The following is a 57,671-nucleotide window of genomic DNA, read 5'->3' on the forward strand; positions in this document are numbered from 1 at the left end:
TGCCGCAGTCGCCGCAGCTCTTCAAGCAGCTGCTGATGGTCGGCGGCATGGAGCGGTACTACCAGATCGCCCGCTGCTACCGCGACGAGGACTTCCGCGCCGACCGGCAGCCGGAGTTCACCCAGCTCGACATCGAGATGTCCTTCGTCACCGAGGACGACGTGATCGACCTCGGCGAGGCGATCGTCTCGGCGCTCTGGAAGGACCTGGCCGGGCACGAGATCACCCGACCGATCCCGCGGATCACCTGGCACGACGCGATGGCCCGGTACGGCTCGGACAAGCCGGACCTGCGCTACGGCGTCGAGCTGACCGAACTGACCGACTACCTGCGCGGCACCGAGTTCCGGGTCTTCGCCGGCGCGATCGACGCGGGCGGCTACGTGGGCGCGGTCGTGATGCCCGGTGGCGCGGCCCAGACCCGCAAGGAGCTGGACGGCTGGCAGGACTGGGCCAAGGCGCGCGGCGCGCGGGGCCTGGCGTACGTGGTGCTGGACGCCGAGACCGGCGAGGCGCGCGGCCCGGTGGCGAAGAACCTCTCCGCCGAGCACCTGGGCGGGCTCGCCGACGCGGTCGGCGCCAAGCCGGGCGACGCGGTCTTCTTCGCGGCGAGCACGACCACCCGCGAGGCGCAGGAGCTGCTCGGCGCGGCGCGGATCGAGATCGCCAAGCGCTCCGGCCTGATCGACGAGAGCGCCTGGGCGTTCTGCTGGGTGGTCGACGCGCCGATGTTCGAGCGCACTGACGAGGGTGGCTGGACGGCCGTGCACCACCCGTTCACCTCGCCGAACGCCGAGTGGGTGGACCGGTTCGAGGAGGCGCCGGACCGGGCCCTGGCGTACGCGTACGACATCGTCTGCAACGGCAACGAGATCGGCGGCGGGTCGATCCGTATCCACCGGGGTGACGTGCAGAAGCGGGTCTTCGACCTGCTCGGCATCACGCCGGAGGAGGCGCAGGACAAGTTCGGCTTCCTGCTGGAGGCGTTCAAGTACGGCGCCCCGCCGCACGGCGGCATCGCGTTCGGCTGGGACCGGGTCTGCATGCTGCTGGCCGGCGCGGACTCCATCCGCGAGGTCATCGCGTTCCCGAAGACCCGGGGCGGCTTCGACCCGCTGACCGGCGCACCCACCCCGATCACGGGCCAGCAGCGCGCCGAGGCCGGCATTGATGCCAAGCCCAAGCCCGCGCCTGCGGCCCACACCGGCACGGCCGGCCCGGCCGCCCCGGTGGCCGACCCGGTCTAGCCCCGCCCCTGTTTGGTTGATCAAGAGGTTTGCGTCATCATCGCCCCGCGAGATGACGCAAACCTCTTGATCAACGGGGGAGTGGTTGGGGATGCGGGTGCTTGTCGTCGGGGGTAGTGGGTTTCTCGGGCGGGAGGTTTGTCGGCGGGGCGTACAGGCGGGGCTTTCGGTCGTCGGGACGTTCCACCGCACTGAGATCGGGGTGCCGGGGGTCGCGGAGCGGCGGTTGGACGTGACCGACCGGGCCGCCGTGCGCGCGCTGGTCGCCGAGGTGCGGCCGGACGCCGTGGTCGCCACCCCCTACCGGTACGACGACTGGACGGTCACCGCCGACGGCACCGCCCACGTGGCCCTCGCCGCCGCCGAGGTGGGCGCGCGCCTGGTGCACCTGTCCAGCGACGCGCTGCACGGCGGCCGGCCCCAGCCGTACGCCGACGACGAGCCACCCAGCCCGGTCAACGCGTACGGGGCCGCGAAGGCGGCGGCCGAGACCGCCGTTCGCGCGATCGATCCCGGCGCGGCGCTGGTGCGTACCTCGCTGATCCTGGGGGAGGGCAGCAAGCAGATCCAGCTCTGCCGTGACGCGCTCGCCGGCCGGGCCGTGCTGTTCACCGACGAGGTCCGGTGCCCGGTCGACGTCACCGACCTGGCCGACGCCGTGCTGGAGCTGGTCGGCTCGTCGTACGCCGGTCTGCTCAACGTGGCCGGCGCGGACGCCGTCAGCCGGGCCGAGCTGGGCCTCCTGGTCGCCGAGCGGTTCAGGTTGGACGCGACAGGGCTGAAGACCACCACGGCCGCCGCCGTCGGCGTGGTGCGCCCGAGCGACGTACGCCTCGACTCCACCCGCGCCGCCGGTCTGCTGCGGACGCGACTGCGCGGGGTACGGGAACTCCTGGCCTGACATCGTGCACACTTCCTGTGCACAAGAGTTGTGCACAGGAAGTGTGCAGAGATAGTGTGCAGTCATGGTGAATGACGAAGCGTCCCCGCAGTCGACTCCGCGGGAGGTGCGGATCGACAAGCGGCAGGTCCGGGTGCTCGCGCACCCGCTGCGGATGCGACTGGTCGGTGCCCTGCGGGTGAACGGGCCCGCCACCGCCACCACCCTCGCCGAGCTGCTCGGCACCAATACCGGCGCGACCAGCTATCACCTGCGCCAACTCGCCGAGGTCGGGCTGGTCACCGAGGATCCCGACCGGGGCAGCGGACGGCAGCGCTGGTGGCAGGCCGCGCACGACGTCACGAGCTGGGAGCCGAGCGACTTCGACGACGACCCCGACGCCCGTGCCGCCATCGAGTGGATCCAGGGCGACCAGGTGCGCCTCCTCGTCGAACACGCCGACCGCTGGTTCGCCAACCAGCACGAGTGGTCCCCCGCCTGGCGGGACGCCTTCGGCATGGGCGACATCTTCATGACGGTCCCGCCCGAGCGGCTGGAGGCGCTCAAGGCGGAGGTGTGGCAGGTGCTGGAGCGGTACCACCGGGAGGCCGAGTCGGTCGGCCCGGCCGAGCCCGCCGACCCGCAGGCCCGGCCGGTGCAGGTCTTCCTGGCCGCCTATCCGCTGCTGGACGGTCCCCGATGAGCGCGAGGAGTGAGCCGGGTTTGCGAGCCCCGCAGTCGCGAATGGAGGTGGCGTCGTGAGCGCGAGGAGTGAGCCGGGTTTGCGAGCCCCGCAGTCGCGAATGGAGGTGACGTCGTGAGCGCGCTCACCGTACGCCAGGTCCGACGTCGCTACCTCACGCTGTACGGCCTGCGCTGGCTGCCCACGGGCCTGCTGATCCCGGTGATGATCCTGCTGATGCAGGAGCGCGGCCTGTCGCTGCCGCAGATCGGTCTGGTCACCACCGCGCAGGGGCTGCTGGTGCTCGCGCTGGAACTACCCACCGGTGGCTTCGCCGACGCCCTCGGGCGCAAGCCGGTCCTGCTCGCCGCCGGGGTCCTCAACCTCGCCTCCCTCGCGGTGTTTGCGGTGGCCGACTCGTTCGCGCTGTTCTTCCTGGTCTGGGCCCTGCAGGGCGTCTACCGGGCGCTCGACAGCGGCCCCCTGGAGTCCTGGTACGTCGACGCCACCCTGGCCGCCGACCCGCAGGCCGAGTACGAGAAGGGCCTCGGGTACGCCGGCACCGTCGTCGGCATCGCCATCGGCGGCGGGGCCCTGCTCAGTGGCGGACTCGTCGCGCTCGGGCCGCTCGGCCCGGTCACCGCCCTCACCGTGCCGGTGCTGGCCGCGCTCCTCGCGCAGGCGGTGGCACTCGGCGCGTTGCTGGTCCTGCTGGTCGAGGAGCGTCCGGCCACCGGTCTGGCGGCGGTGCGCGCGTCGGTGACGCAGGCCCCCCGCATGATCGGCCAGGCGGTCGGCCTGCTGCGCCGATCCCGGGTACTTCTCGCGTTGGTGGCGGTGGAGCTGTTCTGGGGCTTCGGCATGATCACCTTCGAATCGCTGCTACCGGTCCGGCTCGCCGAGGTGGTCGGCGACCCGGAACGCGCCGCCGCGCTGCTCGGGCCGGCCAGCTCCGCCGCCTGGATCGCCAACGCCGCCGGCGCGGCGCTGACCCCGCTGCTGCTGCGCTGGCCCGGGGCGGCGCTGGGCGCGGCCCTGCTGCGCATCCTGCAGGGCGTCACGGTGGTCGGGATGGGCCTGTTCGCCGGCCCGGTCGGGGTGCTCGTCGCCTACCTGGCCTGCTACGCCGTGCACGGCGCGTCGAACCCGCTGCACAGTGGCCTGCTGCACCGCCAGGTCGACGGCCCGTACCGCACCAGCGTGCTCTCCCTGAACTCGATGATGGGGCAGCCGGCCGCCGCGCTCGGCGGAGTCGTGCTGACCGCGCTCGCGGCCAGCACCAGCGTGGGTACGGCGATGGTGGTCGGCGCGGTCGTGCTGGCCGTCGCCGCCCCGCTCTACCTGCCCGCCTGGCGGGCCGACCGGCGGGCCGTGTCGGACCCGGCCGGTGGACAGGCCCCGGCCGGCCCCGGCGCTGCTGTGGATCCGCCCGGCCTGCCCGGCCCGCGCGGCGGCGTGGACCCCGCCGGCCCTGCCGGTGGCGGCGCGGACCCGACGGGCGGTGGCGTGGACCCGACCGTGGCGGCAGTGCCGGTCGAGCGGCCATAAGAACTCGCCGGCCAGCCGGCCGGCCGGCCGGGACGGCGCACGGCGGCGTTGCGGTGGCGTCCGGATATGACACCGGTATCCGGACGTCACCGCGCCTTGGGTCGCCGCCCGGACTCCGCCCCGGCTCGACCGCCCTTGGGAAGCGGGCCCTGGCGCTCGGAACCTAGGCGGATCCCGGTGCGGTGCAGGGTGTTGGTGAAGCCGAGGCGACGGTAGAGCCGCACCGCCCCGACATTGTCCGGATAGACGCCGAGCGCGACGGTGTCGTGCCGGGACAGCAGCGCCCGGGTCATTCCGGCGGTCAGCGCCGCGCCCAGCCCTCGGCCCCGCTGGTCGGGGGCGACGGTCAGGCCAGCCAGGAAGCCGACGTCTCCCCGGCTGCGGTCCGCGCCGCACGCCACCACCCGGTCGCCGGACCGGATGCCGTACCAGTCGACGACCGTCGGGTCGCCCGGCCGCGTGGTGGTGGTCGGGAACGCCTCGTCGACCAGATCCTCCAGCGCCGGGCGGTCGGCGTCGGTCAGCCGAACGACCCGCTGCTCGTCGGGCTGCTCCGGTGGCGCGACGGTGGTCCAGTGGAAGTCCCAGTCGACGTACTGCGCCACCGCCACCCGCCCGACCGCCAGGGCGGGGTCGAATCGGGGCAGGTGCAGCCGGTTCTCCGGACGGAGCAGGCCCTCGGCGACCAGCGTGGCGCACAGGTCCAGTACCGGCCCGGCCGGGCCCACGGCGTCGGCGCCGAAGCCGCGCTCGGGTGGCAACAACCACAGCACGGCGCCGTCGCGTTGCCAGCCACGCGCCGGGGTGCCCGGCGAGAGCGAGTGCCTGACGAACGGGTGCCCGCCCGCGGCGGCCAGGATCGTGGCCCGGTCGTGAAGCGCCTGGGTCTCGATGATCACGGGGCCAGCCTAGGAGCCGGCGTGCCGGCGACCGCGCCGGGCCGGGCTGTCGATGCGCCCCGCGCCTGTGCTGCTCCCGTGCCCGTGTTGCGCCCCGCGCCCGCGCCCGTGCCCGTGCTGCGCCCCGCGCCCGTGCCCGTGCTGCGCCCCGCGCCCGTGCCCGTGCTGCGCCCCGCGCCTAGATCCTCACAACTTCAGGGATGTTGTTGCCTCAGCCGCGCCGGAAGCAGCAGCATCCCCGAAGTTGCGCGGATCTTGATGACGGTGCCCGGGCGATGCACGACCCGCGATGAGCTAGCGGCGGCGAGCGCGAGGCGGCCCGACCCGAGGCGGCCCGACCGAGGCGGCCCGACCGAGGCGGCCCGGCCCGAGGCGGCCCGACCTGGGGCGGCCCGGCCGCGCCGCAAGATCGCGCTCGATCCTGGATGTAGTGGCCTCGTCGACGTGCCGATACCACTACATCCGGGATGCAGCACGATCTTGCGGTCCGCCCAGCCCGTGGGTGAGCGGCGATTGGCCGGCGCGACTACGCGGCCGATCCACGGTGGAGATTGGCGGGTCGACCGATTGGGTACATCACGCGCCGACCTACTGGGAACCCCCACCGGAGGACCGACATGCTCGCCATTCTCGCGGCCATCGTCTTTGGCTTCGCCCTGCTGATCGACCTGTTCGACACCAACTTCGGCGCGCCCGACCTGTTCAACTGGAACACCCTCGTGCTCATCGGCCTCTTCCTGCTCGCGCTCTACCTGGGCGGCGTCGGCAGCGGGCCGCGCGGCAGTGGCGGCGGTCGCTGGTACCGGGGTCGTCGCCCCGGTCGTGGCTGACCGAGACCGATCAGCGGTGGCCCGGCCCGTAGCGCGATTCCGGCGTCTCGGGTCGGGCCCGGTACTGTCTTCGTGATGGAGTCCGACGCTCTCTTCTCCCTCGGTGCCCCCACCGGGCCGCGTGGCGCGCCCGAGGGTCCCGCCGGTGTAGACGGCTTCACTCCGGTAGCGGACGATTCGCCCCTGCCTGTCCGCATGCGACCCGCGAGCCTGGACGAGCTGATCGGGCAGGACCATCTGCTCGCCCCCGGCGCGCCGCTGCGGCAACTGGTCTCCGGCGGTGCGCCGATGTCGGTCATCCTCTGGGGGCCGCCCGGCATTGGCAAGACGACCATCGCGCACCTGGTGGCCGGCGCGACCGACCGCCGTTTCGTCGCCATGTCGGCGCTGTCCGCCGGCGTCAAGGACGTCCGCGCGGTGATCGAGGCGGCCCGTCGTCAGCGCCGTTCGGGCGGCCCGCAAACGGTGCTGTTCATCGACGAGGTGCACCGGTTCAGCAAGACCCAGCAGGATTCGCTGCTCGCCGCCGTCGAGGACCGGACCGTCACGCTCCTCGCGGCGACCACCGAGAACCCGTACTTCTCGGTCATCTCACCTCTGCTCTCGCGGTGCGTGCTGCTCACCCTGCAACCGCTCGACGACGACGCCGTACGCCTCCTGCTGCGCCGCGCGGTCGCCGACGAGCGCGGCCTGGGCGGCGCGCTCACCCTGGCAACGGATGCCGAGGACCACCTCGTCCGGCTCGCCGCCGGTGACGTCCGCAAGGCGTTGACCGCGCTGGAGGCGGCGGCGGCCTCCGCCACGGCCCTCGGCGCCGAGCGCATCGACCTGGCCACCGCCGAGCAGGCGGTCGACGTGGCGGCGGTGCGGTACGACCGCGACGGCGACGCCCACTACGACGTGATCAGCGCCTTCATCAAGAGCATGCGCGGCTCGGACGTCGACGCCGCGGTGCACTGGCTGGCCCGGATGCTGGTCGCCGGGGAGGATGCCCGGTTCATCGCCCGACGACTCGTCATCTTCGCGAGCGAGGACGTGGGCATGGCCGACCCCACCGCGCTGAGCGTGGCCACCGCCGCCGCACACGCGGTGGAGTACGTCGGCCTGCCCGAGGCGCAGCTCAACCTGGCCCAGGCCGTGATCCACCTGGCCACCGCGCCGAAGTCGAACTCGGCCACCACCGCGATCGGCGCCGCCATCGCCGACGTACGGGCCGGGCGGGGCGGCGCGGTGCCCCGGGGTCTGCGCGACGCGCACTACGCCGGCGCCCGCGGGTTGGGCCACGGCACCGGATACCGCTATCCGCACGACGACCAGCGCGGTGTGGTCACCCAGCAGTACGTCCCCGACGACCTGGTGGGCGTCGACTACTACGAGCCCGGCCCGCACGGGGCGGAACGGTCCGTCGCGACGCGGCTGCCGCTGCTGCGCCGGATCGTACGCGGGCTGCCGGTCCCACCGGCCCGCCCGGAAAGTCCGGCCGCCAGGGCGACCGAGACCGCTGGACCGCCCACGACAGCCGCGCCGGCCGCCGGGGAACCGGTAACGCCGCAGCCGGCGACGGCGCTTGCTGGTCGGAACGGCCGGGCGGTCACGGGTGTGGACGGTGCCGCTACGACGCAGGACGGCGGCACGAACGCCGCAGGAGAGGGTCAACAGTGAGATCGCGTGGTGCCGACCGCCCCGACGAGGGCCCGGACGAGCGGCGTGATCCCCGCGCCAAGGGCCGCCGCTGGGGTCGAGGCCGAGCCGAGGCCGAGCCGGAGGAACCGGTAGCCGGCGAGGAGTTCGGCTGGATCGACGACCTGCGTTCGGCCAAACAGCAACGGGGCGAGCTGGGCCCGGACGGGGTTCCGGTCGAGCCGGTGCCCCCGCGTGCCGGCGTGCCGACGCCCCCGGACGCGCCCCCGGCCCGCGCCGCCCGGATACCGAGGCCGCCGGGGCGCGCCGAGGTGTCGACGGACCCTGGCCCGGCGAGACGCCCCCGCCCGGTCGTCGCCCGGACGCCCGCCCGCCCGCCGACCGGGCGCCGGTCGAGCGCCCGCGTGAGTCCGGGCCGGGCGGCGTCTCCGGTCCGCCGTCGCCGCGCGGCAATCAGCCGGTTCCCGCCGTCGACCCGCGCGCCGCCGCCGGCCCGCGTACGCCGCCGGCCGTCCGCCCGGGTGGCGGTGATCCGGCCGACCCCGCTGGCCCCCGACCGAGGGGCGGCGCTCCCGCCGGCCCCGGGCGAGCGCGTCCGACCGTGGGGCCGTCCGGCCCGCCCCTGGGTCCACCGGCCGTGGGCGCTCCGACCGGTCCCCGTCCCGAGGTCCCCGCGCCCGCCGGCCGGGCGGAGGCCGTGCCGCCACTGCGCCGGCCCGACGCCGTACCGCCGGGCCGTCGACCCGCGCCCGAGCCGGGCGCGGGCGGGCGGCCGCTCAGCGGTGACGGCCCGCCGTCCGGACGCCGTACGCCCGAACCGGCGCGGCCCGCCGGTGGCGCTGCCCGCTTCGACGGACCCGTGACCGGTGTCGCCCCGCAGGTCGCCGACGGACTGCGACCCGACCCCGCGATCGCCGACGACCCGCGTACCGCCCGGCGTCGTCCCGGGCCGGTGGACCCCGGCGCGCCGGAGCCACCCCGCCCCGCCGGGGTGGCCGCCGTCGTGCCGCCGAACCGGACGAGCCGGCGGTTCCCCGCTCGGGCAACGCCCCGCCGCTGCCCGACGCGTCGCCGACCGGCGCTGTCCCCACCGGCGGCACGACCACCGACGGCACCGGTCGTCGTCGGGCGGTCCCCGACGAGCAGGACCGACGCGCGGCGACCGGCGGTGAGCCGCAGCCGGAACGCCGGGACCGTCCGGAGCGGCCGGCGGACTGGCTACGTCAGGCCGGCCGGCTGCCGCACACCGACCCGGGCCTGCCGGTGGTGAACCGGCGAGGGGCCGGCGGGCAGACCGCGGAGCGTCCCGTCGGCCGCCGTAGCGGCCCACCGTCCGCCGGGGACCTGAACGACCGCTCCGGTGCTCCACTCGCCGTACCCGATCCGGCCGCGGAGCGTGCCACCGGCCACCGGGCCGCCGGGCCGCCCGCCGACCCGGGAGCGGACGCTCCCACCGGCCGCCGGGCCGCCCGCGCCCCGGAAACCACCGGCGAGCACCCGAGCGGTCCCCTGCCGCAGCCGCCGGTTCCGGGGAGCGCCCGGTCGGCCGTCGGAGTGCTCCGGGTACCGCCCCGGACCCCATCAACCGTCGCCGCCGCCCGTCGGCCGAGCCGGCTGCCGAGGGACGGCCCGGCCCGGCGGGCGAGCGCGGTGACGACCCGTACGTCGGTCCGCCCGGTGGCGGACGACCCGGGCCCGGCGCACCCGTGCGCGGCGCCCGCTCCGGCCCACCCGGTGGCCGGGCCCGGCTCGCGCCCGGCGACGCGCCGGTCTCCGGCGCCGGCCGCCGTGGGCCCGACGGTCCACCCCGGCCCGGCGTGGCCCGCCCTGACGGACCGGCCCGTGCGGCGGTGCCGCCGGGCGCCGGTCCCGGCGGCCCGCCCGGCCCACGCGTGGACGGCCCGCCCCGGTCCCGCCCCGACGGGCCGGGCCGCGCGGCGGTGCCGCCGAACGCCGATGGTCCCGCTCGCGCGGCGACGCCGCCGGGCGTCGGCCCGGACGCCGCGGCCCGCGCCGCCGTCCCACCCGGCGTCGATCCGCAGGGTGCGGCTCGTGCGGTGGTACGACCCGGCGTCGGTCCGGACGCGCCACCCCGACCCGGTACGGCCCGGCCCCGCCCGGATGGTCCGGCTCGTGCGGCGGTCCCGCCGGGCGTCGGTCCGGACGCTCCACCCCGGCCGGATGGCCCGGCGCGCGCCGCCGTTCGCCCCCGGGCGTCGCCCAGCCGCCCGGTGGCGATGTCCGGACGGGCGCCGAGCAACCCGGCCCCGGGTCACCCGCGACCGCGCGTGCCGCCGCCCCGCGTCCGGCGGACCGCGCCGCGGGCCGGGCGCTGCCGCCGCCCCGCGAGGGCGGCCGTCCCGAGCCCAGCGGTGTCGCCCCCGTGCCGCCGCCCGGTCGTACCGGCGAACCGGTCGCCCGTGCCGCCGTCGTGCCGCCGGGCGCGGCCGGCCCGGTGGACCGGCCACCCTCCGAACCGGTCGACGAGCCGGCGCTGCGCGCCGCCGGCGGGGACGTCGCCGACGACGAGGACGCGGCCCCGGGCGCCCGGTCCGAGCAGCACCGGCAGTCGCGCGAACGACGCCGGCTGCGGGTCGCCGTCCTGGCGCTGGTCAGCATCGTGCTGCTCGGCGCGGTGCCACTCTTCTTCGGCCTCCGCACCCTCAGCAGGGACCCGGTGTTCGACAACCTGGACCAGCTCAATGTGCCCGCGTGGGCCGCGACGAAGACGGTCGACGACGTCAGCGGCAGCCGCTGGTGCCTGCTCGACTGCCGGCTGCGCGAGCGCACCGTCACCTCCGAGAAGTCGCCGGAGGAGACGGCGAAGGTCTACGAGGAGGCGCTGCGCGGCGACGGTTGGCGGCCGTGGAAGGTGGGCCGCTGCCCCGAGCAGGAGACCAAGGGCAGTTACACGTGCTGGCGTCAGGACGAGTTGACCCTCGACCTGTGGGTGCGCGCGCCGGCCTGCGTACCGCCGCCGGTCGACGGGGAGCCGGCGATCGTGCCGTCCCCCGAGCCGTCGGCCGCTGCGGGGGAGTGCGCCGGCTCGTTGGTGTCGGTGAAGGTACGCAACGCGATCGACGACGAGCGGACCAGGCCGCAGCCCAGCACCGATCCGTCACTGACCGGGGAGGATCCGTTCCCGACGGTCAGCGGGGATCCGCTGGGCGATGTGACACCCTCACCGTCCTGAGCCGCTCTCCATCACGGACGGTAGGGTCTGGGGCTGGCGGGCCCGCCCGCGCCCGCCGGCCGGCGACGGCCCGGTGGGTTCGATGGGCACCACGGTTGTGCGTTCCGGGGACGTCGGGTCCGGCGGAAATCTGCTTGAGGAGGACACGCGTGGGCGACATTCTGGCGGTCGCGGCGCTGATCGCGGCGAGCGCGTTCGCGGTGCTGGTGCTCATCCTGACGCTGCCGATCCTTCGGCTGCGGCACACGGTGGACGCCACCACCCGGATGATCAACGACCTCAACGACCGGACGGGACCGCTGCTCGGCGACGTCAACACCACCGTGAAGAACGTCAACGTGGCGCTGGAGCAGGTGCAGACCTCGCTCGACGGTGTGAACCTGCAGTTGGCGAAGGTCGACACGATGACCAGCCACGCCCAGAACGTCACCGCCAACGTCGCCAACCTGGCGACGGTGGTCTCCGCCGCGGCCGCGAACCCACTGGTCAAGGTGGCCGCCTTCGGCTACAGCGTGCGCCGGGCCGCCGCCAGCCGCCGGCACGCCGAGACCGAGCGCGAGGTGCGCGACACCATCAAGCAGCAGCGGCGGGCCGCCCGGCGCGGCAACCGTTGACCGACCCGGCCACAGGAGGTAGCGCGACATGAAGCGGTTGTTCTGGCTCGGCATCGGCGTGGCCGTGGGCGTGGTGGTGGTCCGCAGGGCGACCCGGACCGCACAGGCGTACACCCCGGCCGGCATCGCCAGCTCGTTGTCGGAATCCGCTGGCAGCCTGGTGGAGTCGGTGCGTAGCTTCGTGGAGGACGTGCGGGTCGGGATGGCCGAGCGCGAGCAGGAGATCCACCAGGCGTTCGTCCAGGGCGAGGCGTTCGACGACCAGTTCGCCGAGCTGCGGGAGTCCCCGCGGATCGGCGATAGAGAGATTTTTCCGGAGGAACACCAGCGATGAAGACGGCGGAGATCAAGCGGCGGTACCTCGCGCACTTCGAGGCGAACGGCCATGCCGTGGTGCCGTCCGCTCCGCTGCCCGCCATCAGCGATCCGAACCTGCTGTTCGTCAACGCCGGCATGGTGCAGTTCGTGCCCTACTTCCTGGGCCAGCAGACCCCGCCGTACCAGCGGGCGGTCAGCGTGCAGAAGTGCATCCGCACCCCGGACATCGATGAGGTCGGCAAGACCAGCCGGCACGGCACGTTCTTCCAGATGAACGGCAACTTCTCCTTCGGCGACTACTTCAAGGCCGGGGCGATTCCCCTGGCGTGGGAGTTGTCGACGAAGTCGATCGACGAGGGTGGCTACGGTCTGGATCCGGAGCGGATCTGGCCGACGATCTACCTCGACGACGACGAGGCGTACGAGATCTGGCGGTCGGTGGGTGTGCCGGCCGAGCGGATCGTGCGTCGCGGCAAGGCGGACAACTTCTGGTCCATGGGCATCCCCGGGCCGTGCGGCCCGTCGTCGGAGCTGTTCTACGACCGGGGCCCGGAGTACGGCGCCGAGGGTGGCCCGGCGGTCGACGAGGACCGGTACATGGAGTACTGGAACCTCGTGTTCATGCAGTTCGAGCGGGGTCCGGGTACCAACAAGGAGGACTACCCGATCCTGGGTGACCTGCCGGCGCAGAACATCGACACCGGCATGGGCCTGGAGCGGATGGCCTCGATCCTGCAGGGCGTCGACAACCTGTACGAGATCGACGAGGTCCGGCCGATCCTGGCCCGGGCGGCCGAGCTGACCGGCAAGCGCTACGGCGCGCACTCCGGTCACGTGGCGAGCGAGTCGCACCCGGACGACGTCCGGCTGCGGGTGGTCGCGGACCACGTGCGGACCGCGCTGATGCTGATCGGCGACGGCGTCACCCCCAGTAACGAGGGTCGCGGGTACGTGCTGCGGCGGATCATGCGTCGGGCGATCCGGTCGATCCGGCTGCTGGGCTGGCAGGACCGGGCGCTGCCCGAGCTGCTGCCGGTGGCGCGGGACTGCATGGCCCCGTCGTACCCGGAGCTGGCGACCGACTTCGACCGCATCGCGCAGTACGCGTACGCGGAGGAGGAGGCGTTCCTGTCGACGCTGCGCGCCGGGACGACGATCCTGGACACGGCGATCGCCGAGACCCGCTCGGCGGGTGGCACGGCGCTGTCCGGGGCGAAGGCGTTCCAGCTGCACGACACGTACGGCTTCCCGATCGACCTGACCCTGGAGATCGCGGCCGAGCAGGGCCTGAAGGTCGACGACGAGGGTTTCCGCCGGCTGATGGCCGACCAGCGGACCCGGGCCAAGGCGGACGCGCAGGCGCGCAAGACCGGGCACACCGACGTGTCGGCGTACCGGTCGGTGCTGGACGAGGGTGGCCCGGTGACGTTCACCGGCTACAGCGAGGTGGCCCGCGAGTCGCGGGTACGGGCACTGCTGGGCTCGGACGGCCCGCGCGCGGCGGCGACCGAGGGTGAGATGGTCGAGCTGGTGCTCGACACGACCCCGTTCTACGCCGAGGGCGGCGGCCAGCAGCCCGACCACGGCATCATCACCGTCGGGGACGGTCAGGTCGAGGTGCTCGACGTGCAGCAGCCGGTGCCGGGCCTGATCGTGCACCGGGCCCGCGTCATCCGGGGTGAGGTGCACCCCGGCGACACCGGCTACGCCGAGATCGACACCACCCGGCGTCGGGCGATCTCCCGGTCGCACACGGCCACCCACCTGGTGCACCAGACCATGCGCAACTTCCTCGGCGAGTCGGCCACCCAGGCGGGTTCGTTGAACGCGCCGGGCCGGCTGCGGTTCGACTTCAACACCCCGACCGGTGTGTCGCCGACCGTCCTGCGCGACGTTGAGCAGCAGGTCAACGAGGTGTTGCTGGCCGACCTGGAGGTGCACGCCTTCATCACGTCGCTGGACGAGGCGCGGCGGATCGGCGCGATGGCGCTCTTCGGCGAGAAGTACGGCGAGGAGGTGCGGGTCGTCGAGGTGGGCGACTACGCCCGGGAGCTGTGCGGCGGCACGCACGTGGCCCGTTCGGCGCAGCTCGGCCTCGTGAAGATCCTCTCCGAGTCGTCGATCGGCTCCGGCGTACGCCGGGTCGAGGCGCTGGTCGGCATGGACGCGTTCGGCTTCCTGGCCAAGGAGCACCTGCTGGTCTCCCGGCTGGCCGAGCTGTACCGGGTGCCCAACGACCAGGTCGCCGACCGGGTGGAGCAGACGGTCACCCAGCTCCGGGACGCGGAGAAGGAGCTGGAGAAGCTGCGCGCCCAGCTGGTGCTCGGTGGGGCGGGCGCACTCGCCGCGCAGGCGAAGGACGTGCGCGGGGTGGCGTACGTGGGAACCGAGGCGCCGGAGGGCGCGGCCGGCAACGACGTACGGACCCTCGCCCAGGAGATTCGCGGCAAGATCGACCCGGCGCGGCCGGCGGTGGTCGCCGTGGCGGCCCGGTCGAACGGCAAGGCGTCGTTGGTGGTGGCGGTCAACGCGGCGGCCCGCAGCCGTGGCCTCACCGCGTCGGACCTGGTGAAGGCGGCCTTCTCCGGGCGCGGCGGGGGGAGCCCCGATCTGGCCCAGGGTGGCGGTCTGCCCGCGACCGAGGCGCCGAACCTGCTGCTCACCGTCGAGAAGGCGATCACCGAGGCGTGATGGACGGTCAGTATCGACCAGGGCGGACCGAATGGTCCGCCCTGGTTCGTCGACAGCACAGGAGTGACCTACGGTGAGCGGCTTCACACGTGGAGTTCGCCTCGGTGTGGACGTCGGTCAGGTGCGCGTCGGGGTGTCCCGCTCGGATCCGCACGGGGTGCTGGCCACGCCGCTGGTGACCCTCGCCCGCGATCTCACCGCCGCGCCGGAGGCGGTGCCGAGCGACATTGCCCAGCTCGCGGCCTTGGTGGCCGAGCACGAGGCGGTCGAGGTGGTCGTCGGGCTTCCGATCAATCTGGCCGGCAAACACGGCCCGGCCGCGCTCAACGTCACGGCGTACGCTGACCGGCTGGTCAATGTGATAGCGCCGGTCCCGGTAACGCTCACCGACGAGAGGATGTCGACCGTGGTCGCTTCTCGTAGGCTTGCCGAGCGTGGCGTTCGTGGCAAGCGTCAACGTGCGGTTGTCGACCAGGCGGCCGCGGTGGAGATCCTGCAGAGCTGGCTGGACGCGCAGCGGAGGCGGACGTAATGATCGACGATCTGGACCTTGGGTTCGACGAGCCGGAGCGGGGTGAGAAGGGCCGGCATCGGCGCAGCTTCCGCAAGCGCAAGGGAGGCTCCGGCGGCGGCCGGGGCAAGACCTTTCTGGCGCTGTTGATGGCCCTGGTCCTGTTGGGCACCATCGGTGGTGGCGCGTACTACGGGTTCGACCGGATCCAGAACTACTTCGTCACGCCCGACTACGACGGTACCGGCTCGGGCGAGGTGCTGGTCGACGTCAAGGCCGGTGACAGCGCGACCGATGTGGGCGCCACGTTGTACGAGGCCGGTGTGGTCAAGAGCGTCAAGGCCTTCATCGAGGCGGCGGACGCAAACTCCCGCAGCAAGAACCTCCAGGTGGGTCGCTACAAGGTCAAGAAGGAGATGAAGGCGTCCGAGGCCCTGCTCCTGCTGCTCGATCCGAAGAGCCGGGTGGTGAACGGGGTGACCATCCCGGAGGGGATGATCACCTTGGCGATCTACGACGAGCTGGCCAAGGCGACGAAGATTCCGGTCGCCGAGTTCAAGGCCGCGGCGAAGGACCCGGTGAAGCTGGGGGTGCCGGCCTTCTGGTTCAACCGGGGCGACGGCAAGAAGGGGCCGAAGAGCCTGGAGGGCTTCTTGTTCCCGGCGACGTACGAGCTTCCGCCGAAGGCGACGGCCGCGGATATCCTGTCGCTGATGGTGGACAAGTTCCTCGAGGTGACCGAGCAGATCAAGTTCGTCGACACCGTCCAGGAGAAACGGGGCATCTCCCCGTACGAAGCCTTGATCGCCGCCTCCATCGCGCAGGCCGAGTCGGTCAACCACGTCGACTTCCCGAAGGTGTCCCGGGTGATCTACAACCGGGTGTACACGGACAAGTACCACTGCAGGTGCCTGGAGATCGACAGTGCGATCAACTACTGGTTGCGGTTGCAGGGCAAGGACCCGAAGGACTCCGACGTCCTCAAGGCCAGCGAACTCAACGATCCGAAGAACCCGTACCGCACCCATGGTGCCAACGGCCTGACCATCACGCCGATCAGCAACCCGGGTGAGGACGCGCTCAAGGGCGCGATGGACCCGCCGGTGGGCGACTGGATCTACTTCATGACCGTCGACAAGAAGGGCACGATGGGCTACGGCTCCAACGATGCCGACTTCCGGAACCTGCAGCGACAGATGTGCCGCAACGGCGTGCTCAGCGGCGAGAACTGTTAGTGCGGGCCGCCGTGGTCGGTGCGCCGATCGCGCACTCTCTTTCTCCGGTGATCCACAACGCCGGGTACGCCGCCGCCGGGCTGACCGGGTGGTCGTACACCCGGATCGAGTGCGGGGCGGCGGAGCTGCCGGATCTGGTCGCCGGCCTGGGCCCGGAGTGGGCCGGACTGTCGGTGACCATGCCGGGTAAGGAGGCGGCGCTCGCCGTGGCCGACGCCGCGTCGCCGGTCGCCGTCGCCGTCGGCGCGGCGAACACGTTGGTACGCCGTACGGACGGCACGTGGTACGCGGACAACACCGACGTCGGGGGCATGGTGGACGTGCTCACCGAGGCCGGGGTGGTGGCCGGCGCGGCGGTGACCGTGCTCGGCGCGGGTGGAACGGCCCGCGCCGCCCTCGCCGCCGCCGCGCGGTTGGCCTGTTCGTCGGTCATCGTGGTGGCCCGTCGGGCCGGGGCGGTCGACGAGTTGCGGCCGGTGGCGGCGGCGCTGGGCGTCGGCCTGACCGCCGGCCGTTGGGCCGATGCGCACCGGCACGTCCCGGCCGCCGACGTGGTCGTGTCCACCGTGCCGAAGGGGGTCGCCGATCCGCTGGCCGGCGGTGCGACCTGGCGGCCTGGCGCGGTGTTCTTCGACGCGCTCTACGACCCGTGGCCGACGCCGATGGCGGCGTCCGCCCGCGCGGCCGGTCTGCGGGTGGTGTCCGGACTGGACCTGCTGCTGGCGCAGGCGGTGGGTCAGTTCGAGCAGTTCACCGGCGTCACCGCCCCGTTCACGGCGATGCGGGAAGCTCTGGTGGCGGCCCGCCGCTGACAATTGTGGCGGACCGGCGACGCAATCGCTGGAATTCCGTCGGCCGTGCCGCGATCCGAATTCAGACAGACTTCGGGCGCTGTTCAGGTAGGCGAAGAATTGATGCCGATGGCCCTCGAAATCGACTTGAGTCCATCCTAGCGGTCGGTGCTCCGGCGCGCTGCCCCGTCTCGGCGTCGTGGTGAACTCTCTTCGACGGTGGTCGGCATCCAGGGCCGGACCAGGCACGTCATCCCTGGTAGAGGCACGTATGGAACTCCTTAGGAACCCGCTCGGAATCATCTGAAATTGCGGAGAGGGTGACCGGTCTGCCCTAGCTGCGACGTATAGGCGTCACTTTATAGACGATTAATCGGGTAGTCCAACTGCTTATCACGCAACGCAAAGTAATGATTGACGCGCAGCAAGTATCTCTCCTACGGTTCGATCACTGTCGTTTTCGGACTTGGAGGTCCGTAGGTGAGTCATGCCTTTTTCCGACGTGGAACACGTACCACTCGACGATTAGCGGTCGCCGCTTCGCTGGCCTTGGTGGCCGGTACGCTGCCGACCCTGACCGGGCCGGCGGTCGCGGCCCCGGTCGCCGCACCAGCGCCGGCGTCCGGTCCCGACACCAGTTGCGCCGACCAGCAGCCCGACGAGGCCGCCGCGGTGGACGCCGCTCGCCGGTGTGCCAAGCGGGTGGAGAACCTCGCTGCCCGCAGCGAGACGCAGGATGTCTTCGTCAACCCCGACGGCACGTCGACCGCCCAGGTCTATGCCGGCCCGATCCGGATGCGGGACGCCGGGGGTCAGCTCGTTCCGATCGACCTCACCATGCGTGCGGAGGCGGATGGTTCGGTCGCACCGGTCGCTCACCCCAACGGTCTCAAGGTCTCCGGCGCGGTGGGCGCGGGTGAGCACGACCTGCTGAGCGTCGGGGTCGGCGCGCACCGGGCCGCGATCGGGTGGACCGGCGCGCTGCCGAAGCCGGTGCTGGCCGCCAACCGCGCGACGTACCCGGAGGTTCGGCCGGGTGTCGACCTCGTGGTCGAGGCCAGCCGTACCGGCGTGCGGCAGTACCTGCTGGTCAAGAACCGCGCCGCCGCCGCCCAGGTGGCGTCGGTGCGGCTGCCGGTGCGGGCGAAGGGCCTGGTCACCAGCGGCGACGGCGCCGGCGGTCTGCGCTTCGCCGATGACAAGGGCCGCATCGTGGCCACCTCGGCCACCCCCGAGATGTGGGACTCGTCCGTCGACCCGGCCACCGGCGGCCCGAAGCGGCTGGTCAAGATCGCCGCCAAGCAGACGGCGCGGGCCGGCGCGATGGACCTGGCGCTCACCCCCGACCAGGCGTTCCTCGCGGACCCCTCGACGGTGTACCCGGTCATCGTGGATCCGTCGATCAATCCGGTCTCGCCCACCTTCGCGACCTACGTGAAGTCCGACGACACGGTTGGCCGGTCCGGGGCCAACGACATCCAGATCGGTAAGGCGTCGGGGGAGAACCCCGGCGTCGCCCGAGGTTTCGTCCACTGGGGCACGACGGCGCTGCGCGGCAAGCAGATCACCTCGGCGACCGTCTACTTCTGGAACTGGTACTCCACGACCTGCTCCGCCAAGTCCTGGCAGATCTGGTCCACCGGGGCCGCCAGTTCCACCACGCGCTGGGCGAGCCAGCCGGCGTGGAACTACCAGGAGGCGACCTCCACCGCCACGAAGGGTCTGAACAGCACCTGTGACGACGGCTGGGTGAGCATCACCGGCACCAGCTTCTTCCAGCGGGCCGCCACGGCCAACCAGGCCACCGCCTACATGGGGATCCGGGCCACCAGCGAGACCGACCCGGACAGCTGGAAGCAGTTCCGGTCCGACGACGCGGACATCCAGAGCCAGGTCCCGTACGCGGTCGTGAACTACAACAGCTACCCCAACGCGCTTGACCCGACGAAGCTGCAACCGGGCGACGCGAGCGAGACCGAGACGCGGACGCCGACCATGAAGGGTGTCTTCAGCGACCCGGACGGCGGCAGCGGCCGGGTCGACTTCGAGATCTACGACCGCAGCGGGGCGACGCTCGAGGTCTCCGGTTCCGGTGGCAGCGTCACGAACGGCAGCGAGTCGAGCTGGACGGTGCCGTCCGGTGAACTCGTCGCCAACACCACGTACAAGTGGCGGGCTCGCGGCCACGACGGCAGTGTCGCCGGGCCGTGGTCGGGCTGGCGGTTCATGACCACCTCGGACGGCTCGCCCACCGGTGAGCAGGGCCGGTTCTCCTTCCAGGACCAGGACCTGACCGACCGGTTGCAGCTCAGGGTGAACGTCGCAAACGGCAACCTGCTGCTCAAGGGCACCGACTTCAACATCCGTGGCACCGGCACCGACCTGACCGTCGACCGGTACTACAACTCCCGCTGGACCGGCACCTCGACCCTGGGTAAGGGCTGGGTGCTCGGCACCGGGCAGGACGTGAAGCTGACGTACTCCAAGACCGACCACGCCACCGCCGACATCACCTACCAGGCACCCACCGGTTTCAAGGCGAGGTTCGTCAACGACGGCACCAACTCCTGGCGGACCCCGCCGAGCCTGGACGCCAAGCTGACCCGCAACACCACCACCGGCGAGCTGCGGTTGAAGTTCGACAAGAGCGAGGGCAGTTTCTACTTCGCCGACTCGACCGGCCGGCTGCTGCGCAACGTCGACAAGAACGACAACAAGATCACCTTTGGGTACGACGGTGCGGGTAACGCCACCACCATCACCGACACCCAGGGCCGGGTGGTAGCCCTCGCCTACACCTCGGGCCGGTTGACCTCGGTGACCGACTCCACCAATCGGGTGACCAGCTACGGCTACAACTCAGACCAGAACCTGACCACCGTAACCGACTCCGCCGGTGGGGTGACGCGCTACGACTACACCGGTGACCAGGTCACAAAGATCACGACTCCCGAGGGGCGGATCACCAATCTGGGCTACGAGCCGGACACTTCCCGGATGCTCGACTATTTCGAGCAGACCAACCCGGGTGGCAACCCCACCGAGGCCCGCTGGCTGTTCACCTACTCGGCCGGCAAGACCGAGGTGACTGACCCCAACGGGTTTGTCACCCCGGCGACCACCGACGGCATCACCACGCACACGTACGAGACCCGGGACCGGGTCACCAAGGTCAAGGACGCCCTCGCCCACGAGCGATCCAAGAAGTACAACGCCAACGACAACATCGAGACCCTGACCGACTCGCTGACCAACACCACGACCATGGGTTGGGACCCGAACACCAACAACATGACTTCGGTCGGCATCGCCACCGGCGCGAAGTCCACCATGGACTACAACAGCACTAGCCACCCGAACTCGGTCAGCGGTGGCACCGATCCGGAGGGCAACAAGACGGCCTACTCCTACGACGCGGCTGGCAACAAGACGGGCTCGGAGAGCGACCAGTACCCAGGCCAGAAGATTGACGAGGCGGAGTACAACTCCAACGGCACGATGAAGTGGCGCGAGGACGGCAAGGACGTCCGGACCAACTTCAGCTACGACGCCAAGGGCAATCTGACCCTGGTGGACAACCCCGGCCCGCTGGGGGACGTCACCATCCTGCCGGACGCGCTGTCGCGCATGCTCGAGAACACCGACGGCAAGGGCCAGAAGACGCAGTACGTCTACGACCAACTGGACCGGGTCGACAAGATCACCTTCAAGGGCGCCGTCGTCGTCGACTACACCTACGACAAGGACGGCAACCTCACCCAGGTGGCCGATCCGACCGGTGTCACGACGTTCGGCTACGACAGGTTCGGCCGCCCCAGCAGCAAGTCCGTGCCCGGGGCGGCGCCGATCGGCTACGAGTACGACCGTAACGGGAACCTGACCAAGTACACCGACGGCGGTGGCTCGGTCACCTACGGCTACAACGCCGCGAACCTGGTGACGTCGCTGCTGGAGCCGGGTGCGTCCACCGCGGTGACCTTCACCTACGACGAGAACAACCGGCGCCGGTTCATGTACCTGCCGACGTCACCACGGATCACCGTGGAGATGAAGTACGACAAGTCGGGTCGGCAGACGTCGATCACGGCGACCAACGACAGCACGTCGGCCAAGCTGTCCTCCTTCACCTACGACTACAGCAAGACGGTCAACGGGGTCACGACCGATACCGCCCAGCGGCAGAAGGTCACCGATCTGTCCGGAACGACGACGTACACCTACGACAAGCTGAACCGTCTGTCGGGTGCGTCGGGTGCGCTGTCGCGCAGCTACGACTACGACGAGAACTTCAACCGCACTTCCAAGACGGAGAGCGGCACCACCACGTCGTACAGCTACAACGACGCCCACCAGTTGACGTCGGCGGGCTCGACGACGTACTCGTACGACGCCAACGGCAACACCACCAGCTCGTCGTCGGGCTGGGCGTTCTCCTACAACACGGTGAACAACCAGACCACCTCGATCACCAAGCCCGGCGGGACGGCGTTGACTCCGCTGACCTACGGCGGCGCGGATCAGACCCAGCGGCGGGCCGCGGGCTCGACCACGTACGTCAACTCGGCCCTGGGTATGGCCTCGGCGAAGGGCGCGGCGGGCTCCGGTACCACGGTGACCGCGAACTCGACGGACCCCGCGCCGGGGACCACCGACTACTACACCCGGGACAACACCGGCTCGCTGATCGGTTTGCGGGCCAACGGGGTGCGGTACTACTACCTCGTCGATGGCCTCGGCTCGGTGGTGGGTCTGGTGAACGGAAGCGCTGCGAAGGTCAACTCCTACAGCTACGACCCGTACGGCATCCAGCTGTCCGCGTCGCAGCAGGTGTCGAACCCCTGGCGGTACGCGTCCGGTCACCTCGACGGCGCGACCGGTCTCACCAAGTTCGGTGCGCGCTACTACGACCCGGGCCTGGGTCGGTTCACCCAGCGCGACCCGTCCGGCAAGGACCTGCCGTACAACTACGCGGGTGGCAACCCGGTCAACTTCACCGATCCCACCGGCCACAACCTCGCTGATCTCATCGGTGATTTCGGTTGGTACGGGGATCTCGGCGAGGCCGCGGTCAACTTCTCGAACGGCGACGGAGATGCACTCGAAGGCCAGGCGCAGTCGCTTTTCGCCTCGCTCGTGGTCGAGGTCTCGTGCAACTTCGTCCTGGGCTTGGCGGCTCCCGCGACTGCCGGGTTCTCGATGGTTCTCGGCCAGTTGGGCTGCATGGCGCTCGCCGGGGAGGTAGGGGAGCAGTTCGAGTAGACGCGTTCGCGCTCGGTTCACCGAACCGGTGGGCTGGCTCAGTGTGAACCATAATTAGGTGGTCCGGCTCGGCGGAGGACCCGCCGAGCCGGCCACTGCGCAATATCTAGAAAGGATGTCAGGAGATGCAGCCGAGTCGGCAGAACGAGGGTCCCTACCGCAAGGGAACGATGCGCGCGCTTGGCGCGACGACCGCCGTGCTGAGCGTGGTTCTCATTGGGTGGGGCATCTTCGAGGCTGCCACCGGGGGCAGAAACGGGGTGCGGATGATTGTCATCGGTGCCATCTGCGCCGCTATCGCCGCGATCGGCATCCCGCTCGGCATCCGGCGCGGCCGGCTCTGACGAGCCCCTAGTTTGTTGAACAATCGGCCGGGGTACCCGTTCACATCCCAACATCAGGAGGTCTCCAGTGTCCGAAGAGTACCGTCAGGACGTGGCCGAAGCGGTGGGTCGGATGGGATCAGCTATCGGAGCCACGAAGGAACTTCGTGACGTCGAGTCGCACCTTGGGCCGGACGAGAGGGTCATCGCGCTCGTCGCGGGGAACCACGGTCCGGGCAATGGTCTGTTGGTGCTCACTCAGGCACGTCTGTTCTTCCTGTTCGAGGGCATCATCCGCGAATCCTTTCTCGAGGTGCCCATCGCTGAGGTTGCCGGCGTCGAGTGGCAGACCGGGATCAATCTCGGCACGATCACCATTCACGCGGGAAGTGCGATCGAGGTGTCCGGGGTCGATAAGGACGGCGGGGAAGTACTGGTCGCCGCGTTGAAGGAGACCCGGGCGACGTACAGCGCCCGATGACCTCACCCCGTGTGACGACCGTCGGGCTGCCGGCGGTCGTTACGCTGTCCCGGCCGGACGCTGCTCTTGGAGATTCGTCAGCCGCTGCTAATTCTGACCATGCGTTGACGCCATTATTGGCGAGCGCGCGCTGCCTCCAAATCCGAGCAACGGCCGCACGACGACGCCAGTGGCGCACTATCCATCCTGTCCACCCGACTAGCAGGTCGATCGGCCGGGTCAAGGTGAGGCACCGGCTGGCATGGTCGGAGAGCTTCGATGATCTCGCGAAGGGTCCTGCTGAGCGCCGGGCCGGGAGGTGCGCGAACGCCCGACGTGACCTGGGCCGATTCGCCGAGGAGGCGCGGCGGACAGTTCGTTCCGCGTGGATCCTTAGCTGAGGGTTAAGACGCGCTTACGGAAAACTGTCCTACCGACGGCGTGCCCTGGTCATCGATACGCTGCTCACGGTTATCGCAGCAGACACAGGGAGTTCTCCTTGACCAGGCACGGACTACACCGCATCACCCGGTTCCGCAACGGCCCCCGGCGCAAGGCGATCGCCATCGGCGTCGTCGGTGGCTCGGTGGTGGCCGGCATCGTGGCGACCATGATGCCCCTGTTGGCCAGCGACGACCTGTCGATCCGCGCGGTGGCGGACACCACCGCGACGATCGTCTCGCAGGACGGTGACAACTCCACCAAGGGGACCCTGGCGACCTGCCCGGCGCGCTGCGACGGCAACCCGCGCGGCGGCCGGGAGGCGGTCGTCGAGTTCGCGGTGACCACGCTTCCCGCCGCCGCCGTCAACGTCCGGGCGACCCTGCGCATGCACGCCTGGCAGCAGTTCGCCGCCACGGTGACCGCGCACGCCTCGTCGGTGAGCGCCCGCGAGGCGCGACCGGCCCCGGCGAAGGCGGGAACCGTGTTGGACTCGGTGACCGGTGTCGCCAAGGGCGTCAACGAGTGGGACGTCTCCAAGCTGGTCACCGGAAACGGCACGTGGACGGTGTCGTTGGCCCAGACCGGCCTGGAGACCCGCGTCTACTGGGCGTCGGTCGAGAACCGCAGCGCCGACCTGCGGCCCAGCCTGGTGATCAGCTACGACCTGGGTAGCGGGCCGACGTCGGCGCCGACCACCCGACCCGCGCCGACGCCCACGGTCGCGCCGACCACCGCCGCGCCCCGGCCCACGCCGACGGTCGCGCCGACCCGTACGCCGACCCCGACCCAGAGCCCCACCCTCCCGTCCGGCAAGTGCGGCCAGGTGTCCGACACGCTGGTGCCCTCCTGCGGCGCCTGGTGGGGGATGTACTCACCCGCCAACGCCGGCAGCGGCTGGGACCACGGCAAGGCGATCACCGACGTGGAGGCCCAGGTCGGGCGCAAGTTCGACATCGTGCACCGCTACCACGACTTCTCCAACGCCGGCAGCAACGGCGCGTTCCCGGACGCCTACGAGCAGGACCAGATGCGCCAGGGCCGGCTGATGTTCTTCGCCTGGGAGTCGCGCGACTTCTCCGCCGGTACGACGCTGAAGTGGTCCGACGTCTACAGCGGCCGGCAGGACGCCACCATCGACGCGGTCGCCGGTCGCATCCGGGCCGCCAAGGTGCCGGTGTTCATGGGCTTCGACCACGAGCCGGAGGACGAGCCGGGCAAGGGTAGCGACGCTGACTTCGTCCGCGCCTGGAAGTACGTGTACGAGCGGTTCGCCAAGGCGGGCGCGGACAACGCCGTCTGGGTGTGGACGATGATGGGCTGGTCCGGGCACTACTCGCGGTACGCCGGCCTCTACCCCGGCGACCGGTACGTCGACTGGGTCGCCTACGACCCGTACAACTTCCACGTCTGCAACGGCAGCACCGTGTGGAAGAGCCCGAGTACGACGATCGGCGGCTTCTACGACTGGCTCGACCAGAACGGCATCGGTGCGGGCAAGCCCCGGATGCTCGCCGAGTTCGGCACGAACTTCGACGCCAAGGACCCGGGCGCGAAGCAGCGCTGGTTCCAGGAGTTCCCGGCGGCCCTGAAGGCGCACCCGAAGATCAAGGCCGCCATCTACTTCAATTCGCCGGGCATGACCTCCCGCACGGCGACCTGTGACATGACGATGAACCACGACGCCTCCGCCGTGGCCGGGTTCACCCAGGCCGGCAAGGACGCGTACCTGCGGCAGCCCACCGGAGGGAGCCGCTGACACGTGTGACGACATTGTGAACACAGCCGCCGTTCATCGGAGATTCACCAGCTGATCTTCCGGCGTTCTGTCGGCTAGCAGATTCACGCACCGCCCAATCGGCGGATGCGCCTACCAGGCTGGGCGAGGCACGCTACCTCGGGTTCTCATCCATCTTGGAGGCGTAGCGTGCCCACACTCTCGCACTCATGGCGTTTGTTCGGACGACGTCGTACCCGGGCGGGGGTGATCGCGCTTGCGGTCCTCGCCGCGGTGCTCAGCGCCCCCACGGCCTCCTCGGCGGCGGTGGTGCCGGTCCCCGGGACCGCGACCCTGGTGTCGGCGAATCCCACCGACCTCACCCCGCACGCCCGCGACGGTGAGACCCGCGCCTTCGCGCAGGTCGGCAACACCGTGTTCGTCGGCGGCAGCTTCACCCAGCTCCGGCAGACCGCCACGTCCGCGTGGGTCACCCAGCGGTACCTCTTCGCGTACGACCGCACCACGGGCGCGATGTCCACCAGCTTCCTGCCGGTGCTCGACGGCGCGGTCAACACGCTGCTGGCGGGGCCCGGTGGCACGCTGATCGTCGGCGGCGCCTTCAAGAACGTCAACGGGGTCTCCCGCAAGAACCTGGTCGCGTTGAACCCGAGCACCGGCGCGATCATCGACAGTTGGGTGGGCCGCTCCGACGGCGGCACCGTCCGGGATCTGGCGCTGTCGGGCAACTGGCTCTACGTGGCCGGCGCGTTCAACTGGCTCAACGGCACCGCGCACGCCGGTCTCGGCCGGCTGAACGCGACCACCGGGGCGATCGACCCGACCTTCTCCATCGACGCCACGGTCGGACGGCACGGCACCACCTCGTACGTGTGGACCATCGACGTCACTCCGGACGGCAACACCCTTGGCGTCGGCGGCAACTTCACGCTCCTCAACGACCTGCCGCGTAACCAGATCGCGCTCGTCGACGTGTCCGGCACCCCGGCGGTGCTGGACTGGAGCAGCGAGAAGTACGTCGCGCCGTGCGCCGCCCCGACGACGTTCGTGCACTACGTGCAGGACCTCAAGTTCGGCGAGGACGGCACCTGGTTCGTGGTCGGCAGCAACGGCGGCGCCGGCTGGCCGAGCGCGTACTGCGACGCGCTGGTCCGGTTCGAGACCGCAGCCCGGGGCACCGGCCAGGTGGGCACCTGGATCGACTTCACCGGCAACGACACCATCACCTCGGTCGAGGTGGCCGACAACGTCATCTACCTGGGCGGTCACTTCCGCTGGTTGAACAACCCGAACGCCAGCGACAACGCCGGCCCGGGCGCGATCGACCGACTCGGTATCGGCGCGGTCACCCCGGCCACGGGTCTGCCGGTGAACTGGAACCCGCGGCGCAGCGGCAGCGCCTCGATGCCGTCCGGCACCACCGCCTGGGGTTCGGCGGTGCCGGTGCTCTGGCGCGGCTCCGACGGTCTCTACTTCGGCCACAACTCCGACGGCATGGGCGAGGAGTACCACGGGCGGCTCGGCATGTTCCCGCTCGCCGGCGGTCGCACCTTCACGGCGAAGAACCCGCCGAGTGGCAGCAGCGGCAACCTCTACCTGGGCACCGGCGCGGGCGAGGTGTCGAAGGTGCCGTTCGACGGCGTGACGCTGGGTACCCCCACCACCGTCAGCCAGCCGGCCTACACCGCGTCCGGCGCGACCTGGCGGGTGGACGACCGGATCTACTGGTCGCACACGGTGGCGGGTACGCCCACCGGCAGCCGGATCGACGTCTCGCTGTTCAACGGTGGCGCGATCGGCTCGTCGTGGGAGGCGTCCGGCTACAACGACTGGTTCAACCCGGCGAGTCTCACCGGCGCCTTCTACCTCGACGGTCGGCTCTACTACACCCGTACCGGCGCCAACAGCCTCTACTACCGCTACTTCGAGATCGACGGAAACTACCTCGGCGCGACCGAGTTCGCGCTGCCGACGAGCGGTGTCACCTGGTCGAGCGTGCGTGGCATGGCCTGGGTGGACGGTCGGATCGTCTACGGTGCCACAGACGGCGGGTTGCGCAGCGTCCCGTTCGACCCGACGGCCGCGCCGACCGCGGTGGTCAACGGCACCGCGACGACGCTCATCGCCGCAGCGACGCCCGAGTTGTCGTGGTCTATCCCCTCAATGTTCTTCTCCGTGCAGTGATGGTCAACCGTTCGTAACGGAGGATCGGTAGATTGTTCACGTCGGGTCGGCGGCGGTACCACCGCCGCCGGCCCCGCGATGTGGGGAGGGGTCGTTGGTCGGCGGCGCTGGATTCCGTGCGAAACGCGCGGTCCACCTGGTCTTCGCGCTCAAACGTGCCTGGTACGGGTTGCGCTATCGGCGGCTGACCCTCGGCCGGGACGTGCAGATCCGCGGCCGGATCCGGCTGCGTCGGGGCGTACGGGTCACCATCGGCGACCGCACCCGCATCAACAAGCTGGTCCGCTTCGCCGGCCCCGGCGAGGTACGCGTCGGCGCCGACTGTCTGCTCAACGCCACCTGGATCGGCACCTGGACGTCGGTGACGGTCGGCGACAGGTGCCTGTTGTCCGACTGCGAGCTGCTCGACAACGACTTCCACAACCTGCCGCCCGACCAACGGCACGCGCCGCCCGGCCCGGCCACCCGCGCGCCGATCGTGCTGGAGGACAACGTCTGGGTCGGCGCGCACGCCCTGGTGCTCAAGGGGGTCCGGGTCGGCCGGGACAGCGTCGTGGGCGCGGCCTCGGTGGTGCGTACCGACGTGCCGCCGGGCGTCGTCGTCGTGGGCAATCCTCAACAGACGGTGAAGAAGTTCCATGACTGATGCGACGCCCGCTCCCTGGCCACCCGACTCGTCGAGCTCCGGCGGCACCCGGGTGGTGACGCTCTCCGACCTGGTGCGGGTGCCGATGCACCGGCTGCGGCTGGTGGTCGCGGTCGCCCTGGTCGGCCTGCTCGCCGCCCTCGGTTACGTGCTGCTGGTCCCGGCGGCGGTGACCGCCCGCGCGGTCGTGGCGGTCCGGCCAGTTGTCACCGACGCCTTCACGCCCAGCGGCGCGGGCGCCGACCGCGCCGTCAACATGAACGTGGAGAGCGGCCTCGCCACCGGCACCGAGGTGGTTCAGCGGCTCGCCGACGCCGTCGGTGGCGAGCCGCGTGACGTCCGCAACGCCCTGGAGGTCGAGGTGCCGACCGGCGGGCAGATCCTGCGCTTCACCTACCAGACGCACGACGCGCAGCGGGCGGTGCAGGGCGCCAACCTCGCCGCGCGGTCCTACCTCGACGTGCGGCGGACCATGTACGAGCAGCAGCGCGCCGAGATGCTGCGCTCCTACGACGCGAGCATCGCCAAGGTCGTCGCCCAGCAGACGGCGGTGCAGAAGCGCGCGAGCGGCGCCAAGGGCACCGCCGCCGGCGACGCCGCGCTGGCCGAGCTGTCCGGCATCAACAATCAGCTCACCCAGCTCAACACGGCCCGCACCGAGATCGCCGCGGTCGACGTCAACCCCGGCTGGGTCACCCAGACCGCCGAGCGGGCGCTGGTGACCTCCGCCGGGCACCGGCCGCTCTACCTGGTCGCCGGCCTGCTCGGCGGCGCGCTGATCGGCGTCGTGCTGGCGTACGCGTGGGAGTCGGCGGACCGGCGGGTCCGCTCGGTCACCGACGGCCGGGACGCCACCGGCCTGCCGCTGCTCGGCACGGTACGTCGACCGCCCTGGCGGGGCAGTCCACGGGCGGTCGACGCGGACATCCGCTACGTGGCGATGGCGGTCGCCGAGCGGGTGCGCCAGCCGGCCCGGGTCGCGCTGGTCACCTCCCGCGAGGACGTCACGGCGCTCACCGCCGGACTGGCCGTGGCGCTCGCCGCCGATGGTCGGGAGGTCTTCGTCGCCGACGACAGCGGCCGCGTCGAGCGCCTGCGTGCCGCCGTCCTCGCCGACCGGGGTCGGCTGCCCCTCGACCCGTCCCGCCCGCTGGTGCCCAAGCCGCGTCCGGCCGGCACGCCGACGGCGGGCGGTGTTCCCGCCGATACGCCGGCGACTCGGCGGCCGTCCCCGCACCCGCCCGGCAGCCGCCCGTCCACCGACCCGGACGCGACGCTCACCCTGCCCCGGGTGGCGTCCGCCCGGACCGACAACGGCCGTCCGGCGTCGGCGGACGAGGTGACCGTGGGGGTGGGCAGCGTCCGCTTCGGCACCTGGCGGCAGGGCGCCGACCACGGTCTGGTGCTGTTCAACGCGCCACCGGCCGAGTCCGACGAGCGCGGCGTCGCGGTCGCCCGACAGGGCAGCGCGGTGGTGGTCATCGAGCGGGACCGTAGCCGCCAGAGCGACCTGCGGCGGCTCGTGGAGCGGCTGCGCGCCGCCGGGGTCACCCCGCTGGGCTTCGTCCTCACCCGCAACGGCCGGGCCTGATCGGTGTCGGTCACCCGCGCCCCGGCGACCGAGCCGCCACCCGGTGACACACCGGCCGCCGTCGCAGTGACGCCGCCGACACCGCCCCCCGCGCGGCTGCCCCTCTGGCCCCTGGCGTTGATGTTCGGCCTCGTGCCGCTCTGGTGGGCGCTCGGCGCGTTCTACCTGGGCTGGTCCCTGCTGGGCGCGCTGCTGCTGGCGGTGCTGCTCACCCGGGGGCGGGTGCCGCTGCCCCCGGTGGCCGGCATCTGGCTGCTGTTCCTGGCGATCGTGGTCGTCAGCGCCACCCAACTGTCCTCACCGGCGTCGCTGCTGACGTTCGCCCTGCGCCTCGCCTTCTACCTGACCGCGCTGGTGGTCGGCGTCTACGTCTACGCCGCCGCCCGGGAACGTGCCGACCTGGTGGCGGTGCTCACCCCGCTCTGCGCGTTCTGGTTCGCGCTGGTGGTGCTGGGCTGGCTCGGGGTGCTCGTGCCCCGGTTCGCGCTGGCCACCCCGATGGAGGTGCTGCTGCCCGCCGGCGTCGCCCGTACGCCGTTCATCCAGGACATGGTGCACCTGACCACCGCGGAGTACAGCCCGCGCTCGCTCAACCCGATCTACCGGCCCGCCGCGCCGTTCGCCTACACCAACAACTACGGCAGCGCGTACGCGATGACGTTGCCCTGCGTGGTGGCGTACACCATGTTGCGCCGTCGCGGGCTGCTGCGGTGGGCGCTGCTGGCGTCGCTGCCGCTGTCGCTGGCCCCCGCGTTCCTCACCCTGAACCGGGCGATGTTCCTGAGCCTCGGCGCGGGGCTCGCCGTGCTTGGAGTGCGGGCCAGCCTGCGGGGCAACGTCCGCGTCGCCGCGTCCATCGTCGGCGTGGTCGTGACCGGAGCGGTGGCCACGCTCTTCATCCCCATCACCGAGTTGATCAACAATCGGGTCGACTCCAGCGACACCAACACCGACCGGTTGTCGCTCTACACGGAGGTGATCCGCCGCGTGCAGGACTCGCCGTGGCTCGGCTACGGCGCTCCGGTGAACGTGGACACCGTCTCCGCGGACGCGCCGATCGGCACGCAGGGGCAACTGTGGATGGTGCTGTTCAGTCACGGCGTACCGGCGCTGATCTGCTTTCTGGGTTGGTTCGTGGCCGCCGCGGTGGTCTGCGCGCGGGCGACGTCGGCGGCCGGTCAGTGGTTGGCCGTCGTGCCGGTGGTCTGCCTCGTGCAGATCCCGTTCTACGGCATGGCCAACCAGAACCTGACTGTCGCGTTCTTCGCGGTCGGCTTCGCCATGGCGCTCACCGAACGCGAACGCGCGCCCCGCCCGTACCGGTGGCATCCGCCGCTCGTCTCCACCACGGCGGTGCCGGCATGACCGCCGCCACCCGACCGCCGGCCGACGCCGGCCGGGACGGCCCGCCGAGCGCGGTGACGGACGTCGGCGCGGTCGAGACGCGCCGCAGCGCCCGCAGCGGGGTGGCCGGGTTGCTCGGCGCGGCCGTGAGCGGTCTGTTCGGTTTCGTGCTGGCCGTGGTGATCACCCGGGGGTACGGGACGGCCGGCGCGGGTGCGTTCTTCGCTGCGATCGGCGTGGTCACCGTGGCCACCGCGGTCTGCACGCTCGGCGCGGAGACCGGGCTCATGTGGGCGGTGCCCCGTAGGCGTCTCGGCGTCCGGGGTGACGCGGCCCGGGTGCTTCCGGTGGCGCTGATCCCACCGCTGCTGGCCGGCGTCGCCGTCGCCGTCGCGGGAGCGCTGAGCGCCGACGCGCTCGCCCCCGCCTGCTGCGCGGCTCGGGCGACGCGGCCCACGGGTTGCTGACGCTGACCTTCGCCGCCGTGCCGGTGGTGGTGGCGATGACCCTGCTGCTGGCCGCGTTGCGCTGCGTACGGCCCATCCGCGCGTACGTCGGCGTCCAGTTCCTCCTGCTGCCGGTGGCCCGCCCGGCGCTGGTCGGCGCCGCCGCGCTGGCAAGTGGCGGGCTGCTCGCCGGCATGACCGGCTGGCTGGTGCCGGCGGCGCTGGCGTTGCTGGCCTGCCTGGTGCTGGTGGCCGGGCCGCTCGGGTTGGGTCGGGGCGCGGCGCTCCGGCCGACCAGATCCGACTGGTCGACGTTCTGGCGCTTCGCCCTGCCCCGGGCCGCCTCGGCGGCCATCGACGCGGGCAGCATGTGGGTGGGGGTGCTGCTGACGTCGGTGCTGGCCGGACCGGCCGACGCGGGCGTGTTCGGCGCGGTCGGCCGCTACGTGCTGGCCGGGCAGCTCGCCATGCAGGGCCTGCGGGTCGCGGTGTCACCGCAGCTGTCCCGGCTGCTCGGGCGCGGTGAGCGGGCCGCCGCGGCGGCCGTGCACCGGCAGTTGACCATCTGGGGGCTGGTGCTGTCCTGGCCGGTGTACCTGCTGCTGGCGGTGTTCGCGCTCGCGTTCCTGCAGTTGTTCGGCCGGGAGTTCACCGCCGGCGTGCCGGCGATGACGGTGTTGGCGCTGGCGATGTTGGTGAACACCGGTGTGGGCAACGTGCAGAGCCTGCTGCTGATGGGCGGACGCAGCGGCCTGCACCTGGTCTCCACGCTGGCCGGGCTCACCGTGACCGTCTCGCTCGGACTCTGGCTGATCCCCGGTCACGGCGCGACGGGCGCGGCGCTGGCATGGGCCGCCGGCATCGCCACCGAGAACCTCGCCGCCGCCGGCTTCGCCCGGTCGGTGGTCGGCGAACCGCTCGTCGGCAGGGCGACGCTACGCGCCGCGGCGGCCACCGTCGGCGGTGTGGGCGTCGCGGCGGCGATCGGCGTGCTGGCCGGGGGCGCGGCCTGCCCGGCCTGGCGGTGGCGCTCGCCGTGCTGGTGGCCGGCTGCGTCGGCTTGTTGACGTTGCCCCGGGTGCGCGCCGGCATCCGGGTGACCATGAGGCAGATCCGTGGGTCGGACGAGGCGGCCACGGCCGCCGGGCCGGCCCCGGCATCGACGAGAGGTAGGTGAGGGCCGTCGTGGCGTCCATCCGTGACCGGGTCAAGCAGTTGGTGCCGACCCAGGTGACCACCCGGGTGAAGGATTCCCTGGTCGACTACGGGGTGCGCACCAGTGACCGGCGACCCCTGCCGGACTTCTTGATCATCGGCACCAAACGGGGTGGCACCACCTCGCTGTGGAACTACCTCATCCAGCATCCGCTGGTGCCCCGACTCTTCCCCGCGTGGAACACCAAGTCCGCGCATTACTTCGAGGAGCACTGGGGTCGCGGCGAGGCGTGGTACCGCTCGCACTTCCCGACCGAACGGCAGCGCGAGGCCCTCGCTAAGCGGCACGGCGGGCCGGTCCGCGTCGGCGAGGCCGCGCCGCTGTACATGTTCCACCCGCTCGCCGCGCAGCGGGTCGCCGCGCTCATGCCGACCGTGAAGCTGATCGTGCTGCTGCGTGATCCGGTCGAGCGGGCGTACTCGCACTGGAAGGAGCGTCGTACGCACGGCATCGAGCCGCTGGACTTCGCGGACGCGCTGGCCGCCGAGCCGGAGCGTACGGCGGGGGAGCGGGAGCGGCTCATCGCCGAGCCGGAGGCGTTCAGCGAGGCGTACGACTGGTACACGTACCGGGCGCGGGGGCGTTACCTGGAGCACCTGGAGCCGTGGTTGGACCGGTTCGACCCGGCCCAGTTCCTCTTCCTGCCCAGCGAGGACCTCTACCGCGACTCCCGGGCCACCTACCGACGCACGCTCGACTTCCTCGGGCTGCCCGCGTACGACCTGCCGAACTTCAAGGTCTACAACGACCGGCGCTCGGCCCCGCTGGAGCCGGCGGTCCGCGCCGAGCTGACCGACTACTACCGCCCGTACAACGACGCGCTTCGCGAGCGGCTCGGGTTGGACCTCGACTGGGCGGACCGGGCGGCGTGACGACCGGGGTCACCCCGGCCACGGATCCCCGTTCGCGGACGGACGGGCTGGGCTGGGTGAGTCGTGCGGTGTTCCCGGACGACCGGGTCCACCTGACGGTGGGCGGCGCGGTGCCGGCCGGGCAGCGGGCGGTCGCCCGGTACGCCGTGGTGCCGTCGGTGGCACGGGCGCGGTTCCTGGTGCCGCTGGGCGCGCCCCGGGCCGGCGCGGCGTCGCTGCTGGCGTACAACGCGTTGCGGCCGCCGAAGGTGCGGGCGTTCCGGGCGGCGCTCGGTGGGCTGGCCCGACTGGGTGGGGCGGGCCTGGCGCCGTTTCCGACGTTGACCGTGTCGGTGCCGGTGGGGGCGCCCGTGGCCGATCTGGTGCTGACCGAGCGGCTCGCCGCCGCCCTGGGCGGTACGCCCCTGCTGGCGGCGTGCGGCGTCCGGCCACCGGACCCGAACGCGAAGCCCACGCTGCAACTGTTCACCGTCGACGGTCGTCCCCGTGGCTACGCGAAGATCGGCTGGAACGACGCCACCCGTGCCCTGGTGACGGCCGAGGCCGCCGCGCTGCGGGCGCTGCGCGTCGTGGCCGGTGTGCCCGACCATCCGGCGCCGCCCGGGCTGCTCACCGAGACGGCGTGGGCCGGTCAGGCCGTCGCGGTGATCGAGCCGCTGCCGCCGGACGTACGTGGAGTGCCGGCCGACGACCCGCCGCGGATCGCGGCGTTGCTCGCGGTCGCCCGGCGGGGCGGCGAGCCCGGTGTGCCGCGCCCGTTGGCCTCGTCGACCTTCCTGGCTCGACTGGCCGCGCAGGCGGAGCGGGCCGCCGTGGCCGGGTCCGCCGGGGCGCAGGCGGTGGCGGCGGTCGCCGCGCTGGCCCGCCGACACGGTGACACGGCCGTCGAGTTCGGCCACTGGCACGGCGACTGGGTGCCGTGGAACCTGGGCACGCACGACGGCCGCCTGGTCGCCTGGGACTGGGAGCACAGTGGCCCGGACGTGCCGGTCGGCTTCGACCTGGCGCACGACGCGTTCCAGCGGTCGCTGGTGCTGCGTGGCGCGCCGGCCGAGGTGGCCGCCGCGGCCGTGGACGCGTGCCTGGGGCGACACGGTGGGCGGCTCGGCCTCGACGCGGCGCGGTGCGCCCTGGTGGCCGACGCGTACCTGCTGGAGATGTGGCTACGTACGTGGCGGCTGGCCGACGCCGGCGCCGGGTGGAACCCGGCGCTGCATCCCGCACTGTTGGACGTCATCGAGAAACGACATAGCGAGTGAACAGGAGAATTCCCGACGCCGGAGGCGCGTCATAGAGTGACCACATAATGGCAGGTCGTGACGGTGGTCGATGGGCTGTGAGGTCGACAGTGGGCCTGAGCACGCCGAAGGGAGATCGTCGCCTCGTCCGGTCGCGCTATACAACGACCGGAAAACCTGTGATCTGCTTCTGCCTTGCGTGAATCGGAATTCCAAGCGAACTTGTGGGGAGTCGCGTGGACACGAACATCGACGACGAGTCGCCGGTGCTGCTGCTGGTCGGATCCAGCGGCGGTCACCTGGCCCAACTTCTCGCGTTGCGGCCCTGGTACGAACGGTGGCGGCGCTGCTGGGTCACCTTCGACACCCCGGAGGCGGTGTCGCTGCTGACCGGTGAGGACCTGGTGCCGGCGCACCATCCGACCACCCGGAACGTACCGAATCTGCTGCGCAACGCGCGGCTGGCCTGGCGGGTGCTGCGGCGTCGGCGGATCGCCGCCGTGGTCACCACCGGCGCGGGCGTGGCCGTGCCGTTCGTGGTGCTGGCCCGCCTCCGTCGCATCCCGACGGTCTACATCGAGGTGTACGACCGGATCGACACCCCGACGTTGACCGCTCGGCTCTGCCGCCCGTTCCTGTCCGCGATGCTCGTGCAGTGGGACGAGCAGCGTCGGCAGTACCCGGAGGCAACCGTCGTGGGGACGCTGCTGTGAGCGGGGAGACGGGCACCGCCCGCCGCGCCCAGTCGCCCCGCCCCGACGCCGCCGCCGATCCGTCCCGGCTGCCGCGCCAGCGCGACACGACGCCCGTCGAGCGGCCCCTGCTGCTCGTCGCCGTCGGCACCGACAAGCATCCCTTCGACCGGCTCGTGGACTGGCTGGCGCAGTGGCACGCGCAGGCCGGCCCGGTCGGGCTGACGCTGCAGCACGGGCACACGGTCGCGCCGTCCCTGCCCGGCGCGGTGCCCTTCCTCGGCCACGACGCCCTGCAACAGGCGATGGCCGACGCCGACCTGGTGGTGTGTCACGGGGGTCCGGCGACGATTCTGGAGGCCCGCCGGCACGGCCACCTGCCCATCGTGGTGCCCCGGGACCCGTCGCGCGGTGAGCACGTCGACGACCACCAGCAGCTCTTCGCGCGCCGCCTCGGCGCGGCGGGCCTGGTGGTGCTCTGCGAGACCCGCGAGGAACTGCACGACGCGCTCGCCGCCGGACAGGCCGACCCGTCCCGGTACGCGGTGCAGGCCGACCCGGCCGCGCACGAGGCCCGCCGCGCGGCCGTCGCCCGGGTCGGGCAGATCGTGGACGACCTGGTGGCCCGGTCGAGCCGGCACCGACCCCGCTGGCGGACCTGGCCGCGCACCGGCCAGCCGACGAAGGAGACCCGATGACCAGGCAGCCGAGCGTCAGCGTGGTGGTGCCCACCCGGGACCGCCCCGAGCTGCTGCGCGCGGCCCTCGCCGCGATCCTCGCCCAGGAGTACCCGGGCACGATCGAGGCCGTGGTCGTGTTCGACCAGTCCACGCCGGACGAGTCGCTGACCGCCCTGGGCGGTCCGGGCCGGACGGTCCGGGTGATCGCGAACGGGCGGGCGCCCGGACTGGCCGGCGCGCGCAACAGCGGCACCCTCGCCGCCGAGGGCGAGCTGATCGCGTTCTGCGACGACGACGACGAGTGGTTGCCCGGCAAGCTGGCCGCCCAGGTCGAGGCGTTGGCCGCCGACCCGAGCGCGGAGTTCGTCTGCTGCGGCATCCGGGTCAGCTACGACGGGCACACCGTCGACCGGGTGCTCGACAAGGACCGGATCACCCTGGACGACCTCCTGCGGGACCGGATGACGGAGCTGCACCCGTCCACCTTCCTGATCCGGGCGACGGCGCTGCACGACGGCTTCGGCCTGGTCGACGAGGAGATCCCGGGCAGCTACGCGGAGGACTACGAGTTCCTGCTGCGCGCCGCCCGCAGCGCGCCGCTGATCAACCTGCGGACGCCGTCGGTGCTGGTGCGCTGGCACAAGCGGTCGTACTTCGCGCAGCGCTGGGACACCATCTCCGAGGCGTTGCAGTGGCTGCTGCGGCGCTACCCGGAGTTCGCCGGGCAACCGGCCGGCGAGGCCCGGGTCACCGGGCAGATCGCCTTCGCGCGGGCCGCCTCCGGCGACCGGCGCGGGGCCCTGCGCTGGGCCCGGCACACGCTGCGCCGCAATCCTCGCGAGCCACGCGCCTACCTGGCGCTGGCGGTCGCCGGCCGGGTGGTCCGGGCCGACTCGGTGCTGCGCACGCTGCACAAGCGCGGTCGGGGCATCTGATCCGTCGCGCCCTGCGGACGGTCCTCGCCGTCCGCAGGGCGGGACGCGACGGGCAGCGCGACGTGCCCGTCGCGCGCCGTGACAGACTGACCGCTGTGTTGCGCTGGTTGACTGCAGGTGAATCGCACGGTCCCGCCCTCGTCGCGCTGTTGGAGGGGGTGCCGGCCGGCATCGAGGTGGGCACCGCCGAGATCGCGGGCGAGCTGGCCCGTCGCCGGCTGGGCTATGGCCGTGGCGCCCGGATGTCGTTCGAGCAGGACGAGGTCGAGGTGATCGGCGGACTGAGGCATGGCCTCACGCTGGGCAGCCCGGTGGCGATCCGGGTCGGCAACTCCGAGTGGCCCAAGTGGCAGACAGTGATGGCCGCCGACCCGGTCGATCCCGACGAGCTGGCCCGGCAGGCCCGCAACGCGCCGCTGACCCGCCCCCGACCGGGCCACGCCGACCTGGCCGGCATGCAGAAGTACGGCCACACCGACGCGCGCCCGATCCTGGAGCGCGCCAGCGCCCGGGAGACGGCCGCCCGGGTGGCCGTCGGCACGGTCGCCAAGGCGTTGATCCGGCAGGCACTCGGCATCGAGATCGTCTCGCACGTGGTCGAGTTGGGTCCGGTGGCCGCGAAGCCCGGGCTGCGTCCGACCCCGCAGGACGCCGACCGCATCGACGCCGACCCGCTGCGCTGCCTCGACCCGGACGCCAGCGCCCTGATGGTCGCCGAGGTCGACGCCGCGAAGAAGGCCGCCGACACGCTCGGCGGCGTGGTGGAGGTGCTGGCGTACGGGGTGCCGCCGGGCCTGGGCAGTCACGTGCAGTGGGACCGCAAGCTCGACGCCCGACTGGCCACCGCGCTGATGTCCATCCAGGCGATCAAGGGCGTCGAGATCGGCGACGGGTGGCAGCAGGCACGCTCCCGTGGCTCCGAGGCGCACGACGAGATCATCCCGTCGGCCACCGGCGTCCGCCGCGTCACCGACCGGGCCGGAGGGCTGGAGGGTGGCATCACCACCGGTGAGCCGCTGCGGGTGCGCGCCGCCATGAAGCCGATCTCGTCGCTCAACCGGGCGCTGGCCACCGTGGATGTCGTCACCGGCGAGCCGGCGACCGCCATCAACCAGCGCTCCGACGTCTGCGCCGTGCCCGCCGCCGCGATCGTCGCCGAGGCGATGGTGGCCCTCGTGCTGGCCGAGGCGGCCACCGAGAAGTTCGGTGGCGACTCGGTCGTCGAGATCCGCCGCAACGTGGCCGGCTACCTCGACGCGCTGGTCATCCGCTGATGGCGCCGGTCGTCGTCCTGGTCGGGGTGCCCGGCTGTGGCAAGACCACCGTGGGGCAGGCGCTCGCCGCCTCCCTCGGCGTGGAGTTCCGGGACACCGACGCCGACATCGAACAGATGGCCGGCAAGAGCATCCCGGAGATCTTCATCGACGAGGGCGAGGAGCACTTCCGGGCCCTGGAGAGGGCGGCCGTGGCGGCGGCGCTGGCGTCCGGCACGGGTGTGCTCGCCCTGGGTGGCGGCGCCGTCCTGGCCGAGGAGAACCGGGCCGCCCTGGTGGGGCATCGGGTCGTCCACCTGTCGGTGGAACTGCCCGACGCGGTGAAGCGGGTGGGGCTCGGCGCGGGCCGACCGCTGCTGGCGATCAACCCGCGAGCCACCCTCAAGCACCTCATGGACCAGCGCAAGCCGCTGTACGCCGAGGTGGCGACCGACACGGTGGTCACCGACGGCCGCACCCCGGCGGCCGTCGTCGCCGAGGTCGCCGCCCTGCTGCCGCGCTGACGCCGCCCGAGCCGCCCCCGCCCTGCCCACGCCCCCGCCCCTCCGCGCGATCTTGCAGTTGCTGCGCCGACGTACCGGGGCATTTCCGGTGACTCGACAACCACAACCGCAAGATCGGCGCGTTGTCAGGCTCGGGCGACCAGGTCGAGGACGTCGGTCAGCGCCTTCGGCTCGCTGAGCATCGGCCAGTGCCCGGTGGGCAGCTCGTACAGCGGGCCGTCGGTCAGGCCGGTGAAGAACGGGTGCCGTTGGGCGATCATCTCGCGCACCACGGTGAGCGGGAAGGTGCTCGCGACCAACGCGGTCGGCACCGGGCGGCCACCCGTGCGGCGTACCGGATCGGTCGCCGTCCGCAGCGGCTGTGCGGTGGAGCGCTCACGCAGGAGGGACAGCGTCGACTCGTCCAGGCCGGCCAGGTTCGACGGGTCGGCCGCCGGGTCCCAGGCCGGCGGCGGCAGCAGGTCACCGTCGCCGATCACAGCGCGCAGCCGTTGCTGTTCCTCCGGCGGCACGGTGTCGAACTGTGCGGTGCCGTCCGGCAACGGTCCACTCTCCACGTAGATCACCCGGGCGATCCGGTCCGGGATCCGGTCCGCCGCCTGGGCGACCGGCATGCCGCCGCCGGAGTGCCCCACCAGCAGGACGTCGTGCAGGTCTTCGACCTCGATCAGCCGGACGATGTCGGTGGTGTGCGTCTCCAGGCTCACCTGCGGGCCGGCCAAATGGGCTCGCTCGGCCAAGCCGGTGAGCGTCATCGGGTACACCTCGTGGCCCTGCGCACGCAGGGTCGCGGTCACGTCCCGCCACGCCCAGGCGCCCAACCAGAAGCCCGGCACCAGTACGAACGTCGCCATCTGTCACTCCTTCTCTCGGTTACCGACCGACCGTACGATCGAAACCGGACAGAATCCGCCCGGTTTGAAGGAGTGGCCCGTGTCTCATCCCGCCGGTCGGGTGCTGGCCCTGCTCGAGCTGCTCCAGGCCCGGCACCGGGCGACGGCCGGCGACCTCGCGAGCCGGCTCGGTGTGGACGAACGGACCGTGCGCCGCTATGCGGCCACCCTGGTCGAGCTGGGCATTCCGGTGCTCGCCGACCGGGGCCGCCACGGCGGCTACCGGCTGCATCCCGGGTACAAGCTGCCGCCGCTGATGCTCACCGACGACGAGGCGGTGGCGGTGCTGCTCGGCCTGGTCGTCGCCGAACGGGTCGGGCTGGCCACCGAACTGCCGGCAACGGCGACCGCGCTGGCGAAGATCGACCGGGTGCTGCCGGCGGCGCTCGCCGACCGGCTGACCGCTGTGCGGGAGCACCTCGGCTTCACACTGCGGCGGCCCGAGCCCCAGGCGCGACCGGCGTCGGGCACCCTGCTGGCCCTGGCCACGGCCGCCCGGCGGCGGCAGCGGGTGAGCCTGGACTACCGCTCGTGGCGCGGTGAGCGGTCGCATCGTGACCTCGACCCGTACGGGCTGGTCTTCCACGCCGGCCGCTGGTACGTCACCGGTCACGACCACCGGCGCGGCGAGGTGCGCACGTTTCGACTGGACCGGATCGGCGCCGTCACGCCCGGCGCGGCGACGTTCACGGTGCCGGACGGCTTCGACGCGGTGGCGTGGCTGACCCGGTCGCTGGCCGGTGTGCCGTATCGGCACGAGGTCGAGGTGCTGCTGGAGACCGATCTGGTCGCCGCCCGGCGGCGCATCCCGGGCAGTGTGGCCGAGTTGACCGCCACCGGCGACGGCGTGCTGCTGCGGGCCCGCGCCGAGAGCCTGCCCGGCATGGCCGCGCTGCTCGCCGGCCTGGGCTGCCCGTTCACCGTGCGCCACCCGGACGCGCTGCGAACCGCCGTGGCCGAGCACGCCCGCCTGCTGGCCGACTGGGCCGCTCGGCCAGCAGGTGGACAGACGCCCTCGCCACGCCGTCCGCTGGACTAGGCTGCCGGCGATGGACGAGGTGACCCGGATTCCGGTCGGCGGCGAACGACCGTACGACGTGCTGGTCGGACGCGACCTGCTGGGCGCGCTGCCGGGGCTGCTGCCCGGCGCGACCCGGGCGGCGGTGCTGCACACGCCCCCACTCAAGGCCCTGGCCGACGCGCTCGGTGAACGGCTGCGCGCGGCGGGCGTCGACCCTCTGCCGATCGAGGTGCCCGACGCGGAGTCGGGCAAGCAGATCGACGTGGCGGCCGCCTGCTGGGACCGGCTCGGCGCGGCCGGTTTCACCCGTACCGACGCGGTGGTCGGGGTCGGCGGCGGCGCGGTGACCGACCTGGCCGGCTTCGTCGCGGCCTGCTGGCTGCGCGGGGTGCGCTGGGTGCCGGTCGCGACCTCCCTGCTGGGCATGGTGGACGCGGCCGTGGGCGGCAAGACGGGGATCAACACCGCCGCCGGCAAGAACCTGGTGGGCGCGTTCCACCCGCCGGTCGGTGTGCTCGCCGACCTGGCCACCCTCGACAGCCTGCCCGCCGTCGACCTCGCGGCCGGGTTGGCCGAGGTGGTCAAGTGCGGGTTCATCGCCGACTCGGTGATCCTGGATCTCGTCGAGCGTGACCCGACGGCGGCGACCGACCCGCGCGGGCCGGTGACCCGGGAGCTGATCGAGCGGGCCATCCGGGTCAAGGCCGACGTGGTCGCCGGCGACCTGCGTGAGTCGGGCGTCCGGGAGGTGCTCAACTACGGCCACACGCTGGCGCACGCGATCGAGCAGAACGAGGGCTACCGCTGGCGGCACGGCCACGCGGTCGCGGTCGGCCTGGTGTACGCCGCCACGCTGGCCCGGCTCGCCGGCCGACTGGACGCCCCGACCGCCGACCGGCACCGGAGCGCCCTGACGGCGCTCGGCCTGCCAGTGAGTTACCCGGCCGAAGCCTGGCCGCGGCTGCTGGCCACGATGCGGGTCGACAAGAAGGCCCGGGGCGCCCGGCTGCGGTTCGTGGTGCTGGACGGGCTGGCCCGCCCGGCGATGCTGGAGGGCCCGGACGACGCCCTGCTCGAAGCCGCCTACCGCGAGCTGGCCACTACCCCGTGAGCGTGAGGAGTGAGCCGGTTTTGCGAGCCCCGCAGTCGCGAACGAAAGAAAGCGCCGCATGAGGGTGTACGTGCTGAACGGGCCGAACCTGGGTCGGCTGGGCACCCGGGAGCCCGCCGTGTACGGCTCGACGACCTACGCCGACCTGGTGGCGCTGTGCGAGGCCGCCGGTCGGGAGCTGGGACTCGACGTCACGGTCCGGCAGACCGACGCCGAGCACGAGCTGCTCGGCTGGCTGCACGACGCCGCCGACGAGGGCGCCGCCGTGGTGCTCAACCCGGCCGCCTGGTCGCACTACTCGTACGCGGTGCGCGACGCCTGCGCCATGCTGCGCGGGCCGCTGGTGGAGGTGCACATCTCGAACATCCACACCCGCGAGGAGTTCCGGCACCATTCGGTGATCTCCGCGGTGGCGACCGGGGTGATCTGCGGTCTCGGCATTGACGGCTATCGCCTGGCCCTGCACCACCTCGCCGCCCGCACCCCCTGAACAACGTCTGCGTCTCCTGCCCCCGCCGCGTCCAATCACGCTGCGTGACGCCGCTGCCTGACGTGGGCCGTCACTGGCTGTCGCTGGCGCTCGGCCACACTCCGGCGGTCGCCCCCGGTCCTCGCGTCCTTTGCTCTGCTTCAATCATGGAAACACCCGCCACGACCTGCGCATAGTCGGTTTCGAGGCTGGCCGACGCTCCCTGGCGAATGCCACTCAGGGTGACTGTTGCCTGGGGTGAAGCAGAGCAAAGGCTGTCGGAAGGGTGGGCCGGTGGCGGCCGGTCGGTAACGGCCTGTAACCAATCTCGGGGTGTTGGCGGCACGGCGGACGCGCACCGGTCGTTCTCGGGGCGCAGTGGTCGCGGACGGCCGACCACGGCGGGTAACACATCTCGGCGCAGCTTGTAGACTTGCCAGGTCTGTCCGCCAATTGATGATCAAGGCAGGAAATGGCCTCCACCAACGACCTCAAAAACGGCCTGGTACTCAACCTTGACGGCGAGCTCTGGTCCGTCGTCGAGTTCCAGCACGTCAAGCCCGGTAAGGGTGGTGCGTTCGTCCGCACCACGCTGAAGAACGTGCTGTCCGGGAAGGTGGTCGACAAGACCTTCAACGCGGGCACCAAGGTCGAGACCGCGACCGTGGACAAGCGCACGATGCAGTACCTGTACGCCGACGGTGAGGACTTCGTCTTCATGGATCTGGAGACCTTCGACCAGATCACCGTGCCCGGCGGCACCGTCGGGGAGGCAGCCAACTACCTGCTGCCCGAGGCGGAGGCGACCGTCGCCACCCACGAGGATGTGCCGCTCTACATCGAGCTGCCCACCAGCGTCGTGCTCGAGGTCACCTACACCGAGCCGGGTCTGCAGGGTGACCGCTCGACCGGTGGCACCAAGCCGGCGACCGTCGAGACCGGCGCCACCGTGCCGGTTCCGCTGTTCATCACCACCGGTGAGAAGATCAAGGTCGACACCCGCGACGGCCGTTACCTCGGCCGCGCCTGATGGCTGAGGGTCCCAAGCAGCAGATGCCGGCGCGCCGCAAGGCGCGCAAGCGGGCGCTGGACGTCCTGTACGAGGCCGATCTGCGGGATCGTCCGCCCGTCGAGGTCCTGGCCGGTTACCTCCAGCGCATCGAACAGCCCCGCCCGGAGCACCTCGGCTACACCGTGGGGCTGGTCGAGGGGGTCGCCGAGCACCTCGATCGGATCGACGAGCTGATCGCCAGCTACGCCGAGGGCTGGACCCTCGACCGGATGCCGGTGGTCGACCGCAACCTGGCTCGGATCGCCGTCTACGAGCTGCTCTACGTCGACGAGATCGACGACGCGGTGGCGATCAGCGAGGCGGTCGAGTTGGCCCGGCAGATGTCGACCGATGACTCGCCGCGCTTCCTCAACGGTGTGCTCGGCCGCATCGCCGAGTACGCCACCCGCTGAGCCGACGCGAGTACCGCGAACGAGAAGGGCCCGTGCCACCGGCACGGGCCCTTCTCGTCGAACGGCAGATCAGGTGAAGCGACAGCTCAGGAGGCGAAGAACGCCCGGGGGTCGGCCACCAGCACGCCGTGCTCGGTGAGCCGCTCGATCAGACCCGACGGTGAGGCGTCGTAGACGATGGCGAGCGCCCGGAGGTCGTCGGCGCGGATGGAGAGCACCCGGCCGTTGTAGTCACCGCGCTGCTGCTGGATCGCGCGGGCGTAGCGGGCGACGTAGGCCAGGTCCTCGGAGGCCTCGTCGTAGAGCCGCTCCAGGTCCAGGACGATCTTGCTGGTGGGCTCGTGCCGGACACCGCTGCCGTCGGGCAGCAGCTCCGAGACGGGGACACGGTAGAACTCGGCCAGCTCGGCCAGACGGGACACCGTCACGGCCCGGTCACCACGCTCGTACGAGCCGACCACCACGGCCTTCCACCGCCCGTTCGACTTCTCCTCCACACCCTGCAGGGAGAGGCCCTGCTGCTGGCGGATGGAGCGCAGGCGGGCGCCCAGAGATTTGGCGTATTCAGAGGGCATTCGGACACTCCCAGTGCTGCTCGGGGTTCTCCCGTCGATCGCTACGGAGCGTGACGGTACGGGGAATGGGACACCTGGTCAAGTGGTCGTGACCTTACCGTTGGGGAGGGCCGGGGGGCTCATCGGTGTTTCGTGGATCTGATCCGGTGGTCAGCGGCCGCTGTCGGTCGGCGCGGTGACCACTGGTAACGTGGCGTGAAGCCCCGGCCAGGGCGGCTCGCGCTCCCCGGCCGGAGGTGCCCGACATCCTTTAACGACCCGTCCCGTGAGGCGGGGAAGGAGGTCCGCCGTGGCGTCCCCACCGGCTGCCCGCCCGTCACCACCGCGACAACCCTCGGTGAAGGTGATCCTCGCCAGCGCCGACGTGCAGCGGGTGGTCGACCGCATCGCCCACCAGATCCTGGAGAAGACCCAGGGCGCCGCCGACACCGTGCTGCTCGGGATTCCCACCCGCGGCGTGCCCCTCGCGCAGCGGCTCGCCGCCCGGATCAGCACCTTCGAGGACGTCGTCGTCCCGGTCGGTGTGCTCGACATCACGCTTTACCGCGACGACCTGCGCCGGCACGCCACCCGCGCGATCGGCCCGACCCAGGTGCCAAGCGGCGGCATCGACGGCAAGAGGGTGATCCTCGTCGACGACGTGCTCTTCTCCGGCCGGACCGTGCGGGCCGCGCTCGACGCGCTCAACGACGTCGGTCGCCCGGCGTCCGTGCAACTCGCCGTGCTGGTCGACCGCGGCCACCGCGAGCTGCCGATCCGCGCCGACTACGTCGGCAAGAACATCCCCACCGCGCTCGCCGAGAGCGTCAAGGTGACGCTCGCCGAGACCGACGGAACCGACGAGGTCAAGCTGTACGGGGGAGCTCATTCATGATCAGGCACCTGCTCTCCGGCGCGGACCTGGACGCCGACACCGCCACCGAGATCCTGGACACCGCCGCCGAGATGGCGACCGTCGCCGGCCGGGAGATCAAGAAGCTGCCCGCGCTGCGCGGCCGGACGGTGGTGAACCTCTTCTACGAGGACTCCACCCGGACCCGGATCTCGTTCGAGGCGGCGGCGAAGCGACTGAGCGCCGATGTGATCAACTTTTCCGCCAAGGGGTCCAGCGTCGCCAAGGGCGAGAGCCTGAAGGACACGGCGCTGACCCTGCAGGCGATGGGCGCGGACGCGGTCGTCGTACGCCACCCCGCCTCCGGCGCCCCGCACCGCCTGGCCAACTGGGTGGACGGGTCGGTCGTGAACGCCGGCGACGGCACGCACGAGCACCCGACCCAGGCGCTGCTCGACGCGTACACGATGCGGGCCCGGCTGGGCCGGCTCGCCGGCCTGTCGGTCGCGGTGGTCGGGGACGTGCTGCACTCCCGGGTGGCCCGGTCCAACGTGCTGCTCCTGTCGACCCTCGGCGCGAAGGTCACCCTGGTCGGCCCGCCCACCCTCATCCCCGTCGACATCGCCGGAGCGCTCGCCCCGGGCATCGACGTGTCGTACGACCTCGACGCGGTGCTGCCGAACGTGGACGCGGTGATGATGCTGCGGGTGCAGCGGGAGCGGATGCGGGACTCCTACTTCCCCTCCGCCCGCGAGTACGCCCGCCGCTACGGGCTGGACGGTCCCCGGATGCGTCGCCTGCCCGAGCACGCGATCGTCATGCACCCCGGTCCGATGAACCGCGGGATGGAGATCACCCCCGAGGTCGCCGACTCACCCCGCTCCACCATCGTCGAACAGGTCACCAACGGGGTCTCCGTCCGGATGGCTGTTCTGTACCTGCTGCTCGGAGGGAACAACCGGTGACCGCGTACCTCATCACCAGCGTGAGCATCGTCGGCGCCGCGCCGACCGACCTGCTGATCCGCGACGGCGTCGTCGCCGAGGTCGGTCCGGGGCTGTCCGCGCCGGACGCCACCGTCATCGACGGAACCGGCCTGGTGGCCCTGCCCGGCCTGGTCGACCTGCACACCCACCTGCGCGAACCCGGCCGGGAGGACGCCGAGACGGTCGAGTCCGGGTCCCGGGCGGCGGCGCTGGGCGGCTACACGGCGGTCTGCGCGATGGCCAACACGTCGCCGGTCGCGGACACCGCCGGCGTGGTCGAGCAGGTCTGGCGGCTCGGCCGGGAGGCCGGGATGGTCGACGTGCAGCCGATCGGGGCGGTCACCGTCGGGTTGGCCGGCGAGCGCCTCGCCGAGTTGGGGGCGATGGCCGACTCCGCCGCCCGGGTACGGATCTTCTCCGACGACGGGCACTGCGTCGCCGACCCGTTGCTGATGCGCCGGGCCCTGGAGTACGTCAAGGCGTTCGACGGGATCATCGCCCAGCACGCCGAGGAGCCCCGCCTCACCGAGGGCGCCCAGATGCACGAGGGTGAGGTCTCCACCCGGCTCGGGCTGATCGGCTGGCCGGCGGTCGCCGAGGAGGCGATCATCGCCCGGGACGTGCTGCTCGCCGAGCACGTGGGCAGCCGACTGCACGTCTGCCACGTCTCCACCGCCGGCAGCGTCGAGGTGCTGCGCCAGGCCAAGGCCCGTGGGGTACGCGTCACCGCCGAGGTCACCCCGCACCACCTGCTGCTCACCGACGAGCGTGCGGAGAGCTACGACCCGGTCTTCAAGGTCAACCCGCCGTTGCGTACGGCCGCCGACGTCGCCGCGCTGCGCGCCGCGCTCGCCGACGGCGTGATCGACATCATCGCCACCGACCACGCCCCGCACGCCGTGGAGGACAAGGAGTGCGAGTGGGCGTACGCCCGGCCGGGGATGCTCGGCCTGGAGACGGCGCTGTCCATCGCGCTGGACGTGCTCGGTCCGGAGTGGGATCTGATCGCCGAACGGATGTCCCGCGTCCCCGCCCGGATCGCCGGACTGACCGGGCACGGCGTCGACCCCGCCCCGGGCGCCCCGGCCACCCTGACCCTGGTCGACCCGGCGGCCCGCCGCACCATCGACCCGGCGGAGCTGGCCAGCCGCAGTCGCAACACCCCGTACGCCCGCATGACGCTGCCAGGTCGCATCGTGGCGACCTTCCTGCGCGGCGAGCCGACGGTCCTGGACGGAAAGGCAATCAAGTGACGCGTAGACGTTCCGCGATCCTCGTGCTCGAGGACGGGCGCACGTTCCCCGGTGAGGCGTACGGCAGCGTCGGGGAGACCTTCGGCGAGGCGGTCTTCACCACCGGTATGACCGGTTACCAGGAGACGCTGACCGACCCGTCCTACCACCGTCAGGTGGTTGTGCAGACCGCCCCGCACATCGGCAACACCGGCGTCAACGGCGAGGACGACGAGTCCGGCCGGATCTGGGTGGCCGGGTACGTGGTGCGCGACCCGGCCCGGATCGGCTCGAACTGGCGGGCCACCGGCGGTCTCGAGGACCGCCTCGCCACCGAGGGTGTGGTGGGTATCAGCGGGGTGGACACCCGCGCGCTGACCCGGCACCTGCGCGATCGGGGCGCCATGCGGGTGGGCATCTCCAGCGTCGAGAAGGACCCGCAGAGCCTGCTGGCCCGGGTCCGGCAGTCACCGCAGATGGTCGGCGCGGACCTGTCCACCGAGGTGACCACTCCCGAGCCGTACGTCGTCGACGCGATCGGCGAGCACCGGTTCACGGTGGCCGCGCTCGACCTGGGCATCAAGCGCAACGTGCCGCGCCGGCTCGCGGCGCGCGGGGTGAGGACCCACGTGCTGCCGGCCTCGTCGAGCATCGAGGACCTGCTCGCCACCGGCGCCGACGCGATCTTCCTGTCGCCCGGGCCCGGCGACCCGGCCACGGCCGACGGTCCGGTAGCGGTGGCCCGGGAGGCGCTGCGGCGGCAGGTGCCGCTGTTCGGCATCTGCTTCGGCAGCCAGATCCTCGGTCGGGCGCTCGGTTTCGGCACCTACAAGCTGGGCTACGGCCACCGGGGAATCAACCAGCCGGTGCTCGACCGGGCCACCGGCAAGGTCGAGGTGACCAGCCACAACCACGGCTTCGCGGTGCAGGTGCCGGGCGGTGGCGTCGGCGCGGTCGTCCCCGACCAGGTGATCGACACCGACTTCGGTGGCGTGCGGGTGTCGCACGTCTGCCTCAACGACAACGTGGTCGAAGGGCTGCGGGCCGTGGACGTGCCCGCCTTCACCGTTCAGTACCACCCGGAGGCGGCGGCCGGTCCACACGACGCGGACTACCTCTTCGACCGTTTCGCCGAGCTGATCGGCAGCCGGACCCACAGCAAGGGGCGCAGCAATGCCTAAGCGGACCGATCTCAAGCACATCCTGGTGATCGGCTCCGGGCCGATCGTCATCGGGCAGGCCTGCGAGTTCGACTACTCCGGCACCCAGGCGTGCCGGGTGCTGCGCAGCGAGGGGATCCGGGTCAGCCTGGTCAACTCCAACCCGGCCACGATCATGACCGACCCGGAGTTCGCCGACGCGACCTACGTCGAGCCGATCACCCCGGAGTTCGTCGAGCTGGTCATCGCCAAGGAGCGCCCGGACGCGATCCTCGCGACCCTCGGCGGGCAGACCGCGCTGAACACCGCCGTCGCCCTGCACTCCAACGGCGTCCTGGAGAAGTACGGCGTCGAGCTGATCGGCGCGAACATCGACGCCATCAACCGGGGCGAGGACCGCCAGCTCTTCAAGGAGATCGTCGCGAAGGCCGGCGTACGCCTCGGCGTCGAGGACCCGACCGCGCTGGTGCCGCGCTCGCGGGTGTGCCACTCGATGGACGAGGTCGAGGCGACCGTCGCCGAGCTGGGCCTGCCGGTGGTGATCCGGCCGTCGTTCACGATGGGCGGCCTGGGCTCCGGCATGGCGCACACCCCGGAGGACCTGGCCCGCATCGCCGGCGACGGCCTGGCGGCCAGCCCGGTGCACGAGGTCCTGATCGAGGAGAGCGTGCTCGGCTGGAAGGAGTACGAGCTGGAGCTGATGCGCGACCGGCACGACAACGTGGTGGTCGTCTGCTCCATCGAGAACATCGACCCGATGGGCGTGCACACCGGCGACAGCGTCACCGTGGCCCCGGCCATGACGCTCACCGACCGGGAGTACCAGCACCTTCGTGACCTGGGCATCGCCGTGCTGCGCGAGGTCGGGGTGGACACCGGCGGCTGCAACATCCAGTTCGCGGTCAACCCGGTCGACGGCCGGATCGTCGTGATCGAGATGAACCCCCGGGTGTCGCGCTCCTCGGCGCTGGCCTCCAAGGCGACCGGCTTCCCGATCGCGAAGATCGCCGCGAAGCTCGCCATCGGCTACACGCTCGACGAGATCCCCAACGACATCACGTTGAAGACCCCGGCGGCGTTCGAGCCGACCCTGGACTACGTGGTGGTGAAGATCCCCCGGTTCGCGTTCGAGAAGTTCCCCGGCGCGGACCCGGAGCTGACGACCACCATGAAGTCGGTGGGCGAGGCGATGAGTCTCGGGCGCAACTTCACCGAGGCGTTGAACAAGGCCATGCGCTCGATGGAAACGAAGGCGGTCGGGTTCTGGACCACTCCGGACCCGGAGGGCGTCACCCTGGCGGACACCCTCGCCGCGCTGCGGATCCCGCACGACGGCCGGCTCTACACCGTGGAGCGGGCGCTGCGTCTCGGCGCGTCGATCAGCGAGGTGAGCGAGGCGTCCGGCGGCATCGACCCCTGGTTCCTGGACCAGATCGCGGCGCTGATCGAGCTGCGGACCGAGATCGTCGACGCGCCGGTGCTCGACGCCGAGCTGCTGCGCCGAGCCAAGCGGGCCGGGCTCTCCGACCGGCAGCTCGCCGCGCTGCGTCCGGAGCTGGCGGCCGAGGACGGCGTACGCGCCCTGCGGCACCGTCTCGACGTCCGCCCGGTCTACAAGACCGTCGACACCTGCGCGGCCGAGTTCGAGGCCAGCACGCCCTACCACTACTCGTCGTACGACTTCGAGACCGAGGTCGTGCCGTCGGACCGGCCGAAGGTGCTGATCCTCGGCTCCGGCCCGAACCGGATCGGGCAGGGCATCGAGTTCGACTACTCGTGCGTGCACGCCGTGCAGGCGCTGCGGGCGGCCGGCTACGAGACCGTGATGGTCAACTGCAACCCGGAGACGGTGTCGACCGACTACGACACCGCGGACCGGCTCTACTTCGAGCCGCTGACCTTCGAGGACGTCCTGGAGGCCTGGCACGCGGAGGACTCCTCCGGGCGCGCGGCCGGCGGCCCGGGCGTGGTCGGTGTGGTCGTGCAGCTCGGCGGGCAGACCCCGCTGGGTTTGGCGCAGCGGCTCAAGGACGCGGGCGTGCCGGTGGTCGGTACCTCGCCGGAGTCGATCCACCTGGCCGAGGAGCGGGGCGCGTTCGGCGCCGTCCTGGCCCGCGCCGGGCTGCGCGCGCCGGCACACGGCATGGCCACCTCGTACGACGAGGCCAAGACGATCGCCGACGAGATCGGCTACCCGGTGCTGGTCCGTCCGTCCTACGTGCTCGGTGGGCGCGGCATGGAGATCGTGTACGACGACCCGACGCTGCGTGACTACATCGGCCGTGCCACCGACATCTCCGGCGACCACCCGGTGCTGGTGGACCGGTTCCTCGACGACGCCATCGAGATCGACGTGGACGCCCTGTGCGACACCGACGGCGAGGTCTACATCGGCGGCGTGATGGAGCACATCGAAGAGGCCGGTATCCACTCCGGAGACTCGTCCTGCGCGTTGCCGCCGATCACCCTGGCGGGCTCGCACCTGGCCGAGGTCCGCCGGTACACCGAGGCCATCGCCCGGGGTGTCGGCGTGCGCGGTCTGCTCAACGTGCAGTACGCGCTCAAGGACGACGTCCTCTACGTGCTGGAGGCCAACCCGCGCGCGTCGCGGACGGTTCCGTTCGTCTCGAAGGCGACGGCGGTGCCGCTGGCCAAGGCGGCGGCCCGGATCGCGCTGGGCGCGACCATCGCCGAGCTGCGTGCCGAGGGTCTGCTCCCGCCGACGGGGGACGGTGGGACGATGCCCGCCGACGCGCCGATCGCGGTCAAGGAGGCGGTGCTGCCGTTCAAGCGCTTCCGTACCCGCGCCGGCAAGGGAATCGACTCGCTGCTCGGCCCGGAGATGAAGTCGACGGGTGAGGTGATGGGCATCGACACCAACTTCGGGCACGCCTTCGCCAAGAGCCAGTCCGCCGCGTACGGGTCGTTGCCGACCGCCGGGAAGATCTTCGTGTCGGTTGCCAACCGGGACAAGCGCGGCATGATCTTCCCGATCAAGCGGCTGGCCGACCTGGGCTTCGAGATCGTGGCGACGGCCGGTACCGCCGAGGTGCTGCGCCGGCACGGCATCGCCTGCGAGCAGATCCGCAAGCACTACCAGGCCGGCGAGGGCGACGACGCCGTGTCGCTGATCCTCGGCGGCCACGTGGCGCTGGTGATCAACACGCCGCAGGGCTCGGGCGCGAGTGCCCGCTCCGACGGTTACGAGATCCGCAGCGCCGCCGTCACCACTGACATCCCCTGCATTACCACGGTCCCCGGCGCCGCCGCGGCGGTGATGGGGATCGAGGCACGTATCCGGGGCGACATGCGGGTGCGACCGTTGCAGGATCTGCACGCCACCCTGCGGGCGGCGCAGTGACGCTGTTCGAGCGGGTCGTTCGGCCCGGGTTGTTCCGGCTCGGCGGCGGGGACGCCGAGACGGCGCACGAGTGGACGTTGCGGCGGTTGGCCGCACTGTCGCGGCGTCCCGCCGCCCTGGCCGCGCTGCGGGCCCGGTACGTCGTCGAGGCGCCGCGCACGGTCTTCGGCGTGCGGTTCCCCAACCCGGTCGGGCTGGCCGCCGGCATGGACAAGGACGGCGCGGCGCTGCCGGCCTGGCCGGCGCTCGGCTTCGGCTTCGTGGAGGTCGGCACGGTCACCGCGCACGCCCAGCCGGGCAATCCGCGGCCCCGGCTGTTCCGGCTGCCGGCCAGCGAGGCGGTGGTCAACCGGATGGGCTTCAACAACGCCGGCGCCGAGGCGTTGGCCGCCCGGCTGTCGGCGTTGCCCGGTCCACTCGGGGTGCCGTTGGGCATCTCGCTGGGCAAGTCCAAGGTGACTCCGCTCGACGAGGCGGTCGAGGACTATCTGGCCTCGTATCGGGCGCTGCGTGGGCACGGCGACTACTTCGCGGTGAACGTGTCGTCGCCGAACACGCCAGGTCTGCGGTCGTTGCAGGACCGTGCCCACCTGGACGCGCTGCTCGGCGCGCTGGTGGGGGAGAAGCCGGTGCTGGTGAAGATCGCGCCGGACCTGACCGAGGCGGCGATCGCCGAGTTGTTGGAGGTCTGCCTGGCCCGGGGCGCCGCCGGGGTGATCGCCACCAACACCACCCTGGCCCGCGACGGGCTGGCCGCCGTGGACGCCGACCGTGGCGCAGAGGCCGGCGGTCTGTCCGGTCGGCCGCTGACCGGTCGTGCCCGGGACGTGGTGGCCTTCGTGCATCGCGAGACCGGCGGCCGGCTGCCCATCGTCGGGGTCGGCGGCGTGCTCGACCCGGACGACGCCACCCGGATGTTCGATGCCGGCGCCGCCCTGGTGCAGCTCTACACGGGCTTCATCTACCGGGGCCCGGCCCTGGTCCGGGCGGCGGCCCGCGCGAGCGCCACGGCGGCGACGCCGGATCCGGTCGCCGGCCGGTGACGCTGACCGGCCCCCGGAGCGGCGTCACCGCCGACTCCGTGCGTCGGTCGGCCGGGGATCCCGACCGGTCCATGCGTGGGTCGGCCGGGGATCTCGACCGGCCCGTGCGTCGGTCGGCCGGGGATCCCGACCGGTCCGTGCGTCCTTTGCTCTGCTTCAACCGAGGAAACAGTGGGCGTCCGATATCCGGACACCAGGTGTTGCCCCCGCTGACGCAGAGAAAAGGACGCGGTTGGGGGGGTGGTGCGGTCCGGCCGCGCGGCCTGCCGCCCGGACGCCGCCGCCGTCGCCGATCACCCCGGCCGGGCCGGTCGGCCCGGCCCGGTCCGGAAGGAGTACGCGTGACACCCGAGGAGATCCTGGCCGTCGACCGGGCGCACGTCTGGCATCCGTACGCCACGTTGCCGCCGGCGAACGCGCCGTTCGTGGTCCGCAGCGCCGAGGGGGTACGGCTGACCCTTTCCGACGGCCGGGAGTTGGTGGACGGGATGTCGTCCTGGTGGGCGGCGGTCCACGGCTACCGGCACCCGGTGCTGGACGCGGCCGTGACCGACCAGCTCGGGCGGATGAGCCACGTGATGTTCGGCGGACTCACCCACGAGCCCGCCGTGCGGCTCGCGCGGACGCTTGTCGAGCTTGCCCCGGACGGGTTGGAGCACGTGTTCCTGGCCGACTCCGGGTCGGTCAGCGTCGAGGTGGCCGTGAAGATGTGCCTGCAGTACCAGCGGGCCGTCGGCCGGCCGGAGCGGCGTCGGCTGGCCACCTGGCGGGGTGGGTACCACGGCGACACGTTCCATCCGATGAGCGTCTGCGACCCCGAGGGCGGGATGCACCACCTCTGGGGTGACGTGCTGCCCCGGCAGGTCTTCGCTCCGGTGCCGCCGGGCGGGTTCGCCGATCCGCCGGACGAGGCGTACGTGGCGGCGTTGGTGGACGCCGTCGAGCGGCACGCCCACGAACTGGCCGCGGTCATCGTGGAACCGGTGGTGCAGGGCGCCGGTGGGATGCGCTTTCACCATCCGGGTTACCTGCGGGTGCTGCGCGAGGTGACCCGCGCGCACGGGGTGCTGCTGGTCTTCGACGAGATCGCGACCGGGTTCGGCCGTACCGGCACGATGTTCGCCGCCGAGCACGCCGGGGTGTCCCCGGACGTGATGTGCGTGGGCAAGGCGCTCACCGGCGGCTACCTGACCCTGGCCGCGGCGCTGTGCACCCCGGAGATCGCGCGTGGGATCTCCGCCGACGGCGTCCTGGCGCACGGTCCGACGTTCATGGGCAATCCGCTGGCCTGCGCGGTCGCCAACGCCTCCATCGGGCTGCTACAGGCGGGCGACTGGGCGGCGCAGGTGTCCAGGATCGGCGCGGGCCTGCGCGCCGGCCTGGAGCCGCTGCGCGCCCAGCCGGGCGTGGCCGACGTGCGGGTGCTCGGGGCGATCGGCGTGGTGCAGCTCGACCACGACGTCGACCTCGGCGCGGCCACCATGGCCGCCGCGGACCGGGGCGTCTGGCTGCGGCCCTTCCGCGACCTGATCTACACGATGCCGCCGTACGTGACGGACGACGCCGACCTGGCCCGGATCGCGGCCGGGGTGGCGGCGGCCGTGGCGGCCGGCTGAGCGGGAACCGACAAGCATCCCGGGAGGCGGCCCGCCGCCCGGGCGACAAGAGGGGAAGTAGTCCGATGGAGAGCTTCGGCACCCGGCTGCACCGGGCCGTCAACGAGCGCGGACCGCTCTGCGTGGGCATCGACCCGCATCCCGGGCTGCTGGCCCGCTGGGGCCTCGCCGACGACGTCGACGGTCTGGACCGGTTCACCCGAACCGTGGTGGATGCGCTCGGTGACCGGGTTGCGGTTGTCAAGCCTCAGTCGGCCTTTTTCGAGCGATTCGGATCCCGCGGTGTGGCGATTCTTGAGTCAACTATCCGACAGTTACGAGAAGCCGGATCGCTCGTTCTGCTCGACGTCAAGCGTGGGGACATCGGCTCAACGGTCAGTGCGTACGCCTCCGCGTACCTGGATCCATCCAGCCCTCTGTATGTCGACGCGGTCACGGCCAGTCCCTACCTGGGAGTAGGTTCGTTGGCGCCGATGTTCGAGTTGGCCGCCAAACACGGCGGCGGGGTCTTCGTGCTGGCCCTCACCTCGAACCCCGAGGGCGCGGCCGTGCAGCGGGCCCGGACGGCCGACGGACGTACCGTGGCGCAAACCGTGATCGACGAGATTTCCCAGCTCAACAGCGGTGCGGACCCCCTCGGCAGCTTCGGTCTGGTGGTCGGGGCCACCATCGGTGACACGGGTCATGACCTGTCCACCGTGGGCGGGCCGCTGCTCGCTCCGGGGCTCGGCGCGCAGGGTGCGGGCGCCGCCGATCTGCGTACCGTCTTCGGCTCCAGCCTCGCCGCGGTGCTCCCGTCGTACTCCCGTGAGGTCCTGTCGGCGGGACCGGACGCCGACGCGTTGCGGGCCGCCGCCGACCGCGTGCTGGGCGACTGCCGGGCTGTTCTGGCTGCCCGGTGACTGACTGACGGGTCGGTCACTTTGCGATGATCATCGCGCGCCCACGTTGCCGAAAGCTCCGTTGACCGCTAGTTTTCCCCGCGCTGGGAACCATGGACCCCTTGGTTCACAGCGACACCACGTTTCACAGATGCGGCGGTGCGCCCCGCCCGCCGCGATAGGGACCTGAGGAGAACTGGTGCCGCTCCCGTCACTGACCCCCGAACAGCGCGCTGCCGCGCTCGAGAAGGCCGCGGAGATCCGCAAGGCCCGTGCCGAGCTGAAGGAGCAGCTCAAGCAGGGCAAGACCACCCTTGGCGCCGTCCTCGAGCGCGCCGAGAGCGACGACGTCGTCGGTAAGCTCAAGGTTTCGGCCGTCCTGCAGGCGATGCCGGGCATTGGCAAGATCCGGGCTACCCAGATCATGGAGAAGCTCAAGATCGCCGACAGCCGTCGTCTGCGCGGCCTCGGCGAGCAGCAGCGCAAGGCACTGCTTGGAGAGTTCGCCGCCAACTGAACCTGGCAGCGTGTAGAAACAAGCAGTGAGCACGGATGACGAGGCGCGCCCGGCGGCTCGGCTCACTGTCCTGGCTGGACCTTCGGGTTCCGGCAGGGAGAGTGTCGTCGAGCTCGTCCGGGCGCGTTTCCCGTCCGTGTGGATCCCGGTGCCGGCAACGACCAGGCCGCGCCGGGAGCCGGAGGTGGACGGGGAGCAACGGGTGTTTCTCGCTCCGGCCGAGTTCGAGCGGCGGGTGGCCGCCGGCGAGCTGCTGGAGTGGTCCCGGATCGGCGCGTACCGCCGGGGGACCCTGTACCCGCCGCTGCGCGCCCGGCTCGACGCCGGGCAGCAGGTCCTGCTTCCGCTCGATGTGACCGGGGCCCGGCTGGTGCGGCAAAGACTGCCCGACGCGCGTCTGGTGCTGCTGATCCCGCCCGGACGCCGGCCCGACGCGGCCGTCGCGGCCGCGTTCGCGGACACCCTCACGCACGACCTCACCGATCGGGTGGCGGACGAGCTGGTAGGCTTACTCGGTTCAACTTATCCGGATCCGGCCTGGTCGCGCCTGCGTGGCTGATGGTCGGCCGCCGTCGGGACTCAGCACCGCGTCCGCGCGGCTCGAAAGACGCAGAGGTTAATTCGTGGGATCCATCGCCAACCCCGAAGGCATCACCAACCCGCCGATCGACGAGCTCCTCGAGAAGACGACGTCGAAGTACGCGCTGGTCATCTTCGCCGCCAAGCGCGCGCGCCAGGTCAACGCCTACTACAGCCAGCTCGGTGAGGGCCTCCTGGAGTACGTCGGCCCGCTCGTCGAGACCACCCCGCAGGAGAAGCCGCTCTCCATCGCCATGCGCGAGATCAACGGCGGCCTGCTCACCGCCGAGCCGACCGACCAGCCGTAGGCCCGTTACCGTCGATGTCCGCCTCGATCGTCCTCGGGGTCGGCGGCGGCATCGCTGCCTACAAGGCATGTGAGCTGCTGCGACTCTTCACCGAGTCGGGCCACCGCGTCCGTGTCGTGCCGACCGCGTCGGCGCTGAGATTCGTCGGCGCGCCGACCTGGGCGGCGCTCTCCGGCCAGCCGGTCGCCGACGACGTCTGGTCCGACGTGCACGAGGTGCCGCACGTCCGCCTCGGCAAGCAGGCCGACCTGGTGGTGGTCGCGCCGACCACGACCGACCTGCTCGCCAAGGCCGCCCACGGGCTCGCCGACGACCTGCTCACCAACACGTTGCTGACCGCCCGCTGCCCGGTGGTGCTGGCCCCGGCCATGCACACCGAGATGTGGGAGCACCCGGCCACCGTCGCCAACGTCGCCACGCTGCGCTCCCGGGGCGTCCGGGTGATCGAGCCGGCCGTCGGGCGGCTCACCGGCGCCGACACCGGCAAGGGCCGGCTGCCCGACCCGGCGGAGATCTTCGCGGTCGCCCGCCAGGTCCTCGCCCGGGGTGCCTCCACCCCGGCGGACCTGACGGGTCGCCGGCTGGTGGTCACCGCCGGGGGTACCCGCGAGCCGCTGGACCCGGTCCGCTTCCTCGGCAACCGCTCCTCGGGCAAACAGGGCTACGCCTTCGCGCGTTCGGCGGTCGCCCGCGGCGCCCGG

50 protein-coding genes and 1 pseudogene (2 of these 51 only partly in view) are annotated in these 57,671 nt (G+C 72.0%); 47 read left to right on the plus strand and 4 right to left on the minus strand.

The genetic code is table 11. The annotated features are described in order from the left end of the window. The 4 genes from aspS to ACQP0N_RS12325 all read left to right on the plus strand — a co-directional run. Window positions 1–1,247, plus strand: the 3' portion of a protein-coding gene (gene aspS / locus ACQP0N_RS12310; protein WP_433120084.1) for an aspartate--tRNA ligase. The gene continues 559 nt to the left of window position 1, outside the view; only the last 1,247 of its 1,806 coding nucleotides appear in the window; the start codon falls outside the window, past its left edge; it ends in the stop codon at window positions 1,245–1,247. 91 nt (window positions 1,248–1,338) lie between these two features. Further along, window positions 1,339–2,148: an SDR family oxidoreductase gene (locus ACQP0N_RS12315; protein ID WP_433120086.1), complete on the plus strand. Its 810-nt coding sequence runs from the start codon at window positions 1,339–1,341 to the stop codon at window positions 2,146–2,148. A gap of 64 nt (window positions 2,149–2,212) precedes the next feature. Then, window positions 2,213–2,830, plus strand: a complete 618-nt coding sequence (locus ACQP0N_RS12320; RefSeq protein ID WP_433120088.1) for an ArsR/SmtB family transcription factor — start codon at window positions 2,213–2,215, stop codon at window positions 2,828–2,830. A gap of 114 nt (window positions 2,831–2,944) precedes the next feature. Then, entirely contained in the window at window positions 2,945–4,357 is a 1,413-nt protein-coding gene (locus ACQP0N_RS12325) for an MFS transporter (RefSeq protein WP_433120090.1), read from the plus strand. An 86-nt stretch (window positions 4,358–4,443) separates the two neighbouring features. Here the strand turns inward: ACQP0N_RS12325 and ACQP0N_RS12330 are convergent, their stop codons facing one another. Then, window positions 4,444–5,256 (minus strand): GNAT family N-acetyltransferase, encoded by an 813-nt coding sequence (locus ACQP0N_RS12330; RefSeq protein WP_433120092.1) that lies wholly within the window; start codon window positions 5,254–5,256, stop codon window positions 4,444–4,446. A 617-nt stretch (window positions 5,257–5,873) separates the two neighbouring features. On the opposite strand from ACQP0N_RS12330, the gene ACQP0N_RS12335 reads away from it, so the two are divergent. From ACQP0N_RS12335 to ACQP0N_RS12345, 3 genes are all read left to right on the plus strand, one after another. Further along, the gene (locus tag ACQP0N_RS12335) at window positions 5,874–6,086 is read left to right on the plus strand and encodes a hypothetical protein (RefSeq protein ID WP_355053618.1); all 213 of its coding nucleotides are present in this window, start codon (window positions 5,874–5,876) and stop codon (window positions 6,084–6,086) included. Window positions 6,087–6,161: 75 nt separating this feature from the next. After that, a complete protein-coding gene (locus ACQP0N_RS12340) occupies window positions 6,162–7,748 on the plus strand; it encodes a replication-associated recombination protein A (protein ID WP_433120095.1) in 1,587 nt (528 codons plus the stop codon). Beyond that, a complete protein-coding gene (locus ACQP0N_RS12345) occupies window positions 7,745–8,590 on the plus strand; it encodes a hypothetical protein (RefSeq protein ID WP_433120097.1) in 846 nt (281 codons plus the stop codon). The genes ACQP0N_RS12340 and ACQP0N_RS12345 overlap by 4 nt, the downstream gene beginning before the upstream one ends. Window positions 8,591–8,945: 355 nt before the next feature. Here the strand turns inward: ACQP0N_RS12345 and ACQP0N_RS12350 are convergent, their stop codons facing one another. Beyond that, window positions 8,946–9,224 (minus strand): hypothetical protein, encoded by a 279-nt coding sequence (locus ACQP0N_RS12350; RefSeq protein WP_433120099.1) that lies wholly within the window; start codon window positions 9,222–9,224, stop codon window positions 8,946–8,948. 997 nt (window positions 9,225–10,221) lie between these two features. Here ACQP0N_RS12350 and ACQP0N_RS12355 point away from each other — a divergent pair. From ACQP0N_RS12355 to ACQP0N_RS12465, 23 genes and pseudogenes are all read left to right on the plus strand, one after another. After that, the gene (locus ACQP0N_RS12355; protein ID WP_433121588.1) at window positions 10,222–10,920 is read left to right on the plus strand and encodes a hypothetical protein; all 699 of its coding nucleotides are present in this window, start codon (window positions 10,222–10,224) and stop codon (window positions 10,918–10,920) included. 149 nt (window positions 10,921–11,069) lie between these two features. Then, entirely contained in the window at window positions 11,070–11,534 is a 465-nt protein-coding gene (locus tag ACQP0N_RS12360; protein ID WP_355053620.1) for a DUF948 domain-containing protein, read from the plus strand. A 28-nt stretch (window positions 11,535–11,562) separates the two neighbouring features. Then, window positions 11,563–11,868, plus strand: coding sequence for a hypothetical protein (locus tag ACQP0N_RS12365; RefSeq protein ID WP_355053621.1), 306 nt, complete (start codon window positions 11,563–11,565; stop codon window positions 11,866–11,868). Next, a complete protein-coding gene (gene alaS / locus ACQP0N_RS12370; protein ID WP_433120101.1) occupies window positions 11,865–14,543 on the plus strand; it encodes an alanine--tRNA ligase in 2,679 nt (892 codons plus the stop codon). Before ACQP0N_RS12365 ends, alaS begins: the two co-directional genes overlap by 4 nt. 73 nt (window positions 14,544–14,616) lie before the next feature. Continuing rightward, a complete protein-coding gene (gene ruvX, locus ACQP0N_RS12375; RefSeq protein ID WP_355053623.1) occupies window positions 14,617–15,075 on the plus strand; it encodes a Holliday junction resolvase RuvX in 459 nt (152 codons plus the stop codon). After that, complete coding sequence (gene mltG / locus ACQP0N_RS12380) at window positions 15,075–16,289, plus strand: endolytic transglycosylase MltG (protein ID WP_433120104.1); 1,215 nt, start codon at window positions 15,075–15,077, stop codon at window positions 16,287–16,289. The genes ruvX and mltG overlap by 1 nt, the downstream gene beginning before the upstream one ends. Further along, window positions 16,289–17,101, plus strand: a complete 813-nt coding sequence (locus ACQP0N_RS12385) for a shikimate dehydrogenase (RefSeq protein ID WP_433120106.1) — start codon at window positions 16,289–16,291, stop codon at window positions 17,099–17,101. Before mltG ends, ACQP0N_RS12385 begins: the two co-directional genes overlap by 1 nt. Window positions 17,102–17,632: 531 nt before the next feature. Further along, window positions 17,633–22,339, plus strand: coding sequence for an RHS repeat-associated core domain-containing protein (locus ACQP0N_RS12390; protein ID WP_433120108.1), 4,707 nt, complete (start codon window positions 17,633–17,635; stop codon window positions 22,337–22,339). A 125-nt stretch (window positions 22,340–22,464) separates the two neighbouring features. Further along, on the plus strand, window positions 22,465–22,683 hold the full coding sequence (locus ACQP0N_RS12395) for a hypothetical protein (protein ID WP_433120110.1): 219 nt from the start codon (window positions 22,465–22,467) through the stop codon (window positions 22,681–22,683). Window positions 22,684–22,750: 67 nt separating this feature from the next. Further along, window positions 22,751–23,143 (plus strand): hypothetical protein, encoded by a 393-nt coding sequence (locus ACQP0N_RS12400; RefSeq protein ID WP_433120112.1) that lies wholly within the window; start codon window positions 22,751–22,753, stop codon window positions 23,141–23,143. Window positions 23,144–23,621: 478 nt separating this feature from the next. Further along, window positions 23,622–25,322, plus strand: coding sequence for a glycosyl hydrolase (locus ACQP0N_RS12405; protein ID WP_433120114.1), 1,701 nt, complete (start codon window positions 23,622–23,624; stop codon window positions 25,320–25,322). A 225-nt stretch (window positions 25,323–25,547) separates the two neighbouring features. Next, on the plus strand, window positions 25,548–27,485 hold the full coding sequence (locus ACQP0N_RS12410) for a hypothetical protein (protein ID WP_433120116.1): 1,938 nt from the start codon (window positions 25,548–25,550) through the stop codon (window positions 27,483–27,485). Window positions 27,486–27,579: 94 nt separating this feature from the next. Further along, the gene (locus ACQP0N_RS12415) at window positions 27,580–28,131 is read left to right on the plus strand and encodes an acyltransferase (protein ID WP_355053064.1); all 552 of its coding nucleotides are present in this window, start codon (window positions 27,580–27,582) and stop codon (window positions 28,129–28,131) included. Beyond that, the gene (locus ACQP0N_RS12420; protein ID WP_433120118.1) at window positions 28,124–29,722 is read left to right on the plus strand and encodes a lipopolysaccharide biosynthesis protein; all 1,599 of its coding nucleotides are present in this window, start codon (window positions 28,124–28,126) and stop codon (window positions 29,720–29,722) included. The genes ACQP0N_RS12415 and ACQP0N_RS12420 overlap by 8 nt, the downstream gene beginning before the upstream one ends. Before the next feature lie 120 nt (window positions 29,723–29,842). Then, window positions 29,843–31,087, plus strand: a complete 1,245-nt coding sequence (locus ACQP0N_RS12425; RefSeq protein ID WP_433120120.1) for an O-antigen ligase family protein — start codon at window positions 29,843–29,845, stop codon at window positions 31,085–31,087. Next, window positions 31,084–32,689 (plus strand): annotated as a pseudogene (locus ACQP0N_RS12430) (lipopolysaccharide biosynthesis protein). The gene ACQP0N_RS12425 and the pseudogene ACQP0N_RS12430 overlap by 4 nt, the downstream one beginning before the upstream one ends. A gap of 8 nt (window positions 32,690–32,697) precedes the next feature. Then, window positions 32,698–33,600, plus strand: coding sequence for a sulfotransferase domain-containing protein (locus ACQP0N_RS12435; RefSeq protein ID WP_433120122.1), 903 nt, complete (start codon window positions 32,698–32,700; stop codon window positions 33,598–33,600). Further along, complete coding sequence (locus tag ACQP0N_RS12440) at window positions 33,597–34,859, plus strand: hypothetical protein (RefSeq protein ID WP_433120124.1); 1,263 nt, start codon at window positions 33,597–33,599, stop codon at window positions 34,857–34,859. The genes ACQP0N_RS12435 and ACQP0N_RS12440 overlap by 4 nt, the downstream gene beginning before the upstream one ends. A 215-nt stretch (window positions 34,860–35,074) precedes the next feature. Next, window positions 35,075–35,551, plus strand: a complete 477-nt coding sequence (locus tag ACQP0N_RS12445; protein ID WP_355053068.1) for a UDP-N-acetylglucosamine--LPS N-acetylglucosamine transferase — start codon at window positions 35,075–35,077, stop codon at window positions 35,549–35,551. A gap of 68 nt (window positions 35,552–35,619) precedes the next feature. After that, on the plus strand, window positions 35,620–36,228 hold the full coding sequence (locus ACQP0N_RS12450; protein ID WP_433121590.1) for a glycosyltransferase: 609 nt from the start codon (window positions 35,620–35,622) through the stop codon (window positions 36,226–36,228). Continuing rightward, window positions 36,225–37,145 carry a glycosyltransferase family 2 protein gene (locus ACQP0N_RS12455; RefSeq protein WP_433120126.1) on the plus strand — a complete coding sequence of 307 codons (921 nt, stop codon included), beginning with the start codon at window positions 36,225–36,227 and terminating at the stop codon, window positions 37,143–37,145. Before ACQP0N_RS12450 ends, ACQP0N_RS12455 begins: the two co-directional genes overlap by 4 nt. Before the next feature lie 95 nt (window positions 37,146–37,240). Then, window positions 37,241–38,419, plus strand: a complete 1,179-nt coding sequence (gene aroC / locus ACQP0N_RS12460; protein ID WP_433120128.1) for a chorismate synthase — start codon at window positions 37,241–37,243, stop codon at window positions 38,417–38,419. Continuing rightward, window positions 38,419–38,922: a shikimate kinase gene (locus tag ACQP0N_RS12465; RefSeq protein WP_355053071.1), complete on the plus strand. Its 504-nt coding sequence runs from the start codon at window positions 38,419–38,421 to the stop codon at window positions 38,920–38,922. Before aroC ends, ACQP0N_RS12465 begins: the two co-directional genes overlap by 1 nt. A gap of 125 nt (window positions 38,923–39,047) precedes the next feature. On the opposite strand, the gene ACQP0N_RS12470 is transcribed toward ACQP0N_RS12465, so the two are convergent. Further along, on the minus strand, window positions 39,048–39,776 hold the full coding sequence (locus ACQP0N_RS12470) for an alpha/beta fold hydrolase (protein ID WP_433120130.1): 729 nt from the start codon (window positions 39,774–39,776) through the stop codon (window positions 39,048–39,050). Window positions 39,777–39,855: 79 nt separating this feature from the next. Here ACQP0N_RS12470 and ACQP0N_RS12475 point away from each other — a divergent pair, with 79 nt between their 5' ends. The 5 genes from ACQP0N_RS12475 to nusB all read left to right on the plus strand — a co-directional run bounded on the left by ACQP0N_RS12475 (window position 39,856) and on the right by nusB (window position 43,880). Then, entirely contained in the window at window positions 39,856–40,854 is a 999-nt protein-coding gene (locus tag ACQP0N_RS12475; protein ID WP_433120132.1) for a helix-turn-helix transcriptional regulator, read from the plus strand. Window positions 40,855–40,864: 10 nt separating this feature from the next. Further along, window positions 40,865–41,947, plus strand: coding sequence for a 3-dehydroquinate synthase (gene aroB, locus ACQP0N_RS12480; RefSeq protein ID WP_433120134.1), 1,083 nt, complete (start codon window positions 40,865–40,867; stop codon window positions 41,945–41,947). A 58-nt stretch (window positions 41,948–42,005) separates the two neighbouring features. Beyond that, the gene (aroQ, locus tag ACQP0N_RS12485) at window positions 42,006–42,437 is read left to right on the plus strand and encodes a type II 3-dehydroquinate dehydratase (protein WP_433120136.1); all 432 of its coding nucleotides are present in this window, start codon (window positions 42,006–42,008) and stop codon (window positions 42,435–42,437) included. A gap of 451 nt (window positions 42,438–42,888) precedes the next feature. Then, window positions 42,889–43,446 (plus strand): elongation factor P, encoded by a 558-nt coding sequence (gene efp / locus ACQP0N_RS12490; protein WP_355053076.1) that lies wholly within the window; start codon window positions 42,889–42,891, stop codon window positions 43,444–43,446. Between the two features lie 23 nt (window positions 43,447–43,469). Next, the gene (gene nusB / locus ACQP0N_RS12495) at window positions 43,470–43,880 is read left to right on the plus strand and encodes a transcription antitermination factor NusB (RefSeq protein WP_355053144.1); all 411 of its coding nucleotides are present in this window, start codon (window positions 43,470–43,472) and stop codon (window positions 43,878–43,880) included. A gap of 86 nt (window positions 43,881–43,966) precedes the next feature. Here the strand turns inward: nusB and bldD are convergent, their stop codons facing one another. Continuing rightward, a complete protein-coding gene (gene bldD, locus ACQP0N_RS12500) occupies window positions 43,967–44,455 on the minus strand; it encodes a transcriptional regulator BldD (protein WP_007458348.1) in 489 nt (162 codons plus the stop codon). Window positions 44,456–44,744: 289 nt separating this feature from the next. On the opposite strand from bldD, the gene pyrR reads away from it, so the two are divergent. From pyrR to coaBC, 12 genes are all read left to right on the plus strand, one after another. Next, window positions 44,745–45,329, plus strand: a complete 585-nt coding sequence (gene pyrR, locus ACQP0N_RS12505; RefSeq protein WP_355053077.1) for a bifunctional pyr operon transcriptional regulator/uracil phosphoribosyltransferase PyrR — start codon at window positions 44,745–44,747, stop codon at window positions 45,327–45,329. Beyond that, complete coding sequence (locus ACQP0N_RS12510) at window positions 45,326–46,252, plus strand: aspartate carbamoyltransferase catalytic subunit (protein ID WP_433120139.1); 927 nt, start codon at window positions 45,326–45,328, stop codon at window positions 46,250–46,252. The genes pyrR and ACQP0N_RS12510 overlap by 4 nt, the downstream gene beginning before the upstream one ends. Next, complete coding sequence (locus tag ACQP0N_RS12515) at window positions 46,249–47,526, plus strand: dihydroorotase (RefSeq protein WP_433120141.1); 1,278 nt, start codon at window positions 46,249–46,251, stop codon at window positions 47,524–47,526. The genes ACQP0N_RS12510 and ACQP0N_RS12515 overlap by 4 nt, the downstream gene beginning before the upstream one ends. Next, window positions 47,523–48,686: a glutamine-hydrolyzing carbamoyl-phosphate synthase small subunit gene (gene carA / locus ACQP0N_RS12520; protein ID WP_433120143.1), complete on the plus strand. Its 1,164-nt coding sequence runs from the start codon at window positions 47,523–47,525 to the stop codon at window positions 48,684–48,686. Before ACQP0N_RS12515 ends, carA begins: the two co-directional genes overlap by 4 nt. After that, on the plus strand, window positions 48,679–52,026 hold the full coding sequence (gene carB, locus ACQP0N_RS12525) for a carbamoyl-phosphate synthase large subunit (protein ID WP_433120145.1): 3,348 nt from the start codon (window positions 48,679–48,681) through the stop codon (window positions 52,024–52,026). The genes carA and carB overlap by 8 nt, the downstream gene beginning before the upstream one ends. Then, on the plus strand, window positions 52,023–53,069 hold the full coding sequence (locus ACQP0N_RS12530) for a quinone-dependent dihydroorotate dehydrogenase (protein ID WP_433120147.1): 1,047 nt from the start codon (window positions 52,023–52,025) through the stop codon (window positions 53,067–53,069). Before carB ends, ACQP0N_RS12530 begins: the two co-directional genes overlap by 4 nt. Window positions 53,070–53,410: 341 nt before the next feature. Continuing rightward, the gene (locus ACQP0N_RS12535; RefSeq protein WP_433120149.1) at window positions 53,411–54,685 is read left to right on the plus strand and encodes an adenosylmethionine--8-amino-7-oxononanoate transaminase; all 1,275 of its coding nucleotides are present in this window, start codon (window positions 53,411–53,413) and stop codon (window positions 54,683–54,685) included. Window positions 54,686–54,750: 65 nt separating this feature from the next. Beyond that, window positions 54,751–55,587: an orotidine-5'-phosphate decarboxylase gene (pyrF, locus tag ACQP0N_RS12540; RefSeq protein WP_355053084.1), complete on the plus strand. Its 837-nt coding sequence runs from the start codon at window positions 54,751–54,753 to the stop codon at window positions 55,585–55,587. Between the two features lie 178 nt (window positions 55,588–55,765). Then, entirely contained in the window at window positions 55,766–56,083 is a 318-nt protein-coding gene (mihF, locus tag ACQP0N_RS12545; RefSeq protein WP_007458370.1) for an integration host factor, actinobacterial type, read from the plus strand. Window positions 56,084–56,108: 25 nt separating this feature from the next. Continuing rightward, window positions 56,109–56,642: a guanylate kinase gene (locus ACQP0N_RS12550; protein ID WP_433120152.1), complete on the plus strand. Its 534-nt coding sequence runs from the start codon at window positions 56,109–56,111 to the stop codon at window positions 56,640–56,642. A gap of 64 nt (window positions 56,643–56,706) precedes the next feature. Further along, the gene (gene rpoZ, locus ACQP0N_RS12555; protein ID WP_074318577.1) at window positions 56,707–56,970 is read left to right on the plus strand and encodes a DNA-directed RNA polymerase subunit omega; all 264 of its coding nucleotides are present in this window, start codon (window positions 56,707–56,709) and stop codon (window positions 56,968–56,970) included. A gap of 14 nt (window positions 56,971–56,984) precedes the next feature. Beyond that, window positions 56,985–57,671, plus strand: partial view of a bifunctional phosphopantothenoylcysteine decarboxylase/phosphopantothenate--cysteine ligase CoaBC gene (coaBC, locus tag ACQP0N_RS12560; protein ID WP_433120154.1) — the 5' portion only. 522 nt of this gene lie beyond the right edge of the window; 687 of the gene's 1,209 nt are visible here — the first part of the coding sequence; the start codon lies at window positions 56,985–56,987; its stop codon lies beyond the right edge, outside the window.

The organism is Micromonospora sp. CA-246542 (assembly GCF_050942905.1).
Classification (GTDB): domain Bacteria; phylum Actinomycetota; class Actinomycetes; order Mycobacteriales; family Micromonosporaceae; genus Micromonospora.

What these genes read in the sequence shown, in the direction of transcription:
- ACQP0N_RS12315 (WP_433120086.1), top strand. Translation starts at nt 1,339, where the DNA reads ATGCGGGTGCTTGTCGTCGGGGGTAGTGGGTTTCTCGGGCGGGAGGTT.
- ACQP0N_RS12320 (WP_433120088.1), top strand. Translation starts at nt 2,213, where the DNA reads ATGGTGAATGACGAAGCGTCCCCGCAGTCGACTCCGCGGGAGGTGCGG.
- ACQP0N_RS12335 (WP_355053618.1), top strand. Translation starts at nt 5,874, where the DNA reads ATGCTCGCCATTCTCGCGGCCATCGTCTTTGGCTTCGCCCTGCTGATC.
- ACQP0N_RS12340 (WP_433120095.1), top strand. Translation starts at nt 6,162, where the DNA reads ATGGAGTCCGACGCTCTCTTCTCCCTCGGTGCCCCCACCGGGCCGCGT.
- ACQP0N_RS12365 (WP_355053621.1), top strand. Translation starts at nt 11,563, where the DNA reads ATGAAGCGGTTGTTCTGGCTCGGCATCGGCGTGGCCGTGGGCGTGGTG.
- alaS (WP_433120101.1), top strand. Translation starts at nt 11,865, where the DNA reads ATGAAGACGGCGGAGATCAAGCGGCGGTACCTCGCGCACTTCGAGGCG.
- mltG (WP_433120104.1), top strand. Translation starts at nt 15,075, where the DNA reads ATGATCGACGATCTGGACCTTGGGTTCGACGAGCCGGAGCGGGGTGAG.
- ACQP0N_RS12395 (WP_433120110.1), top strand. Translation starts at nt 22,465, where the DNA reads ATGCAGCCGAGTCGGCAGAACGAGGGTCCCTACCGCAAGGGAACGATG.
- ACQP0N_RS12420 (WP_433120118.1), top strand. Translation starts at nt 28,124, where the DNA reads ATGACTGATGCGACGCCCGCTCCCTGGCCACCCGACTCGTCGAGCTCC.
- ACQP0N_RS12425 (WP_433120120.1), top strand. Translation starts at nt 29,843, where the DNA reads ATGTTCGGCCTCGTGCCGCTCTGGTGGGCGCTCGGCGCGTTCTACCTG.
- ACQP0N_RS12455 (WP_433120126.1), top strand. Translation starts at nt 36,225, where the DNA reads ATGACCAGGCAGCCGAGCGTCAGCGTGGTGGTGCCCACCCGGGACCGC.
- ACQP0N_RS12465 (WP_355053071.1), top strand. Translation starts at nt 38,419, where the DNA reads ATGGCGCCGGTCGTCGTCCTGGTCGGGGTGCCCGGCTGTGGCAAGACC.
- ACQP0N_RS12470 (WP_433120130.1), bottom strand. Translation starts at nt 39,776, where the DNA reads ATGGCGACGTTCGTACTGGTGCCGGGCTTCTGGTTGGGCGCCTGGGCG.
- aroB (WP_433120134.1), top strand. Translation starts at nt 40,865, where the DNA reads ATGGACGAGGTGACCCGGATTCCGGTCGGCGGCGAACGACCGTACGAC.
- aroQ (WP_433120136.1), top strand. Translation starts at nt 42,006, where the DNA reads ATGAGGGTGTACGTGCTGAACGGGCCGAACCTGGGTCGGCTGGGCACC.
- efp (WP_355053076.1), top strand. Translation starts at nt 42,889, where the DNA reads ATGGCCTCCACCAACGACCTCAAAAACGGCCTGGTACTCAACCTTGAC.
- nusB (WP_355053144.1), top strand. Translation starts at nt 43,470, where the DNA reads ATGCCGGCGCGCCGCAAGGCGCGCAAGCGGGCGCTGGACGTCCTGTAC.
- bldD (WP_007458348.1), bottom strand. Translation starts at nt 44,455, where the DNA reads ATGCCCTCTGAATACGCCAAATCTCTGGGCGCCCGCCTGCGCTCCATC.
- ACQP0N_RS12510 (WP_433120139.1), top strand. Translation starts at nt 45,326, where the DNA reads ATGATCAGGCACCTGCTCTCCGGCGCGGACCTGGACGCCGACACCGCC.
- carB (WP_433120145.1), top strand. Translation starts at nt 48,679, where the DNA reads ATGCCTAAGCGGACCGATCTCAAGCACATCCTGGTGATCGGCTCCGGG.
- pyrF (WP_355053084.1), top strand. Translation starts at nt 54,751, where the DNA reads ATGGAGAGCTTCGGCACCCGGCTGCACCGGGCCGTCAACGAGCGCGGA.